Annotated in this window: 73 protein-coding genes and 1 tRNA gene (1 of these 74 only partly in view); 20 read left to right on the forward strand and 54 right to left on the reverse strand. The window is 52.9% G+C overall.

What is annotated here, in order from left to right:
- From V6944_RS00560 to V6944_RS00570, 3 genes are all read left to right on the forward strand, one after another.
- Positions 1-534 carry the final stretch of a PqiB family protein gene (locus tag V6944_RS00560; protein WP_333497493.1) on the forward strand. 2100 nt of this gene lie to the left of the window's left edge, so the window shows 534 of its 2634 coding nt (coding positions 2101-2634); its start codon lies beyond the left edge, outside the window; it ends in the stop codon at positions 532-534.
- Positions 535-613: 79 nt separating this feature from the next.
- Entirely contained in the window at positions 614-2053 is a 1440-nt protein-coding gene (gene rsmF / locus V6944_RS00565) for a 16S rRNA (cytosine(1407)-C(5))-methyltransferase RsmF (RefSeq protein WP_333497494.1), read from the forward strand.
- 110 nt (positions 2054-2163) lie between these two features.
- Positions 2164-2403, forward strand: coding sequence for a YebV family protein (locus tag V6944_RS00570; RefSeq protein ID WP_035891671.1), 240 nt, complete (start codon positions 2164-2166; stop codon positions 2401-2403).
- 36 nt (positions 2404-2439) lie between these two features.
- On the opposite strand, the gene lpxP is transcribed toward V6944_RS00570, so the two are convergent.
- From lpxP to V6944_RS00690, 24 genes are all read right to left on the reverse strand, one after another.
- Entirely contained in the window at positions 2440-3375 is a 936-nt protein-coding gene (gene lpxP / locus V6944_RS00575) for a kdo(2)-lipid IV(A) palmitoleoyltransferase (RefSeq protein ID WP_333497901.1), read from the reverse strand.
- Between the two features lie 985 nt (positions 3376-4360).
- A complete protein-coding gene (locus V6944_RS00580; protein WP_333497495.1) occupies positions 4361-5950 on the reverse strand; it encodes a phage tail fiber protein in 1590 nt (529 codons plus the stop codon).
- Positions 5931-10769, reverse strand: a complete 4839-nt coding sequence (gene gpJ / locus V6944_RS00585) for a TipJ family phage tail tip protein (protein ID WP_333497496.1) — start codon at positions 10767-10769, stop codon at positions 5931-5933. The genes V6944_RS00580 and gpJ overlap by 20 nt, the downstream gene beginning before the upstream one ends.
- 51 nt (positions 10770-10820) lie before the next feature.
- The gene (locus tag V6944_RS00590; protein WP_333497497.1) at positions 10821-11408 is read right to left on the reverse strand and encodes a tail assembly protein; all 588 of its coding nucleotides are present in this window, start codon (positions 11406-11408) and stop codon (positions 10821-10823) included.
- Between the two features lie 58 nt (positions 11409-11466).
- Positions 11467-11805, reverse strand: coding sequence for a hypothetical protein (locus V6944_RS00595; protein WP_333497498.1), 339 nt, complete (start codon positions 11803-11805; stop codon positions 11467-11469).
- Positions 11806-11835: 30 nt separating this feature from the next.
- Entirely contained in the window at positions 11836-12546 is a 711-nt protein-coding gene (locus V6944_RS00600; protein ID WP_333497499.1) for a C40 family peptidase, read from the reverse strand.
- Position 12547: 1 nt separating this feature from the next.
- Positions 12548-13303 (reverse strand): phage minor tail protein L, encoded by a 756-nt coding sequence (locus V6944_RS00605; protein WP_333497500.1) that lies wholly within the window; start codon positions 13301-13303, stop codon positions 12548-12550.
- Positions 13300-13647 carry a phage tail protein gene (locus V6944_RS00610; protein WP_333497501.1) on the reverse strand — a complete coding sequence of 116 codons (348 nt, stop codon included), beginning with the start codon at positions 13645-13647 and terminating at the stop codon, positions 13300-13302. The genes V6944_RS00605 and V6944_RS00610 overlap by 4 nt, the downstream gene beginning before the upstream one ends.
- A 3-nt stretch (positions 13648-13650) precedes the next feature.
- Positions 13651-16158 carry a phage tail tape measure protein gene (locus tag V6944_RS00615; protein ID WP_333497502.1) on the reverse strand — a complete coding sequence of 836 codons (2508 nt, stop codon included), beginning with the start codon at positions 16156-16158 and terminating at the stop codon, positions 13651-13653.
- Positions 16136-16414 carry a phage tail assembly protein T gene (locus V6944_RS00620; protein WP_333497503.1) on the reverse strand — a complete coding sequence of 93 codons (279 nt, stop codon included), beginning with the start codon at positions 16412-16414 and terminating at the stop codon, positions 16136-16138. The genes V6944_RS00615 and V6944_RS00620 overlap by 23 nt, the downstream gene beginning before the upstream one ends.
- A gap of 50 nt (positions 16415-16464) precedes the next feature.
- A complete protein-coding gene (gpG, locus tag V6944_RS00625) occupies positions 16465-16872 on the reverse strand; it encodes a phage tail assembly chaperone G (protein ID WP_333497504.1) in 408 nt (135 codons plus the stop codon).
- A 38-nt stretch (positions 16873-16910) separates the two neighbouring features.
- The gene (locus tag V6944_RS00630; protein WP_333497505.1) at positions 16911-17648 is read right to left on the reverse strand and encodes a phage tail protein; all 738 of its coding nucleotides are present in this window, start codon (positions 17646-17648) and stop codon (positions 16911-16913) included.
- 7 nt (positions 17649-17655) lie between these two features.
- Positions 17656-18054, reverse strand: coding sequence for a phage minor tail U family protein (locus V6944_RS00635; protein ID WP_333497506.1), 399 nt, complete (start codon positions 18052-18054; stop codon positions 17656-17658).
- Positions 18051-18605 carry a phage tail protein gene (locus V6944_RS00640; protein WP_333497507.1) on the reverse strand — a complete coding sequence of 185 codons (555 nt, stop codon included), beginning with the start codon at positions 18603-18605 and terminating at the stop codon, positions 18051-18053. Before V6944_RS00640 ends, V6944_RS00635 begins: the two co-directional genes overlap by 4 nt.
- A gap of 9 nt (positions 18606-18614) precedes the next feature.
- A complete protein-coding gene (locus V6944_RS00645) occupies positions 18615-18968 on the reverse strand; it encodes a head-tail joining protein (RefSeq protein ID WP_333497508.1) in 354 nt (117 codons plus the stop codon).
- Positions 18969-18978: 10 nt separating this feature from the next.
- Positions 18979-19383 (reverse strand): DNA-packaging protein FI, encoded by a 405-nt coding sequence (gene gpFI, locus V6944_RS00650; protein WP_333497509.1) that lies wholly within the window; start codon positions 19381-19383, stop codon positions 18979-18981.
- Positions 19384-19428: 45 nt separating this feature from the next.
- Positions 19429-20454, reverse strand: coding sequence for a major capsid protein (locus V6944_RS00655; RefSeq protein ID WP_333497510.1), 1026 nt, complete (start codon positions 20452-20454; stop codon positions 19429-19431).
- Between the two features lie 68 nt (positions 20455-20522).
- A complete protein-coding gene (locus V6944_RS00660) occupies positions 20523-20855 on the reverse strand; it encodes a head decoration protein (protein ID WP_333497511.1) in 333 nt (110 codons plus the stop codon).
- Positions 20856-20864: 9 nt separating this feature from the next.
- Positions 20865-22205, reverse strand: a complete 1341-nt coding sequence (locus tag V6944_RS00665; protein ID WP_333497512.1) for a S49 family peptidase — start codon at positions 22203-22205, stop codon at positions 20865-20867.
- On the reverse strand, positions 22186-23778 hold the full coding sequence (locus tag V6944_RS00670; RefSeq protein ID WP_333497513.1) for a phage portal protein: 1593 nt from the start codon (positions 23776-23778) through the stop codon (positions 22186-22188). The genes V6944_RS00665 and V6944_RS00670 overlap by 20 nt, the downstream gene beginning before the upstream one ends.
- The gene (locus tag V6944_RS00675; protein ID WP_333497514.1) at positions 23775-23981 is read right to left on the reverse strand and encodes a phage head-tail joining protein; all 207 of its coding nucleotides are present in this window, start codon (positions 23979-23981) and stop codon (positions 23775-23777) included. The genes V6944_RS00670 and V6944_RS00675 overlap by 4 nt, the downstream gene beginning before the upstream one ends.
- Complete coding sequence (locus V6944_RS00680) at positions 23981-25903, reverse strand: phage terminase large subunit family protein (protein ID WP_333497515.1); 1923 nt, start codon at positions 25901-25903, stop codon at positions 23981-23983. Before V6944_RS00680 ends, V6944_RS00675 begins: the two co-directional genes overlap by 1 nt.
- A complete protein-coding gene (locus V6944_RS00685; RefSeq protein WP_333497516.1) occupies positions 25878-26423 on the reverse strand; it encodes a terminase small subunit in 546 nt (181 codons plus the stop codon). The genes V6944_RS00680 and V6944_RS00685 overlap by 26 nt, the downstream gene beginning before the upstream one ends.
- 252 nt (positions 26424-26675) lie before the next feature.
- Positions 26676-27383: a hypothetical protein gene (locus V6944_RS00690; RefSeq protein ID WP_333497517.1), complete on the reverse strand. Its 708-nt coding sequence runs from the start codon at positions 27381-27383 to the stop codon at positions 26676-26678.
- A 265-nt stretch (positions 27384-27648) separates the two neighbouring features.
- Here V6944_RS00690 and V6944_RS00695 point away from each other — a divergent pair, with 265 nt between their 5' ends.
- Entirely contained in the window at positions 27649-27873 is a 225-nt protein-coding gene (locus V6944_RS00695; protein WP_198421940.1) for a hypothetical protein, read from the forward strand.
- 170 nt (positions 27874-28043) lie between these two features.
- Here V6944_RS00695 and V6944_RS00700 read toward each other — a convergent pair whose 3' ends face one another.
- From V6944_RS00700 to ymcF, 13 genes are all read right to left on the reverse strand, one after another.
- Positions 28044-28241, reverse strand: a complete 198-nt coding sequence (locus V6944_RS00700; RefSeq protein ID WP_333497518.1) for a hypothetical protein — start codon at positions 28239-28241, stop codon at positions 28044-28046.
- A gap of 29 nt (positions 28242-28270) precedes the next feature.
- Positions 28271-28462, reverse strand: a complete 192-nt coding sequence (locus V6944_RS00705) for a hypothetical protein (protein WP_333497519.1) — start codon at positions 28460-28462, stop codon at positions 28271-28273.
- Complete coding sequence (locus V6944_RS00710; protein ID WP_333497520.1) at positions 28413-28688, reverse strand: hypothetical protein; 276 nt, start codon at positions 28686-28688, stop codon at positions 28413-28415. The genes V6944_RS00705 and V6944_RS00710 overlap by 50 nt, the downstream gene beginning before the upstream one ends.
- A complete protein-coding gene (locus V6944_RS00715) occupies positions 28685-29227 on the reverse strand; it encodes a glycoside hydrolase family 108 protein (RefSeq protein WP_333497521.1) in 543 nt (180 codons plus the stop codon). Before V6944_RS00715 ends, V6944_RS00710 begins: the two co-directional genes overlap by 4 nt.
- The gene (locus V6944_RS00720; protein WP_333497522.1) at positions 29224-29508 is read right to left on the reverse strand and encodes a phage holin family protein; all 285 of its coding nucleotides are present in this window, start codon (positions 29506-29508) and stop codon (positions 29224-29226) included. Before V6944_RS00720 ends, V6944_RS00715 begins: the two co-directional genes overlap by 4 nt.
- Positions 29495-29890 carry a phage holin family protein gene (locus V6944_RS00725; RefSeq protein ID WP_074477644.1) on the reverse strand — a complete coding sequence of 132 codons (396 nt, stop codon included), beginning with the start codon at positions 29888-29890 and terminating at the stop codon, positions 29495-29497. The genes V6944_RS00720 and V6944_RS00725 overlap by 14 nt, the downstream gene beginning before the upstream one ends.
- A gap of 295 nt (positions 29891-30185) precedes the next feature.
- Positions 30186-30260, reverse strand: a tRNA-Gly gene (locus tag V6944_RS00730).
- Positions 30261-30939: 679 nt separating this feature from the next.
- A complete protein-coding gene (locus V6944_RS00735) occupies positions 30940-31629 on the reverse strand; it encodes a bacteriophage antitermination protein Q (protein ID WP_333497523.1) in 690 nt (229 codons plus the stop codon).
- Entirely contained in the window at positions 31626-32231 is a 606-nt protein-coding gene (locus V6944_RS00740) for a recombination protein NinG (RefSeq protein ID WP_202217836.1), read from the reverse strand. The genes V6944_RS00735 and V6944_RS00740 overlap by 4 nt, the downstream gene beginning before the upstream one ends.
- 8 nt (positions 32232-32239) lie before the next feature.
- Positions 32240-32440 (reverse strand): hypothetical protein, encoded by a 201-nt coding sequence (locus V6944_RS00745; RefSeq protein WP_442910712.1) that lies wholly within the window; start codon positions 32438-32440, stop codon positions 32240-32242.
- The gene (locus V6944_RS00750; protein WP_333497525.1) at positions 32440-33039 is read right to left on the reverse strand and encodes a DUF1367 family protein; all 600 of its coding nucleotides are present in this window, start codon (positions 33037-33039) and stop codon (positions 32440-32442) included. Before V6944_RS00750 ends, V6944_RS00745 begins: the two co-directional genes overlap by 1 nt.
- Before the next feature lie 178 nt (positions 33040-33217).
- Positions 33218-33445 carry a hypothetical protein gene (locus V6944_RS00755; RefSeq protein ID WP_035893863.1) on the reverse strand — a complete coding sequence of 76 codons (228 nt, stop codon included), beginning with the start codon at positions 33443-33445 and terminating at the stop codon, positions 33218-33220.
- Positions 33446-33521: 76 nt separating this feature from the next.
- Entirely contained in the window at positions 33522-33698 is a 177-nt protein-coding gene (gene ymcF / locus V6944_RS00760; protein WP_227675179.1) for a cold shock small protein YmcF, read from the reverse strand.
- A 148-nt stretch (positions 33699-33846) separates the two neighbouring features.
- Between ymcF and V6944_RS00765 the strand changes: the two genes are divergently transcribed.
- Positions 33847-34011, forward strand: coding sequence for a YnfU family zinc-binding protein (locus V6944_RS00765; RefSeq protein ID WP_227675158.1), 165 nt, complete (start codon positions 33847-33849; stop codon positions 34009-34011).
- 315 nt (positions 34012-34326) lie between these two features.
- Here the strand turns inward: V6944_RS00765 and V6944_RS00770 are convergent, their stop codons facing one another.
- Positions 34327-34545 carry a cold shock domain-containing protein gene (locus tag V6944_RS00770; protein WP_035893861.1) on the reverse strand — a complete coding sequence of 73 codons (219 nt, stop codon included), beginning with the start codon at positions 34543-34545 and terminating at the stop codon, positions 34327-34329.
- Positions 34546-34837: 292 nt separating this feature from the next.
- Between V6944_RS00770 and cspF the strand changes: the two genes are divergently transcribed.
- Positions 34838-35050, forward strand: a complete 213-nt coding sequence (gene cspF / locus V6944_RS00775; protein WP_072011377.1) for a cold shock-like protein CspF — start codon at positions 34838-34840, stop codon at positions 35048-35050.
- 37 nt (positions 35051-35087) lie between these two features.
- Here cspF and V6944_RS00780 read toward each other — a convergent pair whose 3' ends face one another.
- The 12 genes from V6944_RS00780 to V6944_RS00835 all read right to left on the reverse strand — a co-directional run bounded on the left by V6944_RS00780 (position 35088) and on the right by V6944_RS00835 (position 41256).
- Positions 35088-35270: a hypothetical protein gene (locus V6944_RS00780; RefSeq protein WP_202217833.1), complete on the reverse strand. Its 183-nt coding sequence runs from the start codon at positions 35268-35270 to the stop codon at positions 35088-35090.
- Positions 35271-35389: 119 nt separating this feature from the next.
- The gene (locus V6944_RS00785; protein ID WP_333497526.1) at positions 35390-36520 is read right to left on the reverse strand and encodes a hypothetical protein; all 1131 of its coding nucleotides are present in this window, start codon (positions 36518-36520) and stop codon (positions 35390-35392) included.
- A complete protein-coding gene (locus tag V6944_RS00790; protein ID WP_333497902.1) occupies positions 36517-37029 on the reverse strand; it encodes a hypothetical protein in 513 nt (170 codons plus the stop codon). Before V6944_RS00790 ends, V6944_RS00785 begins: the two co-directional genes overlap by 4 nt.
- A gap of 5 nt (positions 37030-37034) precedes the next feature.
- Positions 37035-37514 (reverse strand): ead/Ea22-like family protein, encoded by a 480-nt coding sequence (locus V6944_RS00795; RefSeq protein ID WP_333497527.1) that lies wholly within the window; start codon positions 37512-37514, stop codon positions 37035-37037.
- A complete protein-coding gene (locus V6944_RS00800; protein ID WP_333497528.1) occupies positions 37511-37783 on the reverse strand; it encodes a hypothetical protein in 273 nt (90 codons plus the stop codon). Before V6944_RS00800 ends, V6944_RS00795 begins: the two co-directional genes overlap by 4 nt.
- 43 nt (positions 37784-37826) lie before the next feature.
- Entirely contained in the window at positions 37827-38018 is a 192-nt protein-coding gene (locus tag V6944_RS00805; protein ID WP_333497529.1) for a hypothetical protein, read from the reverse strand.
- Positions 38015-38533 (reverse strand): hypothetical protein, encoded by a 519-nt coding sequence (locus tag V6944_RS00810; RefSeq protein WP_333497530.1) that lies wholly within the window; start codon positions 38531-38533, stop codon positions 38015-38017. The genes V6944_RS00805 and V6944_RS00810 overlap by 4 nt, the downstream gene beginning before the upstream one ends.
- On the reverse strand, positions 38530-39279 hold the full coding sequence (locus tag V6944_RS00815) for an ATP-binding protein (protein ID WP_112203239.1): 750 nt from the start codon (positions 39277-39279) through the stop codon (positions 38530-38532). The genes V6944_RS00810 and V6944_RS00815 overlap by 4 nt, the downstream gene beginning before the upstream one ends.
- A gap of 2 nt (positions 39280-39281) precedes the next feature.
- A complete protein-coding gene (locus tag V6944_RS00820) occupies positions 39282-40166 on the reverse strand; it encodes a hypothetical protein (RefSeq protein ID WP_112203234.1) in 885 nt (294 codons plus the stop codon).
- 16 nt (positions 40167-40182) lie between these two features.
- Entirely contained in the window at positions 40183-40461 is a 279-nt protein-coding gene (locus V6944_RS00825; RefSeq protein ID WP_333497531.1) for a ClpX C4-type zinc finger protein, read from the reverse strand.
- Complete coding sequence (locus tag V6944_RS00830) at positions 40458-41006, reverse strand: toxin YdaT domain-containing protein (RefSeq protein ID WP_333497532.1); 549 nt, start codon at positions 41004-41006, stop codon at positions 40458-40460. Before V6944_RS00830 ends, V6944_RS00825 begins: the two co-directional genes overlap by 4 nt.
- A 31-nt stretch (positions 41007-41037) precedes the next feature.
- A complete protein-coding gene (locus V6944_RS00835) occupies positions 41038-41256 on the reverse strand; it encodes a transcriptional regulator (RefSeq protein ID WP_202217827.1) in 219 nt (72 codons plus the stop codon).
- Between the two features lie 109 nt (positions 41257-41365).
- On the opposite strand from V6944_RS00835, the gene V6944_RS00840 reads away from it, so the two are divergent.
- Together V6944_RS00840 and V6944_RS00845 are read left to right on the forward strand one after the other, a co-directional pair.
- Entirely contained in the window at positions 41366-42067 is a 702-nt protein-coding gene (locus V6944_RS00840) for an XRE family transcriptional regulator (RefSeq protein ID WP_202217826.1), read from the forward strand.
- Positions 42068-42088: 21 nt separating this feature from the next.
- Positions 42089-43240 (forward strand): type I restriction endonuclease, encoded by a 1152-nt coding sequence (locus V6944_RS00845; RefSeq protein WP_279084149.1) that lies wholly within the window; start codon positions 42089-42091, stop codon positions 43238-43240.
- A gap of 333 nt (positions 43241-43573) precedes the next feature.
- On the opposite strand, the gene V6944_RS23300 is transcribed toward V6944_RS00845, so the two are convergent.
- On the reverse strand, positions 43574-43804 hold the full coding sequence (locus V6944_RS23300) for an ECs_2282 family putative zinc-binding protein (protein ID WP_414467728.1): 231 nt from the start codon (positions 43802-43804) through the stop codon (positions 43574-43576).
- A gap of 122 nt (positions 43805-43926) precedes the next feature.
- On the opposite strand from V6944_RS23300, the gene V6944_RS00855 reads away from it, so the two are divergent.
- The 11 genes from V6944_RS00855 to V6944_RS00905 all read left to right on the forward strand — a co-directional run bounded on the left by V6944_RS00855 (position 43927) and on the right by V6944_RS00905 (position 51668).
- The gene (locus V6944_RS00855; RefSeq protein ID WP_202209297.1) at positions 43927-44127 is read left to right on the forward strand and encodes a hypothetical protein; all 201 of its coding nucleotides are present in this window, start codon (positions 43927-43929) and stop codon (positions 44125-44127) included.
- Positions 44127-44318 carry a DUF1482 family protein gene (locus tag V6944_RS00860; RefSeq protein ID WP_065554610.1) on the forward strand — a complete coding sequence of 64 codons (192 nt, stop codon included), beginning with the start codon at positions 44127-44129 and terminating at the stop codon, positions 44316-44318. Before V6944_RS00855 ends, V6944_RS00860 begins: the two co-directional genes overlap by 1 nt.
- A gap of 8 nt (positions 44319-44326) precedes the next feature.
- Positions 44327-44494 (forward strand): YdaE family protein, encoded by a 168-nt coding sequence (locus V6944_RS00865; protein WP_333497533.1) that lies wholly within the window; start codon positions 44327-44329, stop codon positions 44492-44494.
- A gap of 140 nt (positions 44495-44634) precedes the next feature.
- A complete protein-coding gene (locus V6944_RS00870; protein ID WP_333497534.1) occupies positions 44635-47676 on the forward strand; it encodes a RecE family exodeoxyribonuclease in 3042 nt (1013 codons plus the stop codon).
- Between the two features lie 11 nt (positions 47677-47687).
- Positions 47688-48800, forward strand: coding sequence for a RecT family recombinase (locus V6944_RS00875; RefSeq protein ID WP_333497903.1), 1113 nt, complete (start codon positions 47688-47690; stop codon positions 48798-48800).
- A 34-nt stretch (positions 48801-48834) separates the two neighbouring features.
- Entirely contained in the window at positions 48835-49248 is a 414-nt protein-coding gene (locus V6944_RS00880; RefSeq protein WP_333497535.1) for a hypothetical protein, read from the forward strand.
- Between the two features lie 54 nt (positions 49249-49302).
- Positions 49303-49719, forward strand: a complete 417-nt coding sequence (locus V6944_RS00885; RefSeq protein WP_333497536.1) for a PerC family transcriptional regulator — start codon at positions 49303-49305, stop codon at positions 49717-49719.
- Positions 49720-49721: 2 nt separating this feature from the next.
- Positions 49722-50030 carry a DUF7740 domain-containing protein gene (locus tag V6944_RS00890; protein ID WP_185667596.1) on the forward strand — a complete coding sequence of 103 codons (309 nt, stop codon included), beginning with the start codon at positions 49722-49724 and terminating at the stop codon, positions 50028-50030.
- A gap of 7 nt (positions 50031-50037) precedes the next feature.
- A complete protein-coding gene (locus V6944_RS00895) occupies positions 50038-50280 on the forward strand; it encodes a DUF4060 family protein (protein ID WP_333497537.1) in 243 nt (80 codons plus the stop codon).
- A 73-nt stretch (positions 50281-50353) separates the two neighbouring features.
- A complete protein-coding gene (locus tag V6944_RS00900; protein ID WP_333497904.1) occupies positions 50354-50614 on the forward strand; it encodes an excisionase in 261 nt (86 codons plus the stop codon).
- Positions 50583-51668 carry a tyrosine-type recombinase/integrase gene (locus V6944_RS00905; RefSeq protein WP_333497538.1) on the forward strand — a complete coding sequence of 362 codons (1086 nt, stop codon included), beginning with the start codon at positions 50583-50585 and terminating at the stop codon, positions 51666-51668. Before V6944_RS00900 ends, V6944_RS00905 begins: the two co-directional genes overlap by 32 nt.
- 335 nt (positions 51669-52003) lie before the next feature.
- Here V6944_RS00905 and V6944_RS00910 read toward each other — a convergent pair whose 3' ends face one another.
- Genes V6944_RS00910 through yobA form a run of 3 tightly spaced genes read right to left on the reverse strand, consistent with a single transcriptional unit; the run spans position 52004 to position 53601 of the window.
- On the reverse strand, positions 52004-52342 hold the full coding sequence (locus V6944_RS00910) for a YebY family protein (RefSeq protein ID WP_185667764.1): 339 nt from the start codon (positions 52340-52342) through the stop codon (positions 52004-52006).
- Between the two features lie 12 nt (positions 52343-52354).
- Positions 52355-53224: a copper homeostasis membrane protein CopD gene (copD, locus tag V6944_RS00915; protein ID WP_333497539.1), complete on the reverse strand. Its 870-nt coding sequence runs from the start codon at positions 53222-53224 to the stop codon at positions 52355-52357.
- 2 nt (positions 53225-53226) lie between these two features.
- Positions 53227-53601 (reverse strand): CopC domain-containing protein YobA, encoded by a 375-nt coding sequence (gene yobA, locus V6944_RS00920; protein WP_333497540.1) that lies wholly within the window; start codon positions 53599-53601, stop codon positions 53227-53229.
- A gap of 137 nt (positions 53602-53738) precedes the next feature.
- On the opposite strand from yobA, the gene V6944_RS00925 reads away from it, so the two are divergent.
- The gene (locus V6944_RS00925; RefSeq protein ID WP_185667589.1) at positions 53739-53969 is read left to right on the forward strand and encodes a DNA polymerase III subunit theta; all 231 of its coding nucleotides are present in this window, start codon (positions 53739-53741) and stop codon (positions 53967-53969) included.
- Positions 53970-53976 lie beyond the last annotated feature (7 nt).

The raw sequence follows: 53976 nt of genomic DNA on the forward strand, positions 1-53976 counted from the left end.
CCGCAAATCTCGGCGGCGGGCGTGGAGCATCTGGATACTCTGCTGCAGCCTTACGTTAACGTCGAGCCGGGCCACGGTGAAATGCGCCGTGATTTTGAGCTCCAGGAAGCGACGATCTCCGACTCCCGCTACCTCAACGGCCTGAACATCGTGGTGGAAGCACCGGAAGCCGGTTCGCTAAGCATCGGGACGCCAATATTGTTCCGTGGGCTTGAGGTGGGCACCGTCACCGGTTTGCGTCTGGGCAGCCTTTCCGACCGCGTGATGATTGAGATGCGCATCGGCCAGCGCTACCAGCATCTGGTGCGCAACAACTCGGTGTTCTGGCTGGCCTCTGGCTATAGCCTTGATTTTGGCCTGGTGGGCGGCGTGGTGAAAACCGGCACCTTCAACCAGTTCATTCGCGGCGGCATCGCCTTTGCGACCCCGCCGGGCATCCCGCTAGCGCCGAAAGCGCAGGAAGGGAAACACTTCCTGCTGCTGGAGTCTGAACCGAAAGAGTGGCGCGAATGGGGCACCGCCCTGCCGCGTTAAAACCCTCTGCGCCGGTGCCCATCACCGGCGCATTTTTATGATAAACTGCGCGCTCTTTATCTCCTTGTGGTATTCGCCAGTGGCTCAAAACTCAGTCTATTTCCCCGATGAATTCCTTGCGCAGATGCGTGAGGCCATGCCGAAAAATCTCTCTTTTGATGCATTTATTGATGCCTGCCAGCGCCCGCTGCGTCGCAGCATTCGCGTCAATACGCTCAAAATTACCGTGGATGATTTTCTGGCGCTGGTTGCGCCGTACGGCTGGCAGCTAACCCCGGTTCCCTGGTGTGCCGAAGGTTTCTGGATTGAACGTGAAAATGCCGACGAGATCCCACTGGGCAGCGCCGCCGAGCATTTAAGCGGTCTGTTTTATATCCAGGAAGCCAGCTCCATGCTGCCCGTCGCCGCGCTGTTTGCCGATGGCGCAGTACCCACGCGCGTAATGGATGTCGCCGCCGCGCCTGGCTCGAAAACCACGCAGATCGCCGCCCGAATGGAAAACCATGGCATGCTGCTGGCGAACGAGTTTTCCGCCAGCCGCGTCAAGGTGCTGCACGCTAACATCAGCCGCTGCGGAATCGCGAATACCGCCCTGACCCACTTTGACGGCCGCGTATTTGGCGCGGCGCTTCCGGAGTGCTTCGACGCTATTCTGCTGGATGCGCCTTGCTCCGGCGAAGGCGTGGTGCGTAAGGACCCGGACGCGCTAAAAAACTGGTCGCTTGCCAGCAACCAGGAGATTGCCAGTACCCAGCGCGAGCTTATCGACAGCGCGTTCCATGCCCTGCGCCCTGGCGGCACGCTGGTCTACTCCACCTGCACGCTTAACCGCGACGAAAACGAATCGGTGGTCAACTGGCTGCTTGAGCGTTACCCGGAAGCGGTGGAAGTGCTGCCGTTAGGCGACCTTTTCCCAACCGCCGAGCAGGCGCTGACCCCGGAAGGCTATCTGCACGTCTTCCCACAAATTTACGACTGCGAGGGTTTCTTCGTCGCTCGTCTGCATAAAACGGCGGCGATCGACCCGCTGCCTGCACCTGGCTACAAGGTCGGTAAATTCCCGTTTGCGCCGATGAAAACCCGTGAGTCAGCGGCGGTAGTCGATGCGGCTAAGCGCGTGGGTATCGAGTGGGGTGCGTCGCTAACGCTTTGGCAGCGCGACAAAGAGATCTGGCTGTTCCCGGCGGAAATCGAGCCGTTGCTGGGTAAAGTGCGTTTCTCTCGCATCGGCATTAAGCTTGCCGAAACCCACAATAAAGGTTTCCGCTGGCAGCATGAAGCGGTTATCGCGCTGGCAAACACCGAGAAACTGGGGCATGAATTAACCGCTGAGGAAGCGCAGGAGTGGTATCGCGGACGCGACGTCTACCCGGGAAATGCACCGACGCAGGACGACGTGATTGTCACCTTCCAGGGCTTTCCGCTCGGGCAGGCAAAGCGTATTGGCTCTCGTCTGAAAAACAGCTATCCACGAGAACTGGTGCGCGATGGGAAACTTTTTATTAACAGGTCGGAGTAGCGCACAAAAAAAGCGCATTTTTTGATTGGCGAAATGCTCTGCGTTGGCTAGGATGAAATGGTACGACTACTGGTCGTACCACACCGGTCAGCAGATTAACGGAGAGCATTATGAGCAAAACCAGCGTACGCATCGGCGCATTCGAAATTGATGATGCCGTGCTGCACGCCGAACAACACGGCGAGCGAACGTTAAGCATCCCTTGTAAGTCCGATCCCGATTTGTGCATGCAGTTAGATGCCTGGGATGCCGATATCAGCATCCCGGCCCTTCTTGATGGCGAACATTCGGTTCTCTATCGCAAACATTACGATCAACCGTCCGATGCCTGGGTTATGCGGCTTGTCTAACCCAAAAAGAACCCGCCATCAGGCGGGTTATTTATTTTATTTGGCGTGTGGCACCGCTTTGTAGAGCGACGCTTCTCCCCGCGGTCTGGTTTTGAACCGACGATGCACCCACAGATACTGCTCCGGCGCACGTAAAATCTCGCGCTCGATAATCTTGTTCATGTAGCTCGCCGCCGACACTTCATCCCCACAAGGATAATCGGTCATCGCTTCACTAATGTGCAGCGTGTAGCCCTTCACACCAGGTTTACGCACCATCGTCACGGTCAGCATCGCCGCTCCGGAGAGACGCGACAGCACGTTGGTACCGTTGGTGGTGGCCGCTTCGCTCACCGAGAAGAACGGGGCAAATACGCTCCCTTTCGGGCCGTAATCCTGATCAGGTGCAAACCACACCGCTTCACCCGCTTTCAGCGCCTGGACCAGACCACGCAGGTTACGACGATCGATCATCGCTTTATTCGAACGCAGACGACCTGTGGTTTGTACCCACTCCATCAGCGGGTCGTTGTGCGGACGATAGGTTGCCATCATCGGACGGCACAGGCCCATCGCGCGGCCGCCTAATTCCAGCGACATAAAGTGCACGCCAACCACCATCACCCCACGCTGCTCTTTCAGCGCGTGCATCAGGTTGGCATAGCCTTCAACATCAAACCATTTGCGCACACGCGCATCACTCCAGAACCAGGCCATACCGGTTTCGATAAGCCCCATGCCCAGAGACATAAAGTTTTGTTCAATCAGTTTTTCGCGCTCGGCGGCATCCATGTGCGGGAAACAAAGCTCAATGTTGCGCGTAGCAATTTGCTCACGGCGTTTCAAAAAACGACGCGACGCTTTACCAACAGAGGTGCCGAGCAGATGCAGAAGCGGATAAGGGAGCTGGACCACCAGCCATAATAGAGCAAGCGCAAACCACTTCAGCCCATTGCGGGGATGAAGTAAACGAACATCAAAATTCTGGAACATCATTTCTTCCGGGTAACGTGGAGCACTGCACAAGGTAACGCATAAGGAAAAAAACGAGTCCGTTCATCAGTCTTTAAGCGGTACGTATGAGTGTTTGACAGTACTGCGTTCGACAAATTCACTGCCCGGACGTTTATTTACAAAACGGCAGAAAACAGAGATGTGATGCGGCGTGGCAGGCTGTGGCTTAACTCGCCGCAAGCATGCGCTTTTTCTTCAAAAAAAAATAGCGATTTTTATTCACGAGTTGAAATAAATATTCGAATAGTGAGCATAAATATAATTAGCGTGATGGGCATAATGACGAACAAAATGATTCTGCGGCAATTTTCCTTCTTTCTCGCACCAGCCTCACATTTTTACAGAAAATTTTTTTTGCTAAATGACACAAAAATACTTGGATGCGGCCGCGAATCTGTTTACATTGGTTTAACAAGCACGCGAGCAGCACATCGTGTTTGCCCTGCGGAAGGGAAACTGCAGATAAAAAGAGACCGAAAACGATTCCTGTTTACCCGCCAATGCAACAAACCCAAGTTAAAACAACAACTTACAACTAAAAACCACCCGAAAAACACTTACCATTCCTGCTCATTCTGCTCATTAAATATCAGACTGTTACCGTTAAGTTCGGGATCGTGACGAGGAAAGTTCGTGCGTGCTACCCGGCAGATCAGCAAAACGAAATCTGATCTCCGCCTCACCGGTTTTGAGTTGTTTTGCGCTAATTTTTTGCCCCATGGGTGCAACATCACGCAGAAGGCACTGGCGGCCACTCAATATCCGACGCCACATCCAGTTCGAGAGCATTCGACTCCTCACGGACAACTACCAGACAATCGCCTTTCCTTAGTCTTTTTTCAGTGCCTTTATCTCATCTTTCAACGCATCAACTTCTTTCCGCAGCGCCTTAGCGTAACCCAACAGGTCCATAACGATTGGGTTAACATCCACGCTCGGACGGTCGCGGTACTTCGCCCCATCATTAATTCATTCGAACATCTTCGGCGTCTCCCACCAATTCTGCTTTATTGTCACCAGACATCATCTCTTTTTCGGCCTTTTCCTTTGCGATGTTGTACTTGCTATCCTGCGGCATCTCCACACGCAACGATACGAATACTCCAGTGGGAATGTCGCGAGGGCTGCCGTCAGAATAGCCGTCTACAATATTCCGCGCGAATACCGGCGCGGTGCTGTGCTCGCGGTGATACGTGCGCAAGACGATATCTCCGGTGCTTTCTACGTCGTAATTCACCCAGATTTGCGGCTGCCCGTTAATGTCTTTTGGTACTTCAATGCCACCGGCCATACCGCCCCATGCTAAATCTGAATTAAGCCCCAGACAGCCAGAAACAAGGTAAACACCCTCCGCTTCACGCACAACAGTAACGCCCTCTGATTCTTCGTTGGTTTCAGAGTTGCCGCTGCCGAAAATCTTAACAATGGGCGATGCTTTTTTGATGAATCCGTTTGCGTCCACTGTTGTATTTTTATCGCTCAGCAACGCAGCCCAGCCTCTAAAAGCGGCGCCCCCGAATTGATTGCGGACGTGCACATCACACACCGCCTCATTGCTAAACATTAGCTGAGTGCAGTATCCCTCGTTACCGCCATATCGCAGAGCCAGTAAATGACCCCATCCATATGCTTTGCTAGTACTAAAAGCTTTTGTAGGCCAGTCCGTGACGTTCGCCACGCCCGCCGTAGTTACATTATTTGTGTAAGACTCCCCCGCAGACCCAGGCCGCCCAACATAGTCTGTTAGTGCTGTTGCGGTGGTTGGTATAACTGCACCATTATTAATGAAAGTTTTGAGGTTTACAGCGGCGGCGGTTGCATCTGCCGCACCTGTACCTCCCCTGTTCATGGGTAGCGGGAGGAATACTTTTGCGGTGATGTCGTAAGCCCCCCAATCTGAATTGGTGACAATTATCTTTTTTGTCCCATCAGGTGATTTAACATTTGTTTCCGTTGATGTTTGCTCAACGCGTTCTAACTGTAAGTTAGTACGTGCCGCCGGTGCATCCTTTCCCCCAGTCCCGCCCTGGGCGACAGATAGCGCTGTAGTCAATCCGCTGAGGCTGGTGATATCCTTGTTCGCCCCTTTCTTCGCCAGCGATTGCTGGCCAGGAACCGTGACGGCAACACCGTTAATCGTGATGGTGACATCTGCACTGCCATTCATCACATCAGCAAACCCGCTGATATTTTTCTGGTAAAGCGTGAACGTCTCCGCAATATCCTGCGCCAGACCATCAACACTCAGGCTGTCACTGAGCAGGATAGCGAACTTCGTACCGGCGGCGAGCGCGGGGCTGGCAGCTGGCGTGACGGAAAGGCTGGTTGCGCTACCAACTGCGGTAATCTGAAATACCTGGACGGGGTTGCTCATTGCAATAACGGTACAACCAACACGAATCAGTGAACCCGATGCCGTGAAGTTGGTACCAGTGCCAGTGAGCGTGCTGCCGCTGATAGCGATAGTGCCTGTTGTGTAAATCATATTTTCTCCGGGCAATAAAAAGCCCATCTGGATAGATGGGCTGTTGTTGTTAGCTAAATGCCCCAGCATTCGCGCGGGACGCGGTGACTATCAAATCACCGAATACAATAGAGTCGCCGACTAAGTTCTGGCGTAGACAACGAAGCGTTATCGTCCTTCTGTTTTTATCTGCCGGGATCGTAACCGAATGGGTTATAAACCCGGTAACTACCCCAGCAGCCGCCCCCGAAGTTCCCGCCCCCGCCTCGAATTGATACGCGACTTTACTACCGTTTATCGTGAGCTCGAGGATGATCGATGCCTGCGCAGAAGTGTTCGCCGGTCGACCCGCGCACATATACTGCGCGGTAATCACCATCTCATAACCTGAGTTTGTATAATAAACCGAACGCGTGTTATCCCCATTTTGCGACCATGTATTAGCGTATGACCTTTGCGCAACCACGTCGCCGATGAAACTTGTGGCTTCAACCGTCCCTTTAAATGATCCGCTAGTGGCGTTTACTTTCCCGGTAAACTCGCCGTCAGTGGCATACACCTTGCCGCGAACAGTAACGCTATTCAGCTCTGCGTTGCCGCTTTTTGGTAAATTCCAGCCAGTTCCTTTTTCCCCCGATACAAAACCATCAGATTTCAGCGAGTCAGTAATTTTCCCGAACTCAATGCTGGCATTTCGGAAAAAGGCATCATTGAAGAATGCCTGTCCGCCCTGAATAACGAATGGCAAAGTTACAGTGCCACCTGCCTGCGTCATCACAGCAAATTGGTCTGCCACGAACAGTACCTGCGACTGCATTCCAGACGGCGTGTTCTCAACGCCAATCCCCATGCCAGCGACGTACTGTCGCCCATTGGAGTCAACAGCGACCTTGATGCTGTACATCGCATTAAGATCACCATTTACGTTCGCAATCGCCTCCGCATTTGTGGTAATGGCAGAAGTGTGCCCGTTCACAGTTGCAGTGATGGCATTTATCTGGGTAGCCGTTGCCTGCTGGTAGGTCGATACTGTCTGGCTCAGGCTATTGATTGACGCCTTGTTATTGTTGACGTCAGTTTGAACCGTCAGGATGGCTTGAGCCGTAGCCTCCCTGTCGTTTGCTGCGGCGTTATCAAGGCGATTAATACTGGCATTACTGTCACGATACTGCGCGCTAAGAGTCATCCGCTGGTTAACTTGCGCCAGCGTACTGGTGATCAGCGCAATGGCCGTGTTCTGGATGCCCCCCTTAATGGTACCGACCTGTCCGCTCTGGTCCGCGAGTTGTGCTGACACCTCATCGAATCTTGAAGCCGTAGCGGAATCAAGCGTTGTAACAACCTGATCCAGTGATGAGATATCCGCCGCGTTCTGCCCTGACTTCCTGTCAGCCTCATCAGCCTTATCAGCTGCAGCTTGTGTGGCGGCCGATAACTTATTTACGGCCTGCGCACGGGCTTCGCTTTCCGTGACGACGGCCTGGCGAACTTCGGTAATATCCGCAGCATTTTTCGCAGTGCCATCGGCGTTCTCACCAACCCTGACTTCGAGACGGGAGACATCCGAGACACGCGCCTCCGTTTCAGTAGCAACAGCCTGGCGAATATCCGTGATGCCTGCACTGTTCTCGCTTGTCTTCGCCTCCAGACGGGTAACATCACTCACGCGTGCATCCGTTTCGGTTGCGATGGCCTGGGTGGTGCGCTCGATCCCCGCTTTATTGTCGCCATACTGCACGCTCATACGCTGGGACAGACTGGTCTGCGCCAGCGTGTTGGTGATCAGCGCGATGGAGGTGTTCTGAATGCTGCCCTCCGCACGGTCCGTTCTGGCTGTCAACTCCTCAAACCGCGAGGCAGTGGACGAGTCAAGACTGGTGACAGCCTGCGTAAGGCGCTGCACGCCAGCGGCGTTATCGCCGGTTTTGGCCGTCAGCTCATCTACTTCCTGCGCACGAGCATCCGTCTCCGTCGCTATCGCCTGGCGGACTTCGGTGATATCAGCAGCGTTTTTCGCGGTGCCGTCGGCATTCTCGCCAACCCTGACTTCGAGCCGGGAGACATCCGAAACGCGCGCTTCGGTCTCGGTGGTAATAACCTCCCTGAGTTGTTCGAATTTCGCAGAGTTGCTTCCGTTCTGTGCAGATTGTCGGGTAACAACATCAGCAATGGAAAGGGAGTTATGAATGATTGACTCGGCGGTCTGCCTGGTGGCTGCCGCAGCTGCCGCAATGCTGTCTGACTGGCTCAGGATGTCTCCGGCCATCGTTTCAGCGTCTGCGATCAGCTTATCCGTTGTCGTCTTGTTGGCTTTTACAGCCTCAGCAAGGTCATCGGCATTGTCTTTGACGGCCTGAACCAACCCGGCAACGGTCTCATTGTTGTCGATCGCGTTCTCAACCAAATCTTTGAACAGATCGGTTTCTTTAATCTGCTCAAATACAGCATCCGTAATATCAGACACATCAGTGCTGGACTGTCCGCGAACCCAATTGATATACCCCGATTCATTACCCGTTCGGTCTACCAGTTGAGCGCGATACCAGAAAATTTGCCCAGCCTTCAGCCCCATCTGCTGGTAACGTTTCTGCGGATATGGCACGTCGGCCAGCAGAATGGCATCGCCATCACTACCGGTCAGGCTGTACTGAATTTCAGTTTTCAGCGTATCGTCAGTGTTAGCCGGAAAGTCCCAGTTAAGCTCAATACCAAGCACAACATCATCGGACGCAGTAAAGCCCACCGGCTTCGGCGGGTTCCCTACTTTCCCGGTCAACGTCACCTCTTTCGAATAACCCCATCCTGACGAGATTTCGGCGGCGTTTATCGCACGAACGCGCACCAGGTACCGGCCAGCATAGATGGATTCAACCTCGAAACTGGTCGTCGAGCTGCGCGGCACGTTTACCCAGTTGCCGTCGTCGCGGCGCCATTGCGCCTCATAGGCGATAGCGTTATCAACGACGGACCAGGTAGCGCGCAGCGTTGCAACACTGATGCCCTGCTGTACAACGGAATAGCTATCAATGGCAATGTCATCAGGCGCTGACTGGTTGCCAGGCGGAATGACACTGACAGGCCGCTGGTCAATGATGGCGCCATTGTCGATACGGGCATACTTATCCGGGTCATGGGCCGCGCCGGTGATGGTAAACGTACCGTCGTTATTATCGGCAACGCTGACGACACGGTATTGCTGGGCATAGAGCTCATCCGATTCGACAACCCACACGCATTCCGGCTCCGGCGTTTCGCTGAATACCGTTGTAACGGTAATCTTGTTGCCGTTTTTCGCCTGAATCGTTCGGCTCTGCGCCGCACCAGATGGCAGGTTGATAATCAAACGGTCGCCAGCAGCGGCGTCGGCCGCTCGGTCCAGTTCGATAACCCGACCATTCACCGAACGAATACGGCCGCCGGTCACCTTCCCGGAAAGCAACTCATCTGCGACCGCAATAATGTAGCCAGGTTGCGGAATATTGCCGTCCAGGCCGACGGAGAACGTAACCACCCGGTCTTTGTTATTGGTGAGGATCCCCCAGCGCCCTTTGCGGTTCGCTTCTGATTGCCGGGTGCAGCCAATAGCGGTCACTTCCAGCTGATTGAAGCCATAGCGCGCCACAAGCTGCTGCTCAAACACGGGCTCCATAGCATCAGCGTAAGCGTTATCTGGATCAGACCAGGAAACCAGTGCGTTTGTATAGCGCGTTTTAGTGGTGCTGCTGGCGTAAGTGAACTGGCCGTCGATGACGTTCGCCCGCGTGTAGGAAAAATCGATGTCACGTGGCATATCTGCCAGCGCCACAATCTGATCGCCGCCCCAGTAAGTCATACCACGGAAAATCGCGGCAAAGTCACGCAGCACGGTGTAAGCGTCGTTCCGGTCCTGAACGTACACGTTACAGGTATAGCGCGGCTCCGTCCCGTTACCCCCCTTCCCGTCCGGTACCAGCTGGTCACAATACTGGGCCACTTCATACAGCGACCATTTATCGATATTGGCTGCTGTCAGACGATTACCCAGCCCGAACCGATCGCTGAGCACAAGGTCGTAAAAAATCCATGCTGGGTTATCTGTCCATGCCCATTTAAACGCCCCGGTCCAGGTGCCGAGATAGCTTCTGGTTGCCGGGTCGTAGTTGTCCGGCACACGGATCACCCGCATTTTCGGCTCACAGGAGATCTGCGGAATAGAGCCGTTAAACTGACTCGAATCAAATTCGATGTAGAGCAGCGCGGTATTTGGATAACGCAGCTTCGCATCAATCACTTCCGTGTAGCTTTGCAGCGTCATCGTGTCGCCGACTTTGGCGCTGTTTGCATCAGCCGTGAGCTTGCGCAGGCGCAGTGTCCAGGTGCTGCCAGCCTGAGGCAAATCGATGCGATGACTGCGCTCATAGCCAGTGGTTGTTTTACCTGATACCCGAGTACTCAGAACCGTTTTCCATGTGCCGCCGTCAGTCTGCAGGTCAATGGCATAGTTGATGGTGTACCCCACCAGGTCGCCGTTATCCTGCTGCTTATACAGCGAGGGCCACTTAATGCGCAGGCGAACAGCAGAAAGCAATGTGTTCGTAAAAGTACGGGTCCAGGCGGTAGCGCTGGATATCTCGACCCCCATATTAATTTCGTTTTCCGAGCCCGGGATCCCCTGAATGTATTTTTGAGCCTGCGTGCCTGACCGAAATTCCCAGACAACGCCACTAAAGTTTTTCGATCCATCAGCGTTCTCCAGCGGCGTTCCATCGAGATAGATATCTTTCCCGGTTAAACCACCAGCAAACTCCCCCTCGCCTAAGGCAATAAGGAGTTTCGCTTTTGCGACAGACTGGAGATCATCTGGTTGTTCTGTTGGTGTCCGGCTTTTCGAACCGCCACCCTTCTGCCCAGTGATTTTTCTCGGCGCCATACTTCACCCATAAAAAAACCACCCGCAGGTGGTTGTTAGAAAAGAAAGTTATTACTGTTTGTCTTCGACATAGATGCCCGCAGAAATAATCGCTCCACCAATTCTGCGTCGTCCATATCCCAGAGGAACAGGGTTACCTTGGGCTGTCGTGTTGGTCACGCCGCCAAAGGCGTAGGAAGCCCGATTATCGGCATCCTGTTTACTGGCGAGCCCAGCAGGTTGTGGAGAGAGCATCTGGACAATCCCTCCTAAAGCCATTGATGCGCCAGCTGCAAACATAATATTGCTGGCTGCAATGCCAAGACCTGGCACCCATATTGAAGCGGCTACAAGGACAACCCCCAGAATGGTTTGTAACAACCCTGCTTTCTTGCTTCCAATAATTACAGGCACTATTCTGATTACATCCTCTGTTATTTGAAAGCCAAAGTCATCGAGTCCAATATTTTTGCTTCCTCTATAAACGGCATAGGTTAAACCACGGGCTTTACTCGTATTTAAAAACTGTTCAAATCCCTTTATGGTATGCCGCAATGCTCTAATAGCCTCTGATGTATTAGCGACAATGCGCATGTGTTCTTTACCGAAATTCTTTCTTAGAACACCAAACAGTTCAATTTTAATTAATGAGCCATTCATTTTAAGCACCTAAATAAAAGGCCACACAAGGTGGCCTTTTATTCTATCTGTTAGTGAATTATTGGCATTGTTTTACACTGTCACTGTAAAAAGAGGATGTCAGTGCAGCCACTCGCTCATAGAGGACATAGCTACTGCCATTTTCTATTTTCGTAACATCAAGAACCACGTCATAACCCCCCATCGGCTGGGGAACTTGAATGCTTGTACCGCCATTAATAGGAAGCGACGTAATATGCCCGCCACTCCCTGACCATTTTGATGAAACACAAGTCGAAAATGCTTCAACCGATTTTGATGTAACGCCTTGCATTACAGGGGGAGTAGATCTCACATAATCTAATGATTTACACCCTACAAGACCAAACGCAATTATTACCACCAGAATCTTTTTCATATCCTGATCTCCTTTTGATTTCAAAGAAGATTAGCACAGTGTTCTATAACGAAGAATCTTCATCGTCCGCTCTTGCCAATACCCCCCATACGGAACGCGTTGGCTCAAATGTCCGTACAGGTGGTGCAGCAGCATATTACCCTCCAGCAGGATTCCCGCGTGGTTCCACTTATCAGCCTGGACCTGCATAATCACCATATCGCCTGGTTTCGGTGGCCCGTCGAATTCACGGAATCCGCATTCATACCAGCAATCCTGATAGAAGTTGTCCGGATAATCGTTTTCCCACCATGGATAATCAACACGGTAATCATGGAGCTCGATACCATGCGTTTGCCGGAAATAACTCATTACCAGCCCCCAGCAATCGAAATGCCCGAGCACAAATGGTCGTTCCAAAAGCGGTAACTCGCCGCGCGGCTGAATGGTGCGGATATCCCCTTCCGGCCAGCTGGCGATATGCCAGGGCAGCAGGGTTGCGTCACACTGCGCCTTATCCAGTTCGCTCGGCTGCGTTGTGGCGTCCGGGTGACTGTGTACGATAGCGACAACCGTCCCCAGATCTTCGGCACTGGCGTAGTCCTCCGGCGACAGGTGAAAATGTTCGGTCGGGTCCGTGGACAGATTGCGGCAGGGAATGTAACGCTGCACCCGGCTTTTCTGCACCACCACGCCGCAGCACTCACGCGGGTATTCGGCGGCGGCGTGCGCCATGATGGCATCGATAATTTTCTGGCGCATATCAGCTCCTGATTAGGGATGTGCCCGGGAAACCACCGAACGGTAGCTCGTTGCTTTCACCATGCCGAAGTTTGCACGCCGTCAGCGTACCGGGACACTCATCACGCGAGGGGTCATTGACCGGATTATTATGCTTGTCGAAATAGCGCGTCCCGGAGTAGTCGCAACCATCGCCAGAACGGTATTTATTACGGATGCACCAGGTACAAAGCGAATGCAGCTGGCGGGTTGGGATCATCAGCCCCTGCAAATCCATCGGGCTGGAGAGTTTAAAAGCCACCACTTCATGCGTTTCGCTATCCTTTGCATCGATATAAAATACCTTCAGCTTTTCCTGCTGCGGATCCGCCGCCGGGTTTCCCTCCGGGTAGTTTTTCGCATCCAGATACTGCGCCAGCGTGTCGTGGATAGTGACCTTTGCCTGCAGCAGGTCATCGTAAGCCAGACAGAGTGCCGTAATAGAGCTATCGAGGTTAGCGACCGACAGCGTTGGTTGCACGCTGGTTCCATCGGTAGCTGCCTCAATCCCTTCGATCTCGCAGGGCCAGGCTTTATATTCCAGCCCCTGCCACCAGATAGATTTTGCGGGTAGCTTGTCCTCATCCCCGCCGGCAGCGGCAATTTCCTCCGGCGTATGCGCAATATTATGCGCATGAAAACGGAGTACATCACTGACACCAAACCCGGTGCCATCGACATCAAAAAGCCGGACGACGTTGCCCGGCTCGAGTTTCTGATAATCACTGTTTAAGCTCATGGTGCAAACGCCTGTTCAAACGTGGCTGAAACGGTCTCCACTGTTTTACTTTTAGTGACACGCTGCAGGCTATCAGCCTCCACTCGCCACAATGCAAGGTCACCTCCCGGCGGCGTAAACGAAAATGACTTCGTCTTGTGGCGCCGCAGGAAAGCATAGATATCCCTGACGGTTCCAGGTTCGCCAGTGAATGAAAACTCATAGCCGAGAATTTCATCATTGAGCCCAGAGCCGGTCACCTGCTTATAACCATCACCAAACTGCGCCGCGCGGACGCTATCTTTGCTCTTCAGCGTTGGTTGGCTGGATGCTTTGATCCGCCATCCGAAATGTTCAATCGCCATCGCTTACCTCTGTTTATTGGCATTCCAGATCATGCCACCCGGCTGTAAGGCCTTCGCAATTCCTGCGCGGATGGAGCTATCAATCACCTGCTGATAGGCTTTCCCAAGTGCGTCACCACTACCTTTTTGCTGACCAGAATCACCCTGACCCGTTGTGACGGAAACCGGCGCGTAAACGCTGACACCAAACGGAGAAGCGATACCACCACTACTGCCGCCAACCAGGCCGCCAGTGGCGTAACCGCGCATCATGCGGTACAGATTGCCGACACCGATCCGGCTCGTCGCTTCCTGGGTAAACACAAACTCCCCGCGGTGAACCACACCCGCAGGCTCATACTTACCACCAGAACCGGTGTATCCACCGGTGGCATAGCCGAGCCAGGATGTTGCTGAGTCGACAAGTCCAACCATGGCCTGTTTCATCAGGATTTGCGTCAGCATCGACAATGTCGAGCGGGTAAAGTCCGCCCAGTTAGCTTTGCCTGTCGTCAGCATATCCGCCATGTTCTGACTGATACCGTTGAACGTAGCGGAAGCTGCGGACTTCATGGAGCCATATGCATCAGCAGCTGAATCGGCATAGTCAGCCCACGCTGATTTTGCGCCAGCCTTCCAGTCACCGCGCAGCTCATCCTGGGCGGCGTAGTAATTCTTCAGCGCCGAAAGTTCATTCTGATAGCCCTGATCAGCATCTGTACCACCGGCATTCATCCATCCCTGCCGCAGCTGCGCCTCTTCATTCTGCCGTTGCGCACCTCGGCTGCTCATACTGCCGCCAGCCACAAGCGCTTTGGTTTTCTCACCAATCTGGGTAACGTACTTCTGCGAGCTATCCTGCAGCCGGTTAAGTCGCTCCTGGGCAACAATCTGATCGCCAAGACGGGCATTCACCTCCGCCCGCGCCAGCACCTCATCTTTGTTCGCCAGCACCGATTTTTCATCAACGGTCAGCGCGCGCTTTTTCGCTGCTTCTTCCAGCACCGAAAAACGGGATTGCTGTTTCCATAATTCCTGCCGCTGCTGGCTGATGGTATCTGTGATGCTTTTATGCTCCTGCAATGTTCGCAGTTGAGCTTCAAGCTCCAGTGTCTGCGCGCTGGCAGTATCGACATTTTTCACCCCGGCCGGCGTTTTCACCGCTGCCGGTTTTTTCAGGGAGTCGTCATATTCCTTCTTCGCGGCAGCCATCAAAATGTTGTAATCAGCCTGGAGGATACGTCCGTCTTTGATGGCCTGATTATATTCTTTCTGTTTTGCCGTAAATTTATCCAAAGCTGATTCAGTCTTTGAATAAGCGGCCTGCGCCTGTGCGGCATACTTCTGGCGATCCGCTTCAATACCTGCCTGCCTGGTGGCGTTGTCTTCAGTGGTTTTTGCCACACCAGCCTGCTGCTGCGCCATTTCCAGCGCCAGCCGCGCCGACTCCCGGTCGTTCCAGTAGCGGGCGCGCGCATCATCATTCACATAGCGGTCGCCTTTGCGGAGGTTCCAGATTTCATCCGCCCGCTTAAATGCGGCCTCGGCTTTAGCAACAATCTCCTGAGTAGTGTCAGGGCGTCCGATATCAAGCGCCGCATCCCACATCGATTTAAAGGCACGCTTCAGGCTATCTGCAGCGGACTCAATCGACCCCATATTGTCGCGCAAACTTTTTGTCTGCTCCCGAAAACCATTGGTGGCAGCCTCGTTCGCCGCCTGCAGCGCCCCGGCTTCATCCCCCGAACGCTGTAGTTGCGCCACATACGAAATTTGTTCCGCCGTGACGTTGTGGAATTGCTGCGCCATGGCTATCAGGCCAGAGGTCGGATCGTTCGTCAGTTTCCCGAACGCCGCCGCCACCTTATCGATCGGCACACCGGATGCATCGGTGAATTTCGCCACCGTCTGGCTCATATCATCAAACCGGGCACCAGCGCGCACACCAGCGTTAACCAGCTCGGTCAGCGCACTGCTGGTCTGGTTAAACGTCAGCCCCGCTTGCTCCCCGGATTTCGCCAGTACCAGCATGCGATTTGAGGTTAGCCCCGCCGTATTCCCGGACAACACCAGTGTTTTATTGAAGCTGGACAACGTAGCCGAGCCCTGATACCAGGCATAAACCATTGCCCCGGTAGCGGTTGCCAGCGCACCAACCCCCACCATAACCGGCGATATTGAGCCCAGCAGCGCGCGGAAGGTCGGAATAATGCCGCCGAACGAGTCTTTCACCTGACCGCCCTGCTGCAGCAGAATGAGCCATGGGCTCTGACCACCGGCCAACTGGGTGGCAATATCCGTAAACTGCGCGGGCAGCATACGCATCGCGGCGTTGTACTGCCCCACAGAAATACCGGCCTTTTTCGCCGCGCTCTCCTGCCGGGTAAACGACTGCTGCACCTTCAGCGCGGAATCATTCGCCGCGTCGCCAGTCTGCTTAAACTGCCGTTTAACGTATTCCATCTGCTCGTTAAATTTTGACGAGTTAACGTCAAGGTTAACGACCAGATCACCCACTGCCGTCTGGGCCATAGCGAACGCCTCCTGAAATGCCCTCGGCCTTTGTCATCAGCGCCGCATCACCAGGTTCATCGTCGGTGATGTCCTCCACTGAAGGTGAAAGCAGGCTGAAACTGGCAGGGGTTGATGTGGTTTTTGGGTCAAATGCGGTGATTACGGTGTACAGCAGGGAGGAGAAATGTGCGTCCAGCTGTGCATCATTGAAAAAATTGTCCTGGTAGAACGTCCGCCAGTCGGCGTATTCCGTTGACGACATACCAGCAAGCATGGCGCGCCAGTCAGGGCGACGAAATTCACGCGCCAGTTTCAGGACGAATGTCAGCTCACTGGCGAGGACTTTTCCAGGCTGACAGGCTCGGTTGCAGCATCATCCTGCAGAGCATCCGTTTCCGACGGAGGCACCATGCCGGACAGTTTCTTCACGCAATACTCCGCTGCGGAAATAATCTCCAGAGGCCAGGACATCATCACTTCCGCCTGAATCTGCTCAACATCTTCCTTCAGCGTCTTATTGGCCCCTTTCAGGGAATGCTCATGCCATAACGACATGGCCACCAGCAGCGCGCCAGATTTAATCGTCATATTCAACGCGGCCTGCATATCTGCATCGCTGATACTTTCCAGCGACTTCAGATATTCAAGATGCTCTATTCGCTGCAGCGCCGACAATTCATAAAGCGTGACGGTAACGCCGTTGCGAGTGAACGGCTCAGTTTTTAAAAACATGGTGATACTCCAGGAAGCGGGGCCGGAGCCCCGGTTTATCAGGAAACCGTCACTCGGCAAATGGCAGCGAACTGGCCATCATTGGTCATCACAATGATATCGGCAGAGCCAGCAGCAATACCGGTGACGGTCAGAACATTACCGGCCACCGTGACCCTGGCAACAGCAGCATTAGAGGTCGCAGCACGGAACGTTTTATCGCTCGCGCTGGCCGGTGCTACCGTGACGTTCAATAGGGTGGTAGCACCGGTAGCCACGGTGGCAGTCGCTTTATCAATGCTGACGCCCGTTACCGCAATCACCGTCGTCGCACTTTCTTCTGCCAGCCCTGGCTTCCCGTTGTTGCTGATTTTGACCGAACGCGTGATGGTGTCTTTTGCGGTCACCGTTTTGCCAAGACTGCTTACCCAGCCGCGGAACACATCAACGGCACCATTCGGGTATTTGATTTTGTAAGCCAGTACGGTACCGTCTTCGAACCAGCGAACCAAATCCTGCTGGCCGCTTTCTGCTGGCTTCCAGGCCAGAGTAAAGCTGGCTTCACCCGCCGATTTCTGCCCCTGGGATGTCGATGTCCAGTCGGCATTATCATCGTCCAGATACGTATCATCGTTTGATTCCGCGGTCAGTTCACCCGGCTGCAGGTCTTTAACCTTCGCCAGCCGGGTCCAGTCAACATCCGAGAGCGGGTTCGCTAACGGGTTACCCGATCCGGAATAAATCCAGAGCGTGGTGGTGGCACCCTTTACCGGCGCCAGTGGGTTTGGTGTAGTCATTACGTCCTCACATTTCGTAAGTAATGGAATATTTCAAATCAGCCGAACTCCAAAGCCCAATATCGTCATCGCGCTGGTAGTCATAACCTTGTTGCACTATGCGGGTGATAAGACCGTCAAGCCCTGGCACATTGCTCAGCACAGGATAAATTCGGGACTCCATCCAGTTATCTAGATCTGAATCTGGCACCTGCGCCGGTAAAAAGATTTCGATATGCAGCGTGGCCTGCCAGGTATCCGCATCAAGCTCTTCGCCGGTATATTCGGCATCCGTCAGATAGATAGCGATAGCCGGAAAGTCGCCCTCCTCGAGGACTGCCGGACGCCCGTCAAAATAGAGAGCCTCTTCACCAATGCTGTTCTCCAGCGCATTGATGATGGCCCTTCGAATATCACTGTGTTTCATTGTTTTAGAATCAGCCTGAGTTGGTTTTTAAGGGATGCCCGCAGTTCTTTGGGCATATCCGATTCAATGAGCTTTGGCAGCTCATCTTTAAATGCGGTCGTCAGGGGGGCCGCCAGGGGAATGCTGACCACCTCTATCGGGTAGCGGGGTTTGGATGTCCGCCGCATGACGTGCCAGCGGCCATTTTTCAGTTTCTGAATAAACCCCCCCGTGAATCGAAAAGGACCAATTCGCAATTCGCTATTGGCCCCTTTTTTATCCCGTTTTCGACGGGATAATCGCACGCTGGCGGTTCCCAGTTTTATCGCCGGCAGATTGCCCCGGTTAACCCGGATGAGCGCTCTTGGCTTTTTCGTCGTGGCACGCTTTATCCTGGCGCGTTGCTTCACCAGTTTTCGGGGAACCCGGGTTTCTTTCGACACCACCGCAACGCTTCGGCTAACAGCCCGGGTGGCCACACGGTTGACCGCTTGCGCCGCGGCACGAGGAACCGCCGTGTTGCTGATGCTGTTCAGGTTCTCTATTGCCTGTTCAAGCCCTTTTATCGACATCACATCTCCTTAACGGCGACGGGTTGATGCGGGAGGAGCCCCCGTCCCTAGCCAGATATGGCAGGATCCGCAATCATCCGGGCCAATACGATCAACCCAGAAAAGCTTGCCGTTAATATCCAGCGTATCCAGCCGCGACAATTGCCCAATCGTTGCTGATTTCACAAACAATGACGGGCTGGTCCCCTCAACACGAACACCAGGTGTCGCGTAACCGATATTTTCCGGATCATCGAAAACACCACTCAACGTGGCGCCAGAAATCGCACCGGACGTTACCGTTGCCGAAGTCCCCATAACCCGCCGAATAGTGTCATCGGCCTGTGTTATTGCAGCATCAAAAAGGTTATTGAAATCAGCCACACCGCCCCCGTTAGTGCTCGCGGACCAGTCCCAGCGCGACCAGGCTGTCCACATCCGCTTCTGTCACACGGATCACGGTCCCCGCCTCCACAATAGAGACCGGTTCATCGCGGGTCGCGTGCAGCGCCTCAATGTGCAGCGTGGCCAGCGTTTCGACGGTAACCAGCGCGTCATCAGTGCTGCCGGCTAACGCAGTATTCGCTGGCGCCACAGGCTCTACGGTGCCATGTGATGTACCACCGTCACTCACACCACCATTTTCAACGCCATTGCTATCCGTGCCGCCATCCAGTTCTTCCTCCAGCTCTGCAATGCGCATTGAGAGTTCCTGAATAGTGCCACCGGTATTCACTTCGCGACCGAGTTGCACGCCAAGCTCATTAAGGCGGGCGATTAACTTTTCTTTTTCTGTCATGAGAACAGCTCCGAAACAGGGCCCCGAAGGGCCACAGAATGGAAATCAGGCGAGTTTGACTGACACAAACGCATCCGGATCGGCCAGCAGCATCAGCGGTGCGGACTGGATCATGGTGAACTCGCGCGCAGGGTCACCGGTCTGCACCCAGTTTTTCGGGTAACGCGCAGAGGCATTAATACCTTCACGCTGGGCATCCACATCCTGAATGCAGCCGTAAGTGCGTAGCCCACGCGCCTGGGTATTACCCAGCACCATGCTCAAGTCCGGCAGGTAGTTCTTTTTGGTGTCGTCTTCAATGTACTGCCCGGAGTAGACGACAATGGCCACATCGCCATACATCCCCTTATAGGAGACGGCTTCACCCAGATCCTTCAGCGCCGTTTCCAGTTCAGAGTTAGAACCACGACGGGTATCGAGCTTCTCTTTTACCGCCTTGAACGAACGGAACAATGCCCAGCCTTTCGGATCAAAGACGATGATATTGACCACACCGCTGGCGTTCAGCGCGTAGGCTTCGATATCGTCTGTCGGGTCATAGGTTTCTTTGTCGCGACCGCTCCATGCCGCGGCACCGGCCTGAATGATGTTGTTCCCGGAGCTGCGCCCCATATCGACCTCAACCGGTTCAAACGCATCACCGGTCATGGTGTATTTACCGTTGAGGACGGCAGCAACGGCCTGCTTCTCCTCCACCTGGGCAATCGCCAGTTCTTCATCCTTCATGTTCTGCAGGATAATGCGGCGACGGCGATAGGCCGGATCAGCCAGGTTTTGTGGATCTTCATCCGGCAGGCGTCGCAGCGTCATCTGCGGGTTGACCTCATGCTTCGGCTTGACGTAGCCCGGCGTAAACTCAGACGTCGCACCGCCGCGGGAACGGATGACTTTGCCGGAAACAACAGGCGAAACGTACAGTGCCATGTTGACCATGCCCGGGATCTGCGACAGATATACCTTCTCAGTGCTGAAGGGATAGCTTTCACGGAAGAAGATGCGCAGGAAAAGCGGATCGAACTTGAACTTCTTCTCATTGACCGCCAGCAGTTGGGCTGTAGTGTAAATTGACATAGATTTTTCCCGTAAAAAAAGCCGCGATAGCGGCTTCTATGAATGATGGTTGCAGTTCAGAAAAGGTGTCAGACGATGCTGATGGCGGTACCCGTAAATGCGTTGCGCTTGATGTGTTCATCCGTCACAGTCGCTGGCCAGAGCACATCTTCAATACGGAAAGAACCGGACTTATAGAATGCCAGCTCGGTGTTGCTCTGGTCGGCAGTCACCGCCAGAACGCCGCAAGCGGCCCCCGCATGCTGACCATCCCATACGGTCAGCTTGCCGGAAGTAGCATCCAGCATCAGCGGCGTCATCGCCGGCACCGATTTCGTCAGTTCACCTGGAGCATAAGCGGTATGCGCCGGATCACTGTTCCCAAGTGGCTGAAGGTGCGTAAATTGTTCAGTGTTAGACATGTTGACCTCTTAAACAGGCGTATTTAATAAATCGTCACCCGCATCAGCAGATGAACTCCCTGCCGCTACGGTGCCGGGTGCGGTTTCCATCAGACGATCCAGCGCGGTATCCGTGCGTGCCTGAGCACTCTGAGGCGCGGCGGCAAGAATGCGCTGTGCACTTTCCACCGTCATGCCGGGCGTTTCAGCCAGTGCGCGCGCCTGTGATTCGCGCCCTTTTGCCTCTTCACAGTTCAGGATCCCCATAATGCGACCATTTTCAGCAGCGACAGCCGCCGCGACCTGGCTGCTGACATCAACAGATGCGGTGGTTACAGGGTCAACGACCACAGCGGGTGCGCCAGCGGTGGCCACGGGCTGGTTAGCAGCAGCGGTTGCTGCTGGTTGAGTGGTATCTGCGGATGCAGTAGTACCTTTCATGCTTCCTCCTCGGGAAATCATCGTTCGTTTGTTAATTGCATCGCGCATAACGTTCAGCGCATCCATGTTGTTGACCAGCTGTTCCGCCAGTCCGTTGTCTACTGATTCCTGGCCTGAAAAAACAGCCGCTTCAGTGTCCAGAACGGCCTGGACCGACATGCCGGTGTAACCCGCCACCTTCTCAGCGAACATCTGCCGGGTCGCGTCAATACGCGCCTGAAAATCTGCGCGTACCTCTTTGGGTAATTTCTCGTAGGGGTTTCCGTCCACCTTGTGCTCGCCGCTGTAAATGAGCGTGACTTCAACGCCGCTGGTTTTCAGGGCTGCACCGTAATTGCTATGGGCCATCATGACCCCGATAGATCCCGTTCTGGCCGTCTGCGTCACAAGCCGGCGCGAGGCAGCACTGGCAATCAGCTGACCTGCGCTGCAGTTCATATCGTTTGCCAGCGCCCAGATGGGTTTGATATCGCGCATACGGGCAATAATGTCCGCACAATCAAAAGCCCCCGCCACCATTCCGCCTGGGGTGTCCATATCCAGAAGGATGCCGTCAACACCCGGATCGCTGATGGCCTGCTGAAGACGGGCGATAATGCCGTTGTAACCCGTCATCCCCGAATATGGCTGGAGTGCACGGGTTTTACTGACCAGGGTCCCGGATACCGGCAGCACTGCGATCCCGTTAGTGACCTGATAGCTTCGTGCCGGTTTTGGCTCCATATCCTCATCATCGCCAAAGAGCACCAGCGGTTCAGCCATCTGCTCTGCACCAAGGGTCACGCCAGATACAGTGTCGGTCAGACGGGTAATGCCAAGCTGGCCAGCAAGCGCGCAAAAGAAAACCCGCGCATAGGCGGGTTCAAGTAATAGCGGCTCATTGAAAGCCATACTGGCAATGTGCGGGAGATTACGCAGCTCGGGCGTCATCGTTCCCCTCCTCATTTGATTTTTTCAGTCCAGACTCAAAGGCAGAAGCCGCCCAGGCTGGAGGTTTAAGGCCTGCCGCACGACGCTCCATCGTTTCACGTACCTGCTGCGAAAATATTTCCTGATAGTCGTCTCCGCGCTTGGCGCATTCCTTCTCATAAGTGCTCAGGCCTGCCTCAATGAGCATGACAGCCTCCTGCACTTCCTTCAGCCCATCTATCGCCATACGGCCTGAACCTATCCAGTTGGCGTTGCCCCAGGCTGTTCTCGCTTCCTGAAAACTGAATCGTGCTCTGGATGGCAACGTCACCACCCTGCGGACAATGGCCTCCTCCAGCCAGCACACAAACATCTGACAAGCCTGCCGGGATGCTACGAACTTGCGGCGGCCCATAAAAAACGCCCAGGACTCGTTAGCGCTGGCGCGTGCAGTGGAGTAGCTCATCTGCGAATAGTTGCGCGAGAGTTGCTCATAAGACACACCCAGACCGGCAGAGATATAACGCAGCAGTGATTGCTCGAAGGTCGAAAAACCGTTGTCCGTATCCTGCGCTGACTGAAGATTCAGGGAGTCACCCGGCATCAGGTGAGGAACCTTCGCACCACCAAGGCGAACCGGCGCCGCGGTATAATACGAGGCCATTTCACCCAGCCAGCCCGTCATCTTGCTCTGCTGGTCTTTACTGTCAGAGCCGAGAATAAAGTCCATCGCAGTTTGCGTATCCAGCTCACTTTCTATCGTGGCCGCATACATCGCCTTAACGATAGCGCTCTGGAGCTGCGTATTTTGCAGCGTATCGAGCATTTTCATTTGCTCCATGACGCTGTAAAACACGTTGGCGCCGCGAGTCTGTCCATCCTCCAGCGGTTCAAATACATGGATAAAGGACGGCCGCCCGCCGGGCAGCTCTCGCGGAATGTAGGACCATTTCTGTGCCATCCATCCCGGATATCCGTCTTCGCTGACGTAATAGCCCAACGCAGCACCGCCGTCGTTTGTTCTGACACCAGCCCGACAGTTTCGCGTGTCTCCGGCATTATTAGGGTTGCTGATGCGTTTCGGACTCACCATTTTGAACTGCGTGCGGAAGAGCCGCGTGGAATCACTGTCCCAGGTGGGCTGGACACACAGCTCACCGTTAAATGCATGAGAAGCAACACCTTCACGGATCATCATCGTAAACGTCCGCTTGCGCTCAGCATCAATCCCGCAAAAATCATCTTCAGCATACTCATACCAGGCCGCCTCCACCTCCCTGGCAAATGCCCGGCTTTCTTCTTCTTTGATACCGAGATAACGCCAGCTCGGGCAGTAACTCAAACGGAAGAAGGAGCCAACAATGTGGTCCTGATGCAGCTGCACGGCGTTTGCTGCATAACCGTTATTTCTAACCAGATCATCAGCACGCGCATTACCCCGGGAGAAGTGAGGCAATAACGCAGCATCCGCGCTTTCGCTCGGTGGGTTCCAGGCGCGTAACTGGCCGCCAAAGCCACCAGCGCCACCGTGATAACCGGCGTAGTCCCGTAAGGCGGTTTTACCGTCCGGCCCTAACAAAGCAGGTGTTTTCATGCGTAAAATCCTGCCGGTCCCCGGCGTCGTTGAGTGATGCCAATCTGTGATTCAAGCTCGGCAATGTATTTTTTCAGGTCGGTTACTGAGGTAGCGGTGAACTCAACCCGCCGGCCGTCCTTTTGCACCGTCGCCACCCGCTGTCCCATCATGAGATCATGCAACGCAGCGCGAGCGGCATCCAGATCGGTCTGTGTCGCCATTATTCGTCTCCAGATAATGCCCGGGCATAATCCGCCAGGGTCTTGTTATGGGTTCGTCCCCCTTCTTCCTCGAGCAGACTGACCAGAAGAGAATCAAGATTTAACTGCCATCGCGAAACACTGATCCGAAGCGCGGCCAGCGCATAAACGAAGCAGTCCAGCGCCTCGTTTCGTCGCTTTTTGCTGTCCCAGAGGATCTTCTTCTTACCGTCTACCCATTTTTCGACCTGTTCCTCAGCGGTGAGCTGCTGTGCTTCAGCCAGATCGTAAATGTCGGGGTTATTAGGGAAATGCACGGCACCAGCGAGAGGCTCATCACCTTCTGGCTGCAAAGTGAAGCGGTTGTAAATCTGCTCTTTCGCCGTGTCCGTCCCAACTTCCGTAAGATACACACCGTTCTTATTCCGTTTGCGTGGCATGCTGGCAACAGGTTTGCCATAAACAGAGGCCCCTTTGATGGGGATAAGGCGAAACAGGCCGTGCTTTTTCGAGCGGTTATATACAATGGTTGGATCGATGCCGCCGATATCCCAGCAAATACGGGATATCGACATTTCAACGCCATTTTTTCGGGTGTAAGCCCTGTTTATGGCCTCATCAACCCTGATGAGAGTGGCTTCATCATCATGTCGTCCCATGATGATCTGCCGGTCAATCAACCAGCTTTCTTCACCCGGCCCCCATCCCCAGACACGCATCTCATAGCGGTCAAGCTGTGAGTCAATGCCCGCGGTCAGGTAGGCCACCCGGTCAGGTACTGATGCTGAAAAGTGTTCCTTCCTTTCCGCCATCACGTCCGCATCCGGGCGTTCGCCAATCTTCGGCTCCCATGTCTCACCCAGCGTGGTATTCACGAAGGTTTTACGCTTACCGGTATCCCCTTTCGTTTTGATCCAGTCTTTGACTATCTGCACCCAGGTGGTAAATGGGCTGTATGCCGTCCAGATGTGGAAAGTGACGCTGTCTGGCGGTTCAATGTCGGTACCAGAGGATGCAAACCAGTTCAGGCCATCGCGTGTCCAGATCCCCGTCTCATCGCAGATGTAGCGCGCAAGGGTAAAATCCAGCTCCTGCTGCTTAATGACGCAGGCGTTATGCTCGCAGAGGTAAAAAACGCTGGCCGGTTCGCCAGGCATCCACTTAAACCCGAATGGCGTTTCCTTGTCGCCAAACTTCAGATATTGCTCTTCCCCACAATGAGGGCAGGCAACATGAAAACGCATAAAATGCCCGGACTCACTCGCGGCACGCTCAATCTGACAGGTTCCTTTTAGCTTTGGCGTGGAGCCACGGATCGACTTAGGCCAGACAGAGCCCTCAATACGTTTATCACCGAGGAAGGTGGGCGAGCCCTCTTTCTCAATATCTTCATCAAATGCCGCCAGTTCATCGTAGCCGGCAACATCAACCGATTTCTCACGGTAGTTTTTCGCCGCCTTACCGCCCAGACACCAGAAGCCGCGACCGTTGGAAAAGCGCTTCATGCTGAGCGTATTGTCGCGGTTCTTTTTGCCGTACCACGGCGCGAGCGACAAAAGCGAGGGGATATCACGGATTGTGGGCTCAACATGAGACTTCATGAAGTTCTCAGCATCACCATCGGTTGGCAACCAGATCAGCGAATTGCGCTGCTTGTGTTCGATGAAGTACGCGTACACACCGAGCAGCATTTTCGAGTAGCCAACGCGGGCGGATTTAACGACATTCACCTCGCGGATATAGTCGTTGCCCATCGCATTCATAATGGCTACCTGGAAGGGAAGCGTAACCCAGCGCCCTTCCTGATACGCTGACTCTTTAGGGAGATAATAATGCGCATCAGCCCATTCAACAGCGGTCAGCGGTTCAGGCCGAAATAGCGAACGGAGCCCTGCCAGAGCAGAGTACCGCAGCCCCTTAATCTGACTGTTCGATATATTCACTCAGCAACTCCGGTATTATTTCATCCAGCGCAGCTGCCTTGTTCATGGCTTTAATGATGTCCTTCTTGAGGAAATCAATGTGCCGGTTTTCCAGCTCGGGGAAACGCCGCTGAACTGATAGAGGAACGCCATCGAGGATACTGGCTATTTCGCCGGCCACCCGCGATAACACAAACGTGCAGAACGCGGTTTCCACTACCTCAGCAGTGTCTTTTGCATTTTTCAATTCCTGCGCGTCGGCCTGCCCCCTGATGAGTCGGTGACGCTCATAATCAATGGTGCCGGGTTGAAGATCCGACTCCGAAGCAATCCGCAGATCTTCGACTTCTTTCCGCAACTTCTCATTTTCAATTGCAGCATCACGGGCGGAATACCACTCAATAACCGCCGCAGAATCATAGAGCACCTCATTACCTTTACCGCCACCACGGGCAACTGGCATCCCCTGATCCTGCCAGTTCTGAATGGTGCGAACACTGACGCCGAAAATCTCAGAGAGGCGTTTTTTGTTTACCTCCATGGCTCACTCCATGCGCAAAACAGAGAAAGGAAACGACATCGAGTAATTTGCCTGTTATCGGGCTCTGCCGCTTCCTTTCTTTTCAGGGGGTGTTTTCATTAAAAACAGGTAATTAGCTAGAAGAAGAACGGAAACGACTAAAAACGAAAAATTCTCATAAATAGCGAGAATCTGCGCGGACGCCGCCCCGTAGCGCATCGATATGCCGGAAAGGACCCGCAAGTGATAACAATTACCATTTGCAAGTGGAGGTTAACGATTCAGAGAATTCCAGATCGGACCTCCAGGCGCCAGAGAGTTGCGGATAGCATCGCCCGCTGCGTCATTAACTGCCTGTTGCAGATTAACGGTTGATGCTGCCTGAGCAGCTATCGCAGCCTGAAGGGATGTGAACAAATCGCTTTCGCGTACGGCATCAATTACGGCCTGTTTCATTTCATCAGTAAGCACTGGGATAGTGGTTACATTCACCGGCGTAAAGAGACCTGCCTTAAACACGATCTTGCGCGAATCACCTTCAATACTGGCAGAGTGTAGATTGCTTGAAGTTTTCCCAGGGAAACCACCAAAAGCCAGGCCATCACCAGAGATACGGAACGGAGCCGACTTGTTCAGCGCCCAGTCATTGTTCGGTAGCTCTTCAAGCTCAACCGGCAAAAGCTCGTCGTTAAGTGGCTTTCCTTTCTCATCAACCAGCATGGCGACAATCAGATAACCATCAGGAACCATGATTTGCTCGCCGGTAACCCATGGTTTCTCCGAGTATCCGCCACGCGAGAACTCACTAAGCACAATTGGTACGGAACGAAGATGAACGGAGCCACGCCCCGGAACAACCGCACAAATCCGCGCTCTCAGCTCACTGGCGCTTTTACGCGTATTGCCCTCACCATCTTTTATTGACACACCAACAGGCGGTAGCGTGACAAGGGCATTCATCATCTGATAGGTACTTTTCATAATATTTCCTTTTAGGTGTGAGCCTGTCGCACGGGAAAACCGCCCGATAAAGCGGAATGCCCCAGGCTCACTACTGAAAGATATCGTTACGTCAGGCTGCGCGTGCGAGGCGCATAAAAAAGCCGCACGGCGGCGGCTACTGTCTGAATATCAGGATGTTGCTTTGCTTTAACCCTGGCTAAGGTGAGCATTCAGCCCGTCAGTGGTGGGACACTGGCGTAACCATCGAAGGGGGATGGCTGATTACCTCTGGATTAAGGGATAAATGATGCCTCAAATTCGTTATATCGAAGGTTTGCAACTGGCGACAAATTGCAATGATTCTGCCGATGTGGCCAATGAAGTAACCGCGCTAAAACTAGCATTAGGATTACTTTTTGCACGATTACCAGACGCAGATAAGAATCAATTGCTGATTGAACTGACACAATACGATTTTGAACCATTCAATAAGCTATCTAAAGAATTACAGCAGTTTATGCCAAAATAATTATCAGGCCGGTTTATCCGGCCTTAATACGAAACGTTGGTGCATAGAAAATAACTGACTTTTTATCCTCACTTAAACCGAAATATGCTTTTCCCATAACTTACACCTCTTTTCGTTTTATGTAGGAGTTAACCATTATCAAGCCCACCAGCAGATGAGCTTTGTGATGATTAGTCGCCGAGCTGCAACACACCATGCTCCAGTGAATCGGAATATGCGATCAACCCTGTGTATTCAGGGATGATCTCGCCGTCATCGGCTTCGAACTGAGGAAGTGTGCCAGTGGTGATAGTGTATTGAGGCGCACCGTCTTCTTTAGCGAAGGATGCTAGGTCTTCAATCTGCTTTGCTGTAAGAACTACTGTCATGCTCATTCCTTAGTTGTGAAAAAGCCCCGCTATTGCGAGGCTCTGGTTTCTTTCTGGCAGTTCGTCTGCCACGCTTTGTTATGAGCCAGCACATCACGCTTCGTCTGCTTGTCCATAGCGTCAATGTCATGGTCTGTAAGATAGAGGGGCTTCACCCAGTCACACGCCGTATCAACGACTACCGGGACGCTTCCACGATTCCCGCAGCTCGCGATCAACATCGTCATCAGGCATATGGTTAACAGTCTGCTGTACATTGCTGGCCTCCTTCGTTACTTCAACCCGGCGCTCAGCAACCGCTTCAGCCGCTGCGGCGTGTTCTTCAGTACGCTGCTGCTCAGCTTTTGCTTCGGCCTTGCTGGTGCCACGGACATGGCCCAGACCAAACGCGCCAGCGATGGCGGCTATCACTGCAGCGGCCAGTCCGACCAACATTTCAAGAGTCATAGGCTCACCCGCTCCCGGATCCAGCCGTAGATGAACGACTCGTTAGCCGGGCGCTGCTCTGCCAGCTCGAGATAACGCTGACCCTGGCTGCAGTTCAGTGCGCGGAGTAATACGGTTTCCCCTTCACTGCCGCGTTTCGCCAGGAACAATTTCAGGGCGCTGATGCTGCGCGGGCCAATCTGACCGTCGGCAATCAGGTCAGGGTAAAGCTTCTGCTGGTCGTTAAACGCATTCAGCCAGCGCTGGAACCATTTCACCTGGACAGATGGCCCCATGTTCACGCCCGTGTCACAGAGTTCGGCGGCTATAAGCTGGGAGACGCCTGCTACCAGGTCGAAGCGTGGGCCATACCAGTAATCGGCCTCGAGGATATCGAGAGCCTGCTGGCGGGTTAGGTCACGCACATCGCCGACATAACCGTGGGCACGGGCGGTTGACTGCGTTATGCCCCAGTTCGTCGGCCCGCCTTTGTCGTCAGGATGATTAACGTAGCCGCCCTCCTTGCCGAGGATGGCATTGAAGATGTCGTCTTTAGTCATTGGTGCCTCAGGTAATCAATCAGACGCGCAACGTTTCCACGAGCCCAGACAACAGCAGCGCAAATAAGAACGTTGACCAGTACCACAACCCAGTGTGATTCGTGGTACAGGCCAAACAGGTATCGGAAAGGAACGCTGGCATACACCAGCACTGAAAAGTAAGCCACCAGCGATATTAATGGGCGATGCCTTGCCCCTTCGCGTTGATAGAACATCAGGAACACAACAATCACCGCGCAAATTACAGCATTGGCCATCGCGCTTGGGTCACTTGTTACCATTATTGGTCCCTCCTCCCCGCATGCGGGAAAGCATACCGAACAGATTTCCCAGCTCCTGGTTGTTGATGAATGTGAGGAGCTTGATAGCCAGTGCGGCAACCGCTACCGCGCCTAGTGCATCCAGTGGGCGATCACTGTATCCCGTCCACTTCGCAAGATAGGAGCCCACCAGACCAGCGCCGAGAACGCCGACAATGAACGATGTCACGAAATAGCCCACCAGCTTCAGCCGGGTAATGTTTGCTGCTGTCGCCACATAAAATACAGCACCTGCGAAAGCGCCAAACACCACGCCGTAATCAATACCGGTTGCGAACCCAAATACACTAGCCCCCATCAGGCCACCACCGGCAATCGTTGTGCCAGACACAGGATCGGACATTTAGCCCCCTCTTATTGCTGTGAGTCCTCTCAGAAAAATTAATGAGGGGAATAAAGGTCAGGCTCGCGGGCTCTTAGGCAAAGGTGGATGTAAGAAGTGATTCCCGGAGCCTGAAAAAGAAAAGGCCCGCCGAAGCGAGCCTGAAGAATGAAAATATCAAGAATTAGAGGCGCTCCATCTGACAAACCACCCACGGTTATTCAGACTTTAATGGAGCGCTTTTGAATGGACGCTGGTTAGGTAACACATCGCAGTGGCATGCCGCAGTATTATCACAACAGCGCCCATTCAAAACTGGAGCGGTCAGCGGGAATCGAACCCGCATCATCAGCTTGGAAGGCTGAGGTAATAGCCATTATACGATGACCGCAATTTAGTGTGCAGTGCTGGGTGCCTCCCAGTGAGTCAGCCAGTCGAACTGCCTCGCGCGAGCATTTGAACATTATCAGTTTTGACTGAGCGCCCCGCCGCATAGGGGGATTCACTGCATCAATAACGTAAAACATTTTCATAAATCGCGTCAATGTATTGTGGTGGCGAGCGCCCATCTCTCGCTTAACTCCAATCAGGACTTACGTGCCGCTGAGTTATTGGCCGGGTGTTAGCCGATATTTTCTTTCACCGCAATGGACAGGGCGCTGCCTGCCGGGGTGGTGTGTACCAGGTCTTACGGGCGGCTTTGGCCTCAACACCCTGTCCGTTGCAATGATTTTGCCACTACCCGGAGTGGCCACGCTCATGCCCTTGAGGTGCTGTCGCTTTATCGCCGCTGATAACCGGTGCGCGTCTGGCTTTCGCGCTGCTCTACCGGAGCTAGTTTTGATATAGGAACCTTAACCCATCGCTACACAGGCCCGCTCAATGGCGACTCAGGGCAGCATCATGACTGCTGCTTTGCCTTTCGGCTGCAGTCTATCCGCTTTACTGGTGCATTTTCTTACCCTCCAGAAACGCAAAAGCCCCGCACGATGGCGAGGCTCCTTAAAATCATTTACTGCCAGTGCATACAACAATGGCACAATATCAGATTTACATGAAATATATGCGTTTCAATCCAGTTTTGCAATGTTTTGGTGTGAATTTGTCGCCTTTTGTTGTGAACGTGATCGCGTTACTTGCAATAAAGCCACAATGTCGAGGCTCATGAAGATTCGCTTCATCTCCATCCAGCGATCGGTAAACGTCTCTGACCAGTTCTTTGGTGTCACGCCCACCAATTCTGCCAGCGCCTGGTACTCGTATGTCTCACGTCCGCCCAGCCCCGCTTTCACATCCTGCGCCGACAGCCAGATTAGCTTCCTCAGTCGCTCCATCGTTTTGCCTGCCACCCGCTTACCTTCCAGTTGCTGGCTGAACTCAGCCCAGGCCCATTGCGTTATTGCCACCTGGTGGTCCCAACTGGTGTTCTCGCTGTAGTTCCATAGAAGCCACGCCTTCTGATGCTCTTCGAGCGACAGCAGCGCGCGGCGCCAGGATGCGGTTGCAAACTCTACCGGCTGAACCAGCGGGATATGAGAGCCCTTGGCGTGCGACTGTTTGCCAGGGATCGGCGGGTTATCCAGCGTAACCATTTCACCGGTTACCTCATCAAGCACTCGAGGCTTTTTACGCTTAAAGGTTTTCGTGTCGAACTGCGCGTTCTCCAGCCAGGCCATTAACTGCCCTTTCGTCGCCCCGCTCAGATCGGCAGTGGCCACAATCAGCTGCTGCCGCACATATTCCAGGTATTGAGTATTCACGCCGCCTCCAGCTGTTTCAGTTCTTTGAGTTTTGCGCGGTACTCATCGCGAATACGGATGTAGTCCTCGCGCTTCCATTTCGGTAATTCGTGCGGGCCCATCAGGGCATCAAAGCGGGCTTGGCCGATTTTGGCGATCAGCGCCGGGCGGTAGGCCGTCAGGTTGCCGGAGAGATGGTTATTACAGGGGGCGCACTGGCGATGGCAGTTGTCCTCATTGAAGCGCAACTCAGGGTTAGCGCCGGTGGTGCGGTAATGCCCTGCGTGGTATTGCCCGTCATGGTGGCGACCACAGCTGATGCACGGAAGATGCCGATCCCGGTACCGGATAAATTCGTTGAATGCCTGTTGCGCCTGCTTAACGAAGTGGCTGAGTGGCTTCACCGCTTGGCGACGTTCGGCCTGCTGCGCCCGCTGTTCTTTCGCCTCCTGGCGCTGACGCTTCACTTCCTTTCGCTGCGCATCCTCCCGGGCTTTTCTGGTCTGTTCTTTGCTGTATGCGCTGGCGCACTCGTAACCGCACACGGTTTGCGTGTCGCGTGTCGGGTGGAACCACTGGCGGCATTCTTTGTTGGCGCACTTACGGCGCGGTAGCTTAGCCATGCTCACCCCTACGCCTTGTTTTGCCAGACACGGCTCGGGCGCGGCGCTTTGTCGCCTTCCGGCAGCTGCGCGCTGATGGTCCAGGTGATGTTGTCGCAATTCAGGCTGCGCTCGACTTTGACGCCGCGGCGCTGGTAGTTAGCCACCAGCTCGTCGGCCTGCTCGGTGGTGCATTCGGTGTGATGGAACCAGCTGTATTTCATCGGTATCATCCCCCAAAGCTCATCAGCTGCGCAGCGGCGTTCTCAGCCTCATCCTGCGTACGGAATGGCTTGGACAATATCCAGTGCCAGAGGACATCAAGCGCGGCCTTGTAGAGCTGCTGGAACTCGATTTCGCCCATATTCGCGAAGGAGATGCTACGGGGGTGTTTGCGGAGTGAACCGTCAGGCAGTTTGATGGTGTCGTAATGCCCGGCTTCGACGATGACCCAGGCCCGGTACGCTTCGTATGATTTGCAGAGGCTGATGCCGTTTGTGACGCGTCGCCCAGCTACCTGCTCGAGGTAATGCTCAGCGGCGTCCTGCAGGGCGTTTGCGCTGCCGCCGTACGTCGACAGGAAATTAGCGAACCCGGTCACCAGCTTGCGCTCGTTCGCGGAGATAGCGCCGCCGGTAGGTTCCCAATACTCAAAGCCGAGATTCAGCAGAGCAAAGAAACGACGGTGAAAGGCCGGGTTACGGACCTGTTTGAACTCGGCCACCAGCACAGCGCCGAGCTTAAATTTTGATTGCAGTAATTCACTGGTCTCCGGCGTCGCGGGGATCAGGATTTCTGAGGACTGCTTGATGAGTTGTAGCTGCGCCATGGTACTCTCCGTGGCGCATAAGGCTGTCAGTTGTTCAGGCTGACACTGACATTATGTACAGGTGATAATGGAAAATCAATGTAAAAACCCGCCGAGGCGGGTTTCCATAATTCGGGAATAAATGCGAATCAGAGAACTGGGGTTCTTCATAACCCATCATTGATGCATAACGGAAGCATTATAAGAATTTTTTGGCTGCATCTAAAATTTCCTGAGTACTCAGTTCTCTGTCTGAAGCCACATGCACAACCCCATGGTCACCTGTCAGGGAAGGGAAATTTGCCGACATAATTTGAAGAAAAGTCTCCTCACCATTTGGGTATTCTTGTCGTATAGACGTAATGCCATCAACGATGGAGATCACTTTGCATGGTTGGAAGTTAAAAAAAACGATAACACTTTTCATTTAGCACCATGACTCAATTGGTTATTTTCCTAACGACAGTCATGTCAATGACAGGAGTAGGAAATCAATAAAGACTTTACTCGACTAGTCTAAGGATTTTACCTTTGATGCTTACCGACTCATTAAAAACCATTGTTGTTTTACAAAAAATACACTTTGCACCAAATGGATTTTTTTCTGAAACATCAAAGATTGACGTTCGATATTGAGACCCATGACAACATGGGCATCTGAAATGAATATTTAATCTGATAAAATATACCTCTTAATGACAGCTGGTTTGTTCGCCTTCAGAAAGCCGCATTATTTTACATTGTAATATTCGTGCAAAATTCTAAAAAACATAAGCAACTATCTTAATAACCGTGTATGGTGGCACTCCCGTAAATCAGGAGATGCCTATGTCCGGACGTAAAAACTCGCAACAAAACCGAAATTACCTAATCAAGTGCTTATGCCCAAATTGTTCAAAAAACTCAGAGCATAGTTTCATAAGAGTACAGAAAGGCTCTCAATTAGTCTGTCCATATTGCAACACGTTGTTCAAGTCCTCACAACACTTCTAAAAAACAACCATTGCCAAATAGTGTCGTTTGCTTATTCTAACTAACTCATTTGGCAAAAAGTTGTGTGCCATAAAGTTGAAGTGATGCTTTTGGAGGCAGCCTAGCCTCTTACGCACTTTATTATTTTACAAGCAGTTAGCTTCTGCTTTTAGACTCTTCATGCAGCAAGCCTGCACTTCATCACATCGGTCAGCACACTCATACAAATGTAAAAATGCACTGACCTGATGTTTCGAGTGTGCATCTGATGCGCACCTAAGGCAGGCCTGACCACTCAGGAATGAACCATCATCGTTATCGCAGGCCTGTATATGTTTATTTATCGCAAAGAATTACACCGGCTGCAGCCGGGCCCTTATCTCCGCGTTGAATCGCAAACTCAACCTTTTGCCCTTCAAACAATGTTTTTAAATTATCACCATGAAAGGCAGAGAAATGGACGAACACATCTTTACTTCCATCAATCGGAGAGATAAAGCCGAATCCTTTATCTTCGTTGTACCACTTAACCAAACCTTTTATTCTTGAAGACATACTAGCTCCTTTTGAGTATTTTAATCTAAGAATTATAATAAACGCATAGTATTGTACGTTGGACTCAAAGAGAGGAGATATCAGCGATAGAGCCTGGCTATGAGGACTGCTCGATAAAATGTCTTACGTTGCGTTTGTATTTCAAACTTACCGTCTCATTAATGCATTTCCATCACTGATAAGCAAATTTTATTTTAGCCATCCAGGAGTCCTTATCAAAACAAAGCAGTATAATTAGCTTTTTATTTTTTTACGTGTATAGTTTGCCTCGTATTTTTAACAAGGAATCTATTTGTCTCGTAAAATGACAGGAATTGTAAAAAGCTTTGACTCTATCAGTGGCAAAGGTTTCATTACCCCATCAGACGGTCGTAAAGACGTTCTACTTCATATTTCAGCAGTTTATCACACTAAATCCGAGCACTTAAGACCAGGACTCCGTGTCGAGTTTTGTCGAATCAACAGTCTTAACGGGCCTGTCGCCGCGAATATTTACCTTTCCTGACCATTCCTTGGTTTGGTTGATATGTTGCAATCCAGCATCAGTCTGCAGTTCTCCCCCTCTTTTTCCTCATTTCGTAAGGAGACCTGTAACCATCTACCGAGGTCACTTCCCCAGTTTCAAATCTCTTGGCATTTGCTATTTCGGATTGAAGCACATGCTTTTTATACCGATTCTTCTGTGCTTTGTATTTTTCAGCAGGTGTCATTTCTTCATGTGACATAAAAATCCCCTCGATAGTCTGAGGGGATTATAGGTCAGGCTGCTATGGATTTTCTGTGACACATCTCCAGCAGGTTCGCCCGGACCAGCGCATCAGTTAACCTGTACAGCCTGTGCTGCTCAGGCATGAATAAACTTCGAAGAGGCTCTGGCTGTCGATATGGGGATTCCCATATCGCTTGTATGGTAGTTAAGGCCTAAATCGGTGTCTGGTAATCCTGCCCCCCCCCCCCCCATTTTCATATCTTCTCGGATATTATTCCCCGCCTTCTTTGGCGCTGTCGGCAGTGCGCATTCACATTCGACCGTTCCAAGCATCTGCGGGCAGTGATAAGTTCCATGCCCGCCGCATTTAGGGCAATTGGTTGCCGTTTCCTGATTTTCCCGCAAATGTTTGGTTGACGAATATCCGCTTTCCCGCAAAGTTTCATCTTCCGCATAACCCAATCCTTTATCCGTAAACGAGATGATCACCTTGGTAGGGTCGGCACACTGAGGCTCCTCTCCATGCCGGAACACAACAAAGCTGCAACCATGCATCTCGGCCAGTCGCTCTGCCTCCGACTTCCAACCATCCGGAGTTGCCGGAGAGTTGCACCGGAACGCCAGCAACTCACGATACGCATTGGCCTGCGGATTGTTGCCGTACGCCATTGCTTCAAGTTCTTCATTCGTGAATGAGTTATCTGGAATGGCCTGATCCATGATTTCCTCATATTCGGCAACCTGCGGGTCTACTGGCGTGGATAGGTCGCGGAAACCACCTCCCAGCATCGCTTTAAACCCAGCAATGCCAGCATCATGCTCAGCTCGTTGCTCTGGAGTCATAGCATCAAGATCTGCGTAATATTCAGCGCGGCGGTTCAGTACGTCCAGCATGCATTGAGTGCTCACTCCCTTGCCGAACTTAAGTCCAGGCTCAAGAAATACAGGACACGGAAGTGTTTCAGGAAGCACCAGAGATGGCGGCGATGCGTAGAGAGGATCTGGCGTGCCGACATAATTCGACGCCTCTTCCAGAGTGTGGCAGAACACTCCGTTCACCTCCCATGCCACTGGCTCACTCTTCGCCTTCCGCACCTCCCGCAACTCTCTCAGCCCCTTCACCGCATCAGAAATGAAATGGTCCATGCTGCTGCCGTTGCGATACTTGAGCGAACTCTCCAGCGCTTCGATAACGCGTTCAATGCGCTGTACCGGGAGTGGAGAGTTTGCCTGGTGGTTAGCTGGGTCTGTTAAGTTGATTTTCATGCTGTATTCCCCTCTGGCTTGTTCACGATTACACCGTCATAAACCTCTTTGAGGTGACCGCGTAAATCCATGCGCCGGAGCGCGCTAAACATGTAGTCGCATTCGGCCTGCTTGTTTGCTCTAAATGGCTTGCTAGCCGTGACAACCCAATCGACATTACCGGGCCAGCCATACACTTTTTTGACCCGGCCTTTGACGACGTGAAGCAAACCCCATCCCGGTGGTAAATCTTCGATATTTACGATACCCGGCTCGCTAATCATGAAGCGCCAATCACCCATCCCTTTCTCAGGCTCAACCCGGAAAGGTTTCTTGCGGTCGGCCAGGAGGTCAGAGCGAGAGCATTTAGCCTCAATCAGGCAACTAGCGCCGTTGCGAAAGCCGATAGCATCAGCCTGCTCACCGTAAGGTGTCCAAGCACGGAACCGGTCATGGAAAGCGACTTTGAAGCCGTTGTTTTGCAGGAACCGGCAGGCGAGCAGGCAAAGCTCGTCGTGCGTTACTGGCAGTAAGCTCATCGTCCTTCTCCTTCGATAACCTGGATGCCAGCGGCGGCCAGCGAACGGCGAGTTTCAATGCCGTGTGCATTCCAGCCGTTAACGAACCCATCGTTATAGTCACTTTCGCCATAGCGAAATCGCTCTTCTGGCATCTTCACGGTGACGGTGCAGGATTCCAGCTCGGCGATGCGCTCCTCATACCGTGCGCCAACTGATACAGCTTTGTGGTATGCCTCAAGCCATTTTGAGGATTGCGCCTGCGCCTTCTCCAGCGCCTCTACCAGCGCCTTGACGTTTTCGGGGCTAGCAGCGGTGATGAACTCTGCATCACGCTTTTCCGACGCGCATGCAATCATCACTTCTTTTCCGCCGAGTACAAAAGGCGTGGCAGTGATGCCATTAAACAGCGTTGATGCCCGACGCCAATCTCCGTTACTCGCTTTCTCTGCTGCCGCTTTCATGGTCGCCATCAGTGCGGTGATATCGTTGCTCATGCCTTTAGCTCCCGGATGGTGAATGTCATTTTTTCGAGCTTGGACTTCTGTTTCTCGATAGATTTAATCTTCGCTTGGCGACGACGTTCGCAGTCAGCAATGGCCTCTTCTTCGGTTAGCCAGAACTCTTTCCCGTGGGCGTAATTCCGGTAACCGCCTGATTGGAAAAATGCCATATCACCATCTTTTTTGACTTCCGCATCGACGACAAACGGGCCCTTTGAAAGCGCGTACTTCGTGACATAAATTTTGGTTAGCTCAGTGCTCATGATCCACTCCTTGGCGTTACCGGAGACAGTGCGGTGATATCGTTCATTGGGCCTCCTGCGTTTTCTGTCGCAATTTCTTGCTCTGGAACTCAACGCCATCACAAGGCGCTACGTTTAATTTCCCGTTATCTTCCAGGATGGCGATGATGAACCGACGCTCTTCGATTTTCAGAGGGCGCTGAACAATGCGGCCGTCTTCCAGTTCCATCACGATGGTTGCGTTTTTAATGCTCATGATTTCGCTCCTTGGCGTAACTGGGCGGCGAACTCATTCAGTTCGTCGAAAACATAGCCACTGCCCCAGCGCTCTGATGCTGCGTACTCAATGGCGCTGGCCCGCACTTCAGCCAGGTACGCGTCGGTTGCCGGAGTTTCTTGTTCGATTATTTCTTCAACAACGTCGCTGTGATAGGTGTCGATATCACTGCGGTGAATATCTGTGAAATAGCCCTCGACTGTATGGTGGTGGCCATTCATGTAGCCGTAGTTATACAGTTTCACGCTTATAGTCTTCAGCCCCGCAGCCTCCGCTACCACCGCAGCAAGCTGCTGACGCAGTGATTCCAGTGCCGTGTCACGCTGCGCACGCAAGGCAGCGATTTCAGCCGCAACCGATGCAGGACCGTCTTCGCCGCAGGCTTCCATCATGGATTTTTCCCAGATGCGCTCGGCGTTCACAGCAGCATCACGCTCAGAAATTGCCACCGCAAGCTGCTGCTCAAGCTGTTCGTATGTTGGCTTCATGCTCATTTCAAAGCCCTCAAATGCGATACGTTCTTGCGGTAGCTGCCCCAGTCGAAGTTCACCCAGATGCCGTTATCCATGGTTAAGCGGTCGATAACGCGAAGTCCCAGAGAATCCTGAAGCCCTGCATGGTTCAGGTTCGTCAGCACGCCCACCGGCTTCATCGAGGACAGGCGGCGGTCAACGACCTGGTTCAGAATAACCTTCTCGCCGCTGCTTCCGCGCTGAATGCCGACCTCGTCCAGCACCAGCAGGTCAACTTTGCAGAGGTCATCCAGCAGAGAGGCTTCCGACTGGCCGCCGTCGTAGCATTCGCGAATCCGAAGCATCAGATCCGGAATGGTGACAACCAGAACCGAATGGCCAGCAGCCAGAAGATGGTTGCCAATTGCCGCGGCAAGATGGTTTTTCCCTGTACCAGGAGCGCCACTGAACACGAAGCTTGCAAATCCGGTCCCGAAGTTCTGCGCGTAGCTCTTAGCCATGGTGTAGGCCTTGCGCTGTTGCTCGCTGGATACTTCGTAGTTGGCGAACGTGCAACTGCGGTGCAGGGTCTGGATGCCAGAGCGACCGAAGATTTTCTCAGTGCGCGCTTTCTGGTTCATTCGGTTCAGTTCCTCGCATTGTTTCAGCCCTTCCTCCCGCTGCCACGCCAGCAATTCAGCTGCGTTCGTGAACTTAGGCCGTACGCCGGGCGGAATGAGTTTCTTCAGGCGCTCAAGCGCGCTGCCAGCACCAATCATGTTTTTCATCGCTACCCCCTGAATCCTGGTGGGATGGTGTTATCCGGGCGGGAAATCGCATTCAGATCCCGCATACCTGACGGCGTTGTCACTTCCCAGGCTTCCTCGTAGTGTTTCGAAGGGCCAAAGAACGTTGCGGCCTGTTTCACGTACTCGGTGTTAAGCTTCCCCGTAGCTCTTACGAAGTCAGCGTATCGCTGCGTACCCTCGAGCAACTCCTGGGCCGTAGATCCTGAGTTGACTCTTGCACTCCAGGCCTTGCAGGCATCGGCCTTGCTATTGCCTCCAGCACGCTTTGGATAAATCGCCCACACCTGCTCGAACTCATCTGGATAGGCATTTTTTTTTGGTGGCGTCTCATCATCGGGAGAACCATCACCCTCTGGGGGTGTGGCAGAGCCATGCCCCGAAGTGTTTTCTTCTTCCTGTTCCTGTTCCTGTTCCTGTTCCTGGTTAAGGAACGGTTCGAGAACCCTTTCTGAACCCTTTAGCTTCGCACCACCAAAATGAGCTATCGCGTCAGCCATAACCCGCGCCAAATCTGGCTTCACTGAGGATTTATCCGGCACTTGAGAAAACAAACGCATTGCCGCTATACCCTGATTCGGGTTCTCAACTGGGTTCCAGTTCATGAAGTTCCGAATAAGCACCCATTTCGAGGCAAAATCACGCGTTGCGAAACCGTTCTTAGATAGTTCATCAAACCCTTTCGCAACCCTTTCAGAAGTCCAATTGAGGTCTTCCGAAACGTATCCATCAGGCAGTCGAAAACACCCAATCATGTTCGTGTGTTGCCCCGTGAGCAGGTACAGCGCGAGCAACCGGGCATCATCAGAAACCCGACGCATTCCATCGCTTATCCAAAAAGATGTATGCACCTTGCCGTAATCACGCATAAAAACCCCTGAACACTTAAATTGCTGTAGCTTCGTCAGTTCTGGCGGAGTGCTTAAAAACGATCTCGACGCACAAAAATACGCATGCCTGACAGATTGAGACGCCATCCCCAGCGATGAGAACGCCAGAAACTTCGACGTTCGTCTTTCCGCAAAAAGAGCACTTATGGGTTGGCTGGATATTTACCTTGGTATTGGTTACTGGCATACTCGCCTCGCAACGACTGTCCGTTCTTGCATTAGAGGGCCCTTTCTGTACCCGCAGAAGGGCCTTCGCCTTTTCCAATCCAGTCATGCAGCCCCCAGCATTGAAGTTACCAGCGTCATCAGTGGCAGCGTTAAGTCCGGATCCACGCGGAACATCTCGACAATCCCCTCACTCAATTCCTTCAGCTTCTGATGCTTTGGTGCGCCCATGGCGATGGCTATCTTCGCTTCGCTGGTCTCTTTCTCCAGTCGCGCCAGGCGGGCCATGATGTTGTCTTCCGGCAGCAGTCGGTTGCGGTGCTCCAGCGGAAGAACGGCAAGGATCGCCGGGGTTAGCAGTTGAATGTTGCGCTGAGCCGCCATGGTGGTTCCGTCGAGCCAGCGGAATAGCTTCTGACGGCGACGGCTCAGATCATCGGGAAAGTCCAGCGCGTCTCCGCCCCGCCTCTCCCATTCCTCAACAATCAGCCCGGCAACGAAGTCCTGATTGTTAATTGACGCTGCCCAGGCGCGAACGGCTGAGCAGACTGCGTGGTGGCTAAAGCTATCACCAGAAGCAGCCTTACGCTGATTCTGAGATATCAATCGCCTATCCATCGCGGTGTTATTATTTTGAAACGTAAGTGATTGCATGATGCTTTCCCTTTCGTGGTTAAGGTGCCATTCAGGCAACTGAATGCGGGAACAAATCCGATAGGTCAGGTCTAATTTCATGGGCCTTAACTTCACCATTCGTAGCCTTGACGATCGACATGACGTGCTTCGGGGAGACAGAGCCACCATTCAGCCATTTATGAACAGCGGGTTGTGATACCCCGCAAGCATCAGCCAGCCTCTGCTGACTGCCCACGATTTTCAGCACTCTGTAGATAACTAGATTCATGAATCATTCCTCAAATGGTAATCAACAACGAAAAGATAACTCAAGTTATGCCCAAAGTACATAACCTTTGTTATTTTACTTTCTATAACCACGGTTATAAATTGACAATATGAAAACTTTCGCAGAACGATTGATCGCTGCCATGAGCGCCGCAGGTTTGTCTCAAGGGCAATTAGCGGAGCGTGTTGGACTTTCACAGCCAGCGATTCAAAAAATGACATCAGGAAAGACAAATGGCAGCCGTAAAATGGTTGAGCTTTCTCGCGCGCTAAGCGTTAGACCGGAGTGGTTAAGCAATGGAAGTGGACCGATGCGCAATGAACACACGGTCCCTCCTGAGAAAGAATGGGGAAAAATAGACTCGTGGGATAGAAATTCACCACTTCCTGAAGATGAGGTGGAGATACCTTTCTTGAGAGATATAGAGTTCGCATGCGGGGATGGAAGGTTTTCCGATGAGGATTACAACGGTTTTAAGCTACGTTTTTCTAAATCCACCCTCAGAAGGGTTGGAGCTAATACCGACGGTTCAGGCATTTTATGCTTCCCCGCCAGAGGGAATAGCATGGAGCCAAATATCCCTGATGGCACAACTGTAGCCGTAAATACAAATGATAAGAAAATAGTAGATGGCAAAATGTATGCAATCAATGAGGATGGGTGGAAAAGAATTAAGTTACTTTACCGCATTGGCCCAGACATGATCAGCATTCGCAGTTACAACAGCACGGAGTATCCTTCAGAGGAAAAAAATCTCGGTGAGATAGAAATTATAGGCAGAGTTTTTTGGTGGTCAGTTTTAGACTATTAACACAGATATGGGATACCCCAAATGGATGCATTTAAAAACAGGTTAAAACTTCACAGCGATCATGTAAAAAGTGTTGGGATACATTGCACGACAGAAGAAACGACAAAACAGGCATTAATCTTACCTTTTTTGGATATTCTTGGCTTTAGTCCATACGACCCGCAAAAAGTAAAAGCTGAATATGGTGCTGATTTCCCAGGGGTCAAGGCCAACGAGCGAGTTGATTACGCCCTGTTCTGTCAGGGTATCCCTGTCATGTTTATTGAAGCCAAAGCCTATAAAGAAAAAATAGATAACCACTGCCCGCAACTATCAAGATATTTCAACTCAACGCCGGAAGTAACAATTTCCGCCATAACGAATGGGGTTGAGTGGAGATTCTTTACAGATTTAAAAGAAAAAAATATCATGGACCCTACCCCATTCTTAAAAATAAGAATGGATGAAGTTACAGATTCAGACGCAGAACAATTATTCAGATTTAGACATGATAAATTCAAACCAGAAGCCTTAAGAACCTTAGCAGAAGAGAGCGTGTATCTTTCTGCGTTTACTAAAACAATAAGCTCAAGCCTTCGAGAAGTAGATCAAGAATTTGTTAGATACGTCGCAAGCAGATCAAGTGTAGAAAGGCAGTTAAATCAGAGATTCCTTGAGTCAATCACTCCACTGGTTAAACAAGCAGTAGAATTATCAGTAAGCGCCATGGTTGTTTCTGGGCTATCAGGTAAGAGCTCAACAGAATCAGTACACGATGAAATTAATGATGACCATACGCATGAAGCATCTGATGCGCAAGCGGACATTGTCGACCCAGACAACCCCAACATCGTCACGACATACAATGAAAGGCAGCTCTTTGAAAAGATTGCGTCCATTATTGGGGCTGAGCATGACATTCAATACAAAGACACCGCATCATACTTCGGCGTACTCTACCAAGGGAAAACCAATCGCTGGATAGTCCGCTACTATGATAAAAAATCGAAATCTTCAATTCAGCTCCCTATAGAATTAAACGACATAACCATTAACGAAATCTCCAGAGCAGGGTTAACCTGCGATGCATCAAGAATCTACATGGAAAATCCTGAAGACATCCTGAGGATATCAGGGTTGGTTCTCGATTCATTTGAGTACGTAAAAAACGACGAAAATTTCCGCAAAAAATGATTCCATAACCGGTCGAAAGGCCGGTTTACTGATCTGTCCCGCCAAATCCCCCAGCTCGACTCAAGATCAATACCACAAACTCACAAAATAAATTCCCTTTGTTATCATTTGCATATAACTTAATTCCCATTATTATAAATTAAGTTATGGACAGCATAAATAACTATAGTTATCCTTACCTCATCGCGAAAACAAACGCGCATAAGGTTCAACAACGTTCCGCCAGCCTGGCGACAAGGGCAAACGAGAGGGAGTGAGATGAGCAACGTAAAAGTGGCGCCCATCAGAATTGACGCCAGCGAAGCAGTAAGGCAATTGGGTGAACTTATTGACCTATTTAAATTTGAAACCCGTTCCTTTGAATGCGTTACCCAGCATGGCATTGAGCTGTTTTGTAACAACATCCTTGCCCTGCTGAATTGCATCGTCCTTTGTGATTTCCCTGCCGCAATCGGCGCAGGATGCCCCGACGAAGTTGTTCTCAAAATCAAAATCATCGGGTCGCTTGATGAGTTCGCAGCCGCAATCCGGGCAGGCGAGTTTCATCTGGATTGAGTCACACATGTTTAATTCCTCTTCACTATTGGGGGATTAAACATTAACCGATTCCTTTCTATTGGGGAATAGCAGGAACCCACGCAGCCTGAGTGGGTTATCAAACCAGGCACTACTTAAGGGGGGTTGAGATGAAAGCTAATCCAGTAATACCAAACAGCGGTCGCGCAGTGGCAATGCGCAGCCAGCGCACCGGCGCAGCATGGCTGGTTTCTTTTGATTACCGCGAAGGGCTGTACTGGCACGAACCGCAGGGAAACCTGCGCAATATCCGCCGCCCGTATTCTTCACGCACCATTGACCCTTCTCTTGTACCAGCGGGGACACACTGATGGGGACTCTGTTTGCTTTAGTGCTCACTGTCGGCATGACGAATGGCAGCTTTCAGGATGTGGTTATCGGGGTGTACGACAACCAGCAACAATGTGAAATCGCAGCAGTTGAACAGCATGTTTCTGGTGAATGTTATCCGGTAGACGCGGTTATCCCGGCTGATGAAATTCCAGCATCAAGATCGTTTTAGGGGGCGTTATGCAGGAGAAGAAATGCGCTTACCGCCGGTGCGGAAAGCCGATTGAACAAGGCAAAGAAGTGAAGAACAAGCTGACGCTGATCCACGGCGCGCAGCTGAAGCACGAAGAGCGCGATTACTGCTGCGTACGTTGCGCTTCGTACGACCAGATGGCCCACGAGTCATAACGTAAAAACCCGCCGAAGCGGGCCTGTACGTCCGGTGCTCTCGACCAAAGTTACACCGGAAATTACCAAAACCAATGAACACACCCAATGGGCGCCACCAATGGCCCGGGGATTCTAACATCCGAAAAAGAGGATTGAACATGGAATTCTTCTACGTAGTTAAGGCTACACAGAAATCCGGCAAGAAAGATGCAGTGATTTGGTTCAGCGCGAAATCCGAAGCGCGCGCCAACCTGCAGCTTGATGTTGAGCTGGAAGATGCAGATATCGAAACTGGCCGCGGTAAGGACTACGCCAAGCCGGTGCGCACTGACATGCCGGTTGTTGACGACCTGCCGGAGGAAGGCGTGGTTGATTTTACCTGGTGCGAACGCTACGAACTGGCCGAAGATCAGCGCACCTGGCAGCTGAAAGACGGCGCGGCGCCGCAGGATGCTTTCCACCAGGAAGATGCTGACGACGGCCACGAAAGCAAGATTGTTAACGTTGAATACAACATCGCGCCTATGGGATTCCGCGTGCAACTGCTGGCGCAGTTCATGGCTGAGGACCTGCACGTCTACTGCATCAACAAAGAAACCCAGGCGAAAATCGCCGCGCTGGAAATGGACACGGACAACACCTACGTCCAGAACCTGCTGCTGGCCGCCGAGAACGCACCTGAGGTTAAGGCCTTCGACATGCCGACGCTGTGGAAGTTGACCTCCGCAGTTAAGACGGTATTCCCGCAGGACAAGCGCAGCGAGCTGAACCTGGTTATTCAGTTCGTGAAAGCCTGGGCGACTACTGAGCACATCGACCGTGTTCTGCTGGTCAAAGAATGGCAGAAAGGTAACCGCGTGGCGCAGATTCAGCGTACCGACGTTAAAACAAATGCTGGCGGCGGCAATAAGACCGATCGTCCGGATGGTTACGAGCACACTCTGGACACGCTGGACGAGGAGATTGCACTGGCCACTTTGCCAATGGATTTCAATATCTACGAAATCCCTGGTTCTATTCATCGTCGCGCGAAAGAGATCGTCAGCAAAAAAGAAAGTCCATTCGCTGAGTGGTCTAAGGCACTGCGTAAAACCGCTGGCATCCTGGACTATTCGCGCGCTGCTATCTTCGCGCTCATCCGTGGCGCCGCAGAGAACGTTCACCACTTCCCGGTCAGCCTGCAGACGTATATCAACGCTAATCTTACTGAGTCAAAACATGATGCGCCAACAGCGGAAACCGTGGCTGTCGCCCAAAACATCGCAGGGAATGGCGATGAATTGAATGCAGAGGAAATCAGCCACGATGAAGTGAGCCGCCGACTGGCAGCCGAGCGTGGAGAGTTTGTACCGGGTATCAGCGACCCAACAGATCCTCGATGGGTTCACGAAGACCTGACACAAACCAAACAACCAGAAATCGCCAACGTGGGCGGAGGGATTTTCTCCATCGATGGCTTGATGAATGCCCCAGCAAAACCAACCGAGGAAACCACCAGCCATGTGCAGATGGAAAAGACTGAGCGCGCCGAAGGCGAAACTAACGATGCGGTATCAGCAGGCGAAGGTGCTGTGGAAGATGATCAGCAGACAGATACCGTAGCTGAAATCGTGTGTACTGGTTGCGGTGCTGTCGGTGGCGGCCACTGTCCGGAATGCTGTCCCGTTGTTGGCGATGCTACCTACGCAGCAATGGAAGCGGATTTGAAAGAAGAAGCTGATGCGCGTGAACTTGAAGGCAGCAACGCGGAAATTCTGGCCGCCGCGGCACCGAGCCTGGCGAACCATGAAGCGGCAGATGTTAACCAAAAACCGGAAAACGTGAATCAAAATGACGGTTCAGTGCATCAGGAAGACCAAAATGCGCATCAAAGCAGCCCAGAAGTGAATCAGCCAGAACCTGTTGCCGAATACCCTGCTTTCTTCGAGCCTGGCCGCTATGAAGGGCTACCGAACGAGGTCTACCACAGTGCCAACGGCATCAGCTCCACGCAGGTGAAAGATGCTCGCGTGAGCCTGATGTACTTCAACGCGCGCCACGTCGAGAAGACCATCACGAAAGAACGCTCTCCTGTTCTGGATATGGGCAACCTGGTGCATGCACTGGCCCTGCAGCCTGAACTGCTGGATGCCGAATTCAGCGTTGAACCGGTAATCCCGGAAGGCGCATTCACCACGACGGCAACGATCCGCGCGTTTATCGATGAGCACAACGCCAAACTGCCAGCGCTGCTGTCAGCCGACGATGTCAAAGCGCTGCTGGAAGAGTACAACGCCACCCTGCCGCCGCAGGTACCGCTGGGCGCATCGCTGGAAGAAACCGGACAAAGCTACATGGCGCTGCCTGCGGAGTTTCAGCGCATTGAAGAAGGACAGAAGCAGACCGCAACGGCGATGAAAGCCTGCATCAAAGAGTACAACGCCACCCTGCCGCCGCAGGTGAAGACCAGCGGAAGCCGTGACGCGCTGCTCGAGCAACTGGCGGTGATTAACCCTGACCTCGTCGCGCAGGAAGCGCAGAAACCTCAGCCGCTGAAAGTCTCAGGTACCAAAGCAGACCTGATTCAGGCCGTGAAAGCCGTTAATCCGGATGCGGTGTTCGCCGACGAACTGCTGGATGCATGGCGCGAGAACCCGGAAGGAAAAGTGCTGGTCACCCGCCAGCAGTTGAGCACTGCACTGGCCATTCAGAAAGCGCTGCTGGACCACCCGACCGCAGGCAAGCTGTTGACCCATCCGAGCCGCGCCGTCGAAGTGAGTTATTTCGGCTTTGACGATGAAACCGGGCTGGAAGTCCGTGTGCGCCCTGACCTCGAAATCGACCTCGATGGTGTTCGCGTCGGTGCAGACCTCAAAACCATCAGCATGTGGAACATCAAGCAGGAAGGCCTGCGCGCCAAGCTGCACCGGGAAATTATCGACCGCGATTACCACCTGAGCGCGGCAATGTATTGCGAGACGGCAGCGCTGGACCAGTTCTTCTGGATTTTCGTCAACAAAGACGAGAACTACCACTGGATCGCCATCATCGAGGCATCGGCTGAACTGCTGGAGCTGGGCATGCTCGAGTACCGCAAGGCAATGCGCGCCATCGCGACCGGCTTTGATACTGGCGAGTGGCCAGCGCCAATCACCGGCGACTACACCGACGAACTGAACGACTTCGACATGCGCCGCCTTGAAGCGCTGCGCCTGGCATAAGGGGAATGATGATGGAAAACATGAATATCGTGAACGCTGAGCAACAGACACCAACCACCATTTCAGCGAGCAATGCCATTTTCAACGTGCAGGCATTAACCCAGTTGCAGGCCGTTGCGGGTTTGATGGCTCAGGCTGCTGTGACAGTTCCTGAGCATCTTCGCGGAAACCCGGCTGATTGCATGGCGATCATCATGCAGGCCATGCAGTGGGGCATGAACCCATACGCCGTGGCGCAGAAAACACATCTGGTGAATGGTGTTCTGGGGTACGAGGCTCAACTGGTTAACGCGGTGATTTCCAGCTCAAACGCTATCGTGGGCCGCTTCCACTATGAGTACGAGGGCGACTGGTCAAAATGCGCCAGCAGCCGTGAAGAGATCGTCAAGAAGCCTGCAAAAGGCGGCGGGACGTACGATAAAAAAGAGATGGTTCGCGGCTGGAACAGCGCAGATGAACAAGGCCTCTCAGTGCGTGTTGGCGCGGTCATTCGCGGCGAGAGTGAAGTTACCTGGGGAGAGCCTGTTTTCCTTTCCAGCGTGATTACCCGCAATTCCCCGCTGTGGATCTCAAACCCTAAACAGCAGATCGCCTATCTAGCTCTGAAGTACTGGGCGCGCCTCTACTGCCCGGCAGTTGTTCTTGGCGTCTACACCCCGGACGAAGTCGAGCCGCGCGCAGAGAAGGAGATCAACCCGGCGCCGCAGCGTGTTAGCCTGGCTGAAATCTCAGGTGACAACGTAACAACCACCGGCAGCGCGCGTGAATCCGCAGTGAATATCGACTCGATCGCCGACGAATTCCGGGACCGGATTGATGCAGCCGAAGATATTGACGCTGCCAAAGCGGTTGGCGAAGACATCAACCAGGCGAAAGCCGCGCTGGGCTCATCACTGTTCACCGAACTCAAGAACAAAGCCACCCAACGTTATCACCGGGTGAATGCTCGCAACAAAGTCGAAGCGACTATTAACTCCCTGCCTAACGCAGGCGAACCAGGGGCGGCAGAACAGTTTGAGAAGGCAGAAGCCGCACTTACCGCCGCGCGCCGCCACCTGGGCGATGAACTGTACGAGCAGTTCCGCGTGACGCTCGATGACATGAAACCTGAATACGTTGGCTAATGGAGGCGGGAGGGTTCGCCCTCCCGGTAACAAAATGAGCAAATTCACAAAAGAGCAGTTGGTTAATTACGTAAAGGGATGTATCGAGCACGCCGAGCGGTTTCCGGGCGTCGAAATAGCCGACAAAGAAAAGGCGATATTTGAAATTGCACTGACAGCACTAACTGCCCCGGCAGTTCCTGACGAAGTGACATCAGAGACTAAGCCGAACAGCAGTTATGAATGGCGTAAAGGATGGAACGCCTGCCGCGCCGCCATGATTCAGGAGCCAGATGCCGAGCAGCAGTTGCATATCAAAACTGAAGAAGATCCCATTTCGGCTCGCCGCCGTAGGAATCGCGAATCTAACGCTCGAGCTCGCGAGCGTGAAACTCCAGAGCAGGGGCAAGCGCGTAAAGAGAAAAATAGATTGCGCATGCGCATCAGTCGCAAAAGCGGTGCTTTGTGAAACTTAATACCCTCGATAACGGAGGTCGGCCCCAGCCGGGGCCGAATTATCAGCATGGTAGATAAATTTGAACGTCAGAAAGCGGTCGCTCATTACCTGCTCGAAAATCCGCAGGCAAGCCCCGTACAAATCAGCGAAGCGCTTTGCCTTACCGATCGCGCTACGCGCTACATCATCGGCGTAATGACCGAACGCGGCATGATTCTGCGCACCAGGAATGCCGTTGATGGACGTATTCACAATTTCATCGTTAGCGATTGGTATGCGTCAGAACTCATTGATGGGCCAGCGCCAGCGGCGCTCGGGAAGGACCGGCAACTGGAAGCGACAGCCAACCAGTTAGAGAGTCGCGGCTTGTGGCGCCGGGCGGCGACAGTCTGGGCGGAATTATCCCGCCTGCAGAAGACGGTAACCGGCGTGGCCACTATTGCGTCTCGGCGTAACCGCTGTATTCGATTAGGGAGAGCATAAGTATGAGCCTGAAACACCGCCTTCCGGAGCTGGAAGCCAGCATTGAGCCTGCCGCGCTGCGCGCGGCTGCAGATGAGTATTCTGACCTGCTGCTGACATTGTGCCTCTGCATGAAGATGGCCGGGCCTACCAGGGCGAATGTTCGCGCCTGCGCCACTGCACTGAAAGGCCGCCTGACAACCTGGCACAGCCAGAAAGAGCTGAGCGCCATCCTCAGCAGTTGGGACCCTGTAGGTTACGTCCTCGGCCTGCGCCGGGAAGCGAACCGCGCCGCCGCCAGCAATGGCGATCCGATTGATGTGTTTGTGTGAGGTGAGCATGAAACTAATTAACCGCGGCAATAAGCAGTCACCCATCGCACGCCAGGCCTGCGCCATTGCGCTGGAGACACACCACCAGCGTTACGGCGACTACGGTCGCAGCAAGATGAAAGAGACTTACACCGTCCGGGTATCCGGCGTGAAGGTTTGGGTAGAAGTGGTCAATCGTTGTCGCAGCTATGTCGCGACAGCGATGACGGGGATGCGCCGACTGCGTGCGCTGCCGGGCCAGGTGAGTTGATTCTGAATTATCATTAACACGTCACTGGCAGCCTTATAATCGGCTGCCAGCAGGAGGCAAAATGGCAAAGCTTATGAACCTGCAGGAATGGGCAGACTCTGTTTATTCCACCCCACCTTCTTTATCGACACTGCGTCGCTGGTGTCGTGAGGGGCGAATTTATCCAGCTCCGGAGCGCCACGGAAAAGAGTATCGGTTGGTCCCTGACTCTATTTACGTGGATCCAAGCAAAAAGAACTTACGCCCAAAAGCAATACGGCAAGAACTGCCAAAGAAAGGCACCCTACTGGAGAGACTGAAACATGGCGAACAGGCCAGTACGTTACGACGCTAACCTGCCCCGTAATCTGACCTTTCGCAAAAGAGATAAGCTCTTCTCATGGCGCAACCCGATCACCGGGCAGGAAATATCGCTCGGCCGGGTTGACCGGAAAGATGCAATAGCTCAGGCCATAGAAGCCAATAGCTATATCGACCAGAACTACCTTCCATCAACGCTCCTCGACAAAATTAAAGACGTGCCGACATTTATGGTGTCGGCATGGCTGGAGCGTTATGTGGTTATTCTTGAGCGAAGAGACCTGAAGGCCAGCACAATGAAGGTGCGCAAAAATCAGATCGCCACAATCAAAGATGAGTTCGGCAAAATCCCGCTTGCCTCAGTGACGACGAAGGACGTTGCCGAATTTCTCGAATACTACATCGCATGCGATAAGAAGAGCATGGCCTCCGGCCTGCGCTCGGTTTTGCTGGATATCTTTCGGGAAGCGATCGTTGAGGGACATATAGACAGGAACCCGGCAGAGCCGACGCGCGCGCCGACGCCGAAGGTTAAGAGAGAAAGGCTGCTGCTGGAGCACTTCAACGCAATAAGGGGGATAGCTGAGGAAAACTCGGCGTGGCTGCCGAACGCGATGGACCTGGCACTGGTCACCGGGCAAAGGCGTGAAGACGTCACAAGATTGCGGTTCTCCGATGCGCGGGATGGCCTCCTTTTCATTACGCAGGAGAAAACCGGGCATAAGCTTGCGATGCCTTTGGATTTGAAGCTTGAAGCTGTGGGGTTAGTTTTGCAGGATGTGATCGACCGGTGCAGCATCAACAACCCGAGTGACTTTATGCTCTACTCACCGATACGAAATGGTGGCAGGAAGCCGGGCCCATTAACACCAGATGCGCTTACCCAGGCGTTTGCCGATACCAGGGATTTATCTGGGGTAAAATTTGGGCCTAACCCGCCACCGTTTCATGAGATCAGAAGCTTGGCCGGAAGACTGTATGAAAAGGAGCGCGACGAGAAATTTGCCCAGAGATTATTGGGACACAAAAATTTAACAATGACGCAAAAATATCTGGACGCGCGTGGTGCTGAGTATGATATGGTTTAAACAGGATATGGACATTTCGGGGGATTTTCGGGGAATTTCGTGCCACCCCAGAAAATAACCAATAGAATCAAGCAGATAAAAAGAGACCGAAAACGATTCCTGTTTTCGGTCCAGGGAAATGGCTCTTGGGAGAGAGCCGTGCGCTAAAAGTTGGCATTAATGCAGGCTAAGTCGCCTTGCTTTATAAGAATAGATGACCGTGACAGGTTTTCCAGTCCACAACGACTGTGAGCTGAAAAATTTCGTTCTATAAACGGCATAAGATAAAAAAACCGCAGCCATTCCAGAAGAATGCTTGCGGTTTTTTATTGATTTTTAAGCAGATGTTCTGCGAATCAGCAGAGTTTCTGCGCTCGCTCAATAAACGGCGCCAGACTCATTTTCACGCCGGGCTGTTTCGGATCGTCAACCTGAATAATACTCAGCGGCTGGGCCTGCGTTTTGCCCGCTTTCACCTGCTGCTCTGCGACATCGTTCAGCGGATACTGCACCAGCGTACTGGGGTTAATCACGTACAGCGCGTTATCAGGACGGCAGGTCAGCATCACCTCTTCGCGGTTAAACGCCCACTTGTCTTTGCCCACCTCAAAGCGGCTAACGGTGATGATCTGCGCCGACAGCGCGGATCCCGACGCCGTTAATAACAACAAAGAGAGAATAATCTTTTTCATAATTCGCCAGTTCAATTAAAAAGGTTCCCAGGTCGCAAACAGGCTTACGCTCGCCAGCACCAGCGCCCCCAGGATAATTTCGGCCTGTGTGGTCCACAGGAAAATACGCGCCACTCGCTCAGAGGCCATCGACATGCGCGGCACCAGCAGGTAACGATTCGCTAGTGCTACCACCACCATCAGCGCGACAAAACCGCACTTCACCCACAGCGCCAATCCGTAAGACGTGGCGGTGGTGAATCCGCCCTGAATCAGCCACGCGTTAACGACCCCACTCACGATGGCCCCTGCTACTGCCAGGTGCCCATAGCGGGAAAAACGCATCATGGTGGCAATCGCCGGTTGACGCCAGCGCCCTTTTGCCAGCCGCAGGCAATAGAGGAACGGAATTAGCCCGCCCACCCACGCACCCGCGCAGAGTAGATGTATCGCATGATTAACGCGCTGTAATACGCCCAGCGCGCCATCGCTCATGGCAGCATGGCCAACACCCGCCAGCAGAATAAACTGAGCCACACAGAGAAGCAAAAGCCGCCGCATCATCTGCCGTGGCTGAACCCAGGCTACGCCCAGCGCTACCCAGGCAAGTACAATCTGCCATAGCCAGACGCTGCCGAAGTGCGTCTGCACCACCGCCTGCCAGACCTCTGGCCGCCAGGTATCAGACCAGCCATCGCCCATTAACCCGCCCTGAGCCATCAGCATCAGCATCGCCGTGAGCACGCTCAGCACCAGCGAACCGCGCAGCAGTCTGAAAAAGCGCTGCACCAGCAAGCGCCGAAGTGCTATGGGAGCCCACCATCCGGCATAGAGCGTGCAGCCAAAGGCGACCATCAGGGTGGCGAAGTGGGCAAAGCGTAGCCCAACATAGAGAGCCGTCAGCATGGTTACTTCACGCTAAACTGGTACTGACCTTTGGTCTTGTGGCCGTCAACGGAAACCACGTGCCACTCAACGGTATAGAGTCCGTCTCCCAGCGCTTCATTGAGCGGGATAACCAACTGCGTGTTGTCCTTTTCGTTGCGCACCGCTTTGCCCACCGGGATAATTCGCCGATCGGGGCCGGTAAGGGTCACACCACTGAAACCCGGCTCAATACCTTCGGAGAAGTTAAGCGTTAAGGTCTGCGGCGCCGGGCTGACTTCCGAATTGGCCGCGGGAGTTTGCTGTTGCAGATGAGCGTGTGCAAAGACAGGTGAAGCACTTAGCGAGCCGAGTAAAAACAGCGCGGCACCCAGTGCGCGAGGAGCGGTGAATTTCATTTCCATCATTCCCTTTTGTTATCGATATATGACAAAGAATAACGCTGTATAATGTTCACGTCGAGATGAGCACCCTCTGGACTTGCCATTTTGCGATACTCTTAGTAACTTTTGCGCGTTATCCCAAGGAGAAAACCATGCATACCAATCTGGCAACCCTACCCCAGGACGAGATGGACAAAGTGAACGTCGATCTGGCCGCCGCTGGCGTGGCGTTTAAAGAGCGCTACAATATGCCGGTCGTCGCCGAAGTGGTGGAGCGCGAACAGCCTGCGCATCTGCGTGACTGGTTCCGCGAACGGTTAATTACACACCGCTTAGCCTCGGTAAACCTTTCTCGCCTGCCGTACGAGCCAAAAGCGAAATAAAGCTTAC

Origin of the sequence: Kluyvera sp. CHPC 1.2972 (assembly GCF_036759925.1) — a bacterium.
In the GTDB taxonomy this organism is placed as follows: domain Bacteria; phylum Pseudomonadota; class Gammaproteobacteria; order Enterobacterales; family Enterobacteriaceae; genus Kluyvera.

Coding starts and splice junctions, on each gene's coding strand:
- V6944_RS00880 (WP_333497535.1), top strand. CDS start 48,835: ATGAGCAAATTCACAAAAGAGCAGTTGGTTAATTACGTAAAGGGATGT.
- V6944_RS00590 (WP_333497497.1), bottom strand. CDS start 11,408: ATGAATGGCTCATTAATTAAAATTGAACTGTTTGGTGTTCTAAGAAAG.
- V6944_RS00695 (WP_198421940.1), top strand. CDS start 27,649: ATGATGCCTCAAATTCGTTATATCGAAGGTTTGCAACTGGCGACAAAT.
- V6944_RS00800 (WP_333497528.1), bottom strand. CDS start 37,783: ATGAGCACTGAGCTAACCAAAATTTATGTCACGAAGTACGCGCTTTCA.
- yobA (WP_333497540.1), bottom strand. CDS start 53,601: ATGAAATTCACCGCTCCTCGCGCACTGGGTGCCGCGCTGTTTTTACTC.
- V6944_RS00830 (WP_333497532.1), bottom strand. CDS start 41,006: ATGCAATCACTTACGTTTCAAAATAATAACACCGCGATGGATAGGCGA.
- V6944_RS00855 (WP_202209297.1), top strand. CDS start 43,927: ATGAAAGCTAATCCAGTAATACCAAACAGCGGTCGCGCAGTGGCAATG.
- V6944_RS00580 (WP_333497495.1), bottom strand. CDS start 5,950: ATGCTGGGGCATTTAGCTAACAACAACAGCCCATCTATCCAGATGGGC.
- V6944_RS00705 (WP_333497519.1), bottom strand. CDS start 28,462: ATGTTGATCGCGAGCTGCGGGAATCGTGGAAGCGTCCCGGTAGTCGTT.
- V6944_RS00675 (WP_333497514.1), bottom strand. CDS start 23,981: ATGGCGACACAGACCGATCTGGATGCCGCTCGCGCTGCGTTGCATGAT.
- V6944_RS00665 (WP_333497512.1), bottom strand. CDS start 22,205: ATGACGCCCGAGCTGCGTAATCTCCCGCACATTGCCAGTATGGCTTTC.
- V6944_RS00570 (WP_035891671.1), top strand. CDS start 2,164: ATGAGCAAAACCAGCGTACGCATCGGCGCATTCGAAATTGATGATGCC.
- lpxP (WP_333497901.1), bottom strand. CDS start 3,375: ATGTTCCAGAATTTTGATGTTCGTTTACTTCATCCCCGCAATGGGCTG.
- V6944_RS00895 (WP_333497537.1), top strand. CDS start 50,038: ATGAAACTAATTAACCGCGGCAATAAGCAGTCACCCATCGCACGCCAG.
- V6944_RS00770 (WP_035893861.1), bottom strand. CDS start 34,545: ATGTCTTCAAGAATAAAAGGTTTGGTTAAGTGGTACAACGAAGATAAA.
- V6944_RS00840 (WP_202217826.1), top strand. CDS start 41,366: ATGAAAACTTTCGCAGAACGATTGATCGCTGCCATGAGCGCCGCAGGT.
- V6944_RS00900 (WP_333497904.1), top strand. CDS start 50,354: ATGAACCTGCAGGAATGGGCAGACTCTGTTTATTCCACCCCACCTTCT.
- V6944_RS00640 (WP_333497507.1), bottom strand. CDS start 18,605: ATGTCGATAAAAGGGCTTGAACAGGCAATAGAGAACCTGAACAGCATC.
- V6944_RS00870 (WP_333497534.1), top strand. CDS start 44,635: ATGGAATTCTTCTACGTAGTTAAGGCTACACAGAAATCCGGCAAGAAA.
- V6944_RS00765 (WP_227675158.1), top strand. CDS start 33,847: ATGTCCGGACGTAAAAACTCGCAACAAAACCGAAATTACCTAATCAAG.
- V6944_RS00605 (WP_333497500.1), bottom strand. CDS start 13,303: ATGAGCTTAAACAGTGATTATCAGAAACTCGAGCCGGGCAACGTCGTC.
- gpFI (WP_333497509.1), bottom strand. CDS start 19,383: ATGACAGAAAAAGAAAAGTTAATCGCCCGCCTTAATGAGCTTGGCGTG.
- copD (WP_333497539.1), bottom strand. CDS start 53,224: ATGCTGACGGCTCTCTATGTTGGGCTACGCTTTGCCCACTTCGCCACC.
- V6944_RS00925 (WP_185667589.1), top strand. CDS start 53,739: ATGCATACCAATCTGGCAACCCTACCCCAGGACGAGATGGACAAAGTG.
- V6944_RS00860 (WP_065554610.1), top strand. CDS start 44,127: ATGGGGACTCTGTTTGCTTTAGTGCTCACTGTCGGCATGACGAATGGC.
- V6944_RS00835 (WP_202217827.1), bottom strand. CDS start 41,256: ATGAATCTAGTTATCTACAGAGTGCTGAAAATCGTGGGCAGTCAGCAG.
- V6944_RS00615 (WP_333497502.1), bottom strand. CDS start 16,158: ATGGCCCAGACGGCAGTGGGTGATCTGGTCGTTAACCTTGACGTTAAC.
- V6944_RS00820 (WP_112203234.1), bottom strand. CDS start 40,166: ATGCGTGATTACGGCAAGGTGCATACATCTTTTTGGATAAGCGATGGA.
- V6944_RS00655 (WP_333497510.1), bottom strand. CDS start 20,454: ATGTCAATTTACACTACAGCCCAACTGCTGGCGGTCAATGAGAAGAAG.
- V6944_RS00660 (WP_333497511.1), bottom strand. CDS start 20,855: ATGTCTAACACTGAACAATTTACGCACCTTCAGCCACTTGGGAACAGT.
- V6944_RS00885 (WP_333497536.1), top strand. CDS start 49,303: ATGGTAGATAAATTTGAACGTCAGAAAGCGGTCGCTCATTACCTGCTC.
- V6944_RS00805 (WP_333497529.1), bottom strand. CDS start 38,018: ATGAGCATTAAAAACGCAACCATCGTGATGGAACTGGAAGACGGCCGC.
- V6944_RS00690 (WP_333497517.1), bottom strand. CDS start 27,383: ATGAAAAGTACCTATCAGATGATGAATGCCCTTGTCACGCTACCGCCT.
- V6944_RS00670 (WP_333497513.1), bottom strand. CDS start 23,778: ATGAAAACACCTGCTTTGTTAGGGCCGGACGGTAAAACCGCCTTACGG.
- V6944_RS00710 (WP_333497520.1), bottom strand. CDS start 28,688: ATGACTCTTGAAATGTTGGTCGGACTGGCCGCTGCAGTGATAGCCGCC.
- V6944_RS00865 (WP_333497533.1), top strand. CDS start 44,327: ATGCAGGAGAAGAAATGCGCTTACCGCCGGTGCGGAAAGCCGATTGAA.
- V6944_RS00685 (WP_333497516.1), bottom strand. CDS start 26,423: ATGGAGGTAAACAAAAAACGCCTCTCTGAGATTTTCGGCGTCAGTGTT.
- V6944_RS00795 (WP_333497527.1), bottom strand. CDS start 37,514: ATGAGCAACGATATCACCGCACTGATGGCGACCATGAAAGCGGCAGCA.
- V6944_RS00620 (WP_333497503.1), bottom strand. CDS start 16,414: ATGCTTGCTGGTATGTCGTCAACGGAATACGCCGACTGGCGGACGTTC.
- V6944_RS00875 (WP_333497903.1), top strand. CDS start 47,688: ATGGAAAACATGAATATCGTGAACGCTGAGCAACAGACACCAACCACC.
- V6944_RS00595 (WP_333497498.1), bottom strand. CDS start 11,805: ATGAAAAAGATTCTGGTGGTAATAATTGCGTTTGGTCTTGTAGGGTGT.
- V6944_RS00630 (WP_333497505.1), bottom strand. CDS start 17,648: ATGACTACACCAAACCCACTGGCGCCGGTAAAGGGTGCCACCACCACG.
- gpJ (WP_333497496.1), bottom strand. CDS start 10,769: ATGGCGCCGAGAAAAATCACTGGGCAGAAGGGTGGCGGTTCGAAAAGC.
- V6944_RS00610 (WP_333497501.1), bottom strand. CDS start 13,647: ATGGCGATTGAACATTTCGGATGGCGGATCAAAGCATCCAGCCAACCA.
- V6944_RS00815 (WP_112203239.1), bottom strand. CDS start 39,279: ATGAAAAACATGATTGGTGCTGGCAGCGCGCTTGAGCGCCTGAAGAAA.
- V6944_RS00750 (WP_333497525.1), bottom strand. CDS start 33,039: ATGGCGCAGCTACAACTCATCAAGCAGTCCTCAGAAATCCTGATCCCC.
- V6944_RS00785 (WP_333497526.1), bottom strand. CDS start 36,520: ATGAAAATCAACTTAACAGACCCAGCTAACCACCAGGCAAACTCTCCA.
- V6944_RS00810 (WP_333497530.1), bottom strand. CDS start 38,533: ATGAGCATGAAGCCAACATACGAACAGCTTGAGCAGCAGCTTGCGGTG.
- V6944_RS00720 (WP_333497522.1), bottom strand. CDS start 29,508: ATGGTAACAAGTGACCCAAGCGCGATGGCCAATGCTGTAATTTGCGCG.
- gpG (WP_333497504.1), bottom strand. CDS start 16,872: ATGTTTTTAAAAACTGAGCCGTTCACTCGCAACGGCGTTACCGTCACG.
- V6944_RS00890 (WP_185667596.1), top strand. CDS start 49,722: ATGAGCCTGAAACACCGCCTTCCGGAGCTGGAAGCCAGCATTGAGCCT.
- V6944_RS00845 (WP_279084149.1), top strand. CDS start 42,089: ATGGATGCATTTAAAAACAGGTTAAAACTTCACAGCGATCATGTAAAA.
- V6944_RS00635 (WP_333497506.1), bottom strand. CDS start 18,054: ATGAAACACAGTGATATTCGAAGGGCCATCATCAATGCGCTGGAGAAC.
- V6944_RS00715 (WP_333497521.1), bottom strand. CDS start 29,227: ATGACTAAAGACGACATCTTCAATGCCATCCTCGGCAAGGAGGGCGGC.
- V6944_RS00600 (WP_333497499.1), bottom strand. CDS start 12,546: ATGCGCCAGAAAATTATCGATGCCATCATGGCGCACGCCGCCGCCGAA.
- V6944_RS00905 (WP_333497538.1), top strand. CDS start 50,583: ATGGCGAACAGGCCAGTACGTTACGACGCTAACCTGCCCCGTAATCTG.
- V6944_RS00700 (WP_333497518.1), bottom strand. CDS start 28,241: ATGACAGTAGTTCTTACAGCAAAGCAGATTGAAGACCTAGCATCCTTC.
- V6944_RS00740 (WP_202217836.1), bottom strand. CDS start 32,231: ATGGCTAAGCTACCGCGCCGTAAGTGCGCCAACAAAGAATGCCGCCAG.
- V6944_RS00825 (WP_333497531.1), bottom strand. CDS start 40,461: ATGACTGGATTGGAAAAGGCGAAGGCCCTTCTGCGGGTACAGAAAGGG.
- V6944_RS23300 (WP_414467728.1), bottom strand. CDS start 43,804: ATGTGTGACTCAATCCAGATGAAACTCGCCTGCCCGGATTGCGGCTGC.
- V6944_RS00755 (WP_035893863.1), bottom strand. CDS start 33,445: ATGAAAAGTGTTATCGTTTTTTTTAACTTCCAACCATGCAAAGTGATC.
- V6944_RS00725 (WP_074477644.1), bottom strand. CDS start 29,890: ATGTCCGATCCTGTGTCTGGCACAACGATTGCCGGTGGTGGCCTGATG.
- V6944_RS00780 (WP_202217833.1), bottom strand. CDS start 35,270: ATGTCACATGAAGAAATGACACCTGCTGAAAAATACAAAGCACAGAAG.